Below are 51,910 nucleotides of genomic sequence, written 5' to 3' on the forward strand. Positions count from 1 at the left end.
GAAGGCCACGGAGTCATAGGTGGCGCGCTCGATCTTGCGGCTGGAATACACCCCGGTGGCATAGCCGTAGACCAGCAGGCTCAGCAGTACACCCGGGTGATGCGCCTTGTGCCCCCGGCCGGCGTAGCGACGCGTCAGTGCCGAGAGATCCAGTTGCTCGACCACCTCCACGACGAAGCGCGCCAGGTGGTCATCGGGCAGCCACTCATCCACGGAAGGCGGCAGAAGATAGTCGGTCTGGCGGTCAACAGGGATGAAGCGGCTCATGGCGTCGTTCCGGTGATGGCGGCATGATGCGAGTATCGCACGACGTTATCGAAAACCCGACAGCCTGCTAGCTCCTGTAACCAGGATGGGCCGAGCGGGTCAGTGTGATCAGCAGGGTTGCGCAATGAGAGCAGCAGGGTCTCATCGATGCTCTGGGTGTCACCTTCGGAGACCTCATCGGCCAACTCGACGAATCCCCAGACCCCGGCGGAAAGTACTACTACGCTCAGCAGCGCCGCAAACTCGTAACGGGCAAACCGAGCCAGCATGGAGAGGCTTCGGCGTGCCACATGCTCGCTCTTTTCGAAATGTTTCATAGCAACTCCATTGCTGTGAAAAGCCATGTTCCAACCCGATACCCTGCCACATTCAGCTCTCTTGGCACCTGCAGGCCATTACTCCCAAACTGGAGAGGCCAAGTTCAAAACGTTCAGCATGGACTCTCGGTGCCGTTCGGTCGAGCCGGTACGGCTCCCTTCAACTCGGAACCATGGCGGGCTATAGAGTGACAATGGGTAATTTCGGCTTGAAAGTATGGCTTGAATTCAGGTCAGAAAGTTGCTCGCAAGCAGTTTTTTCTGACAGGGTCTAGACCGTGCCCCCGATTTTCCCATTTTCGTCTTCGGCCTCCATCCAACGGGCCCGACCCGCCTGCTTGGCCCGGTACATTGCCTGGTCGGCCAGCCGATAGATGGTCTCGGGCTCAGGGCCCGGCCCGGGTGTTCGGCACAGCAGACCGCCGGATGCAGTGATGTACCGATGCGGGCCACACTGGGCGGGCACTTCCATGGACTCGATGGCCTCCAGCAGCCGATCCGCCATCAATGCGGCTTCGGCCCGGTCCCGGGGACGGAACACGATCCCGAACTCCTCTCCACCCAGCCGAAATATATGGTCCTCGGCGCGATTGAAGAGCCCTTGCACGGTCTTCGAGATTCGCTTCAGCAGCTCATCCCCCTCGGGGTGACCGAGCGTGTCGTTGTAACCCTTGAAATGATCGATATCGAACATCAGGAACGCGAACAGCCGGTCATCGGAACGCCGCCTCATCTCCCGGCCGATGACGTCATCAAAGATGTAGCGGTTCAGCAGACCGGTCAACTGGTCATGAGTTGACTGAAAGGCAAGGATATCTCTCAGTGACTTCAGCCTGGCCATGGACGACTGTCGGCTGCGCAGATACAGGGCCATCACTGCCGCCTGGAAAGCCATGGCAAGCGTGATGGACATCGCACCGTCCAACACGGCACCCGTATTCTCGAAAAATCCCCCGGAACTGGTGAGTATGATGGCATACAGACACAGGAGCATCAGCGCTGTCCCGATGCTGGCCCGGGCGACCGAGTCCAGCAGCAGGTAGGCAGGCGCGGGGTAGATCAAGGGTATGGTGATAGCGATGACGCTCTCGCCTCTTGCCAGAGCCAGCAGCAGCAGGAGGGCGAACATGGCGAGGTGAGCCAGTTTAGCCATCACTCCTATGGGTGCGCCTGCCCGCAACGCAATGAGCACAACAAGCGTCACGGCGATGCCCAGCAGGTTGACCGTAATACGAAACGCCGACCAGCCGACCAGCCCACTCAAGTCCAGGACGAGAAAGAGCAGAAAGGCCACACACCCCGCCCCGGCGATCATGTTCATGATGCTCAGACGGAGATAGTCGGGTTCTTCCGGTGTGGAGCGCCCTCCCGAGGTGATGAAGTTCTTCCACGCTACCGACCTAGCCCAGTACTCCATACGTGTCTCGATACGAGGGTATCGCCCCCAAGTGGTCTTTGAGCATCGGACTGCCCTCGGCCTGCCGGTAGTCGATGATGCCAGCACGTCGCTTCTACAGTGGCGATTATAGAGTAGAACAGAGGTAGGTCCCGATTTCCTGCTCCTCATTGGCCTCATGGAGGGGGCCACGACCCGCTGGTGCCGGCTTTACATGGTGGGTGGCTTTCTGCTAATTCAGAAGGGTGTTTCTCCTACCCCGATACGCCCGATTCGGCGAAGCAGGTGCTAAATGGCAAACACCATAGAGGAAGGCGACATCTACTTTTTCTACCGGCCAAGGGTCGATGCCGACAAGGTTCGGAACCTTGACGACGTGCAACGCCTGTATCTGATTCTGGTGCCGGACGCTGTCGATACCGCCCGCCTGTTGCTGGTAGGCAAGAAGCGGATGCCGGAGATCGTCAAGGACGAGCCGAAATCCACCACGCGCGAGTGGATGATCAACGACCTGACGGGCAAGCCCGAAAAGGTCGGCGAGGCCCTGGCGCCGTTGGAATACGAGACCAGGACCCGCGGCGAGCGGGAACAGGGCGAGGCCATTCCCGTTGCCGAGGGGCGCTACGCGATCCTTGCGCGCAATGACAGCTCTCGCCTGGCCTATCGCCTGACAAGCCCGGAGAAGCCCCACGAGGCACAGACGGAGCTGGGCATTCTGGCCGAGGCAAGTTATGTGATCTCGGTGCGCAATCCGGCCATCGACGTGCCTGGTTTCCCGGATGCCAAGCCCGACTATCCCAAGTCTCTGCAGGAGAAGTTTGCCGAGAAGCGCTGGATCGACATCGACGACAGCCGTTTGCTCGACTACGAGGACGCTCAGCTGCTGCTCATCGGCGCGAACGACGATCTGAGTGAAGAAGGCATCTCGATCACCGGTAAGGCGGCGCTGTTCAAGACCCTGGGGCTGAACGAACAGGAGTGGCCCACCGAGGCACTGGGGGCCGGCAAGCTCACGGAACCACGGATGAAGCCCGAGTCACGCGAGCCTGAGGGCGACTTCAGCAAGGGCGGAGAGCGCGGCGGCAGGAAGGCTCGCCAAACGGACTCGGCATCCGGCATCGCCATGGCCCTCAAGGGCGTGGATTTCCCTTGCAGGAAGGCCGACCTGGTCAAGCAGGCCAAGGCCAACGACGCCTCCAAAGAGATCGTCGAGGTGCTGAACGAGCTTCCCGGCGAGCAGTACGAGACGATGGCCGACATTCAGAAAGCCTTTGGGGACGTGCGCTGATGGGACAGTTCGTTTGTGAAATCTGTGGTGACGAGTTCGAGCAGAAGTCTCGCTATGAGCGGCACATGCAGACCTCCCACCCCAGGCAGGCGGTTTCCGCCGCGGATATCGAGAGGGCGCTGAGAGGCGTGGCGTTTCCCAAGGAACGCAGCGAGCTGATCGAGGCCATCGATGACGATAACCGCGAGGTGCGTGGCATCGTTGAGCGACTGCCCGCTCGTGAGTATCGCGATGCGGCCGAAGTGGCGCGCGCCTTCGGTGAGCTGCGTAGCCACCAGAAGCTCCCCGACAACCAGCCGAGCAAGACCGGCGGCGAGCGTGCCATGCAGGCACCATCCGCCGCCCGCTTCGCCAGCCTGTTTGCCGGCATGGAGTTTCCGGCGAGCCGCGACGAGCTCAAGGCGCACGCCCGCACAAGGGCGAGCGACGAGGAGATGCAAACGCTGGAAAGGTTCGGCGAGCACACCTACGACAGCATGGCGGAGGTAACCAAGGAACTAGCGAGGGTGAGCTGAGGGGCTGATTTACAGAGAGACGGCTGCGCGATGCAGCCGCACTGCCCTGGCGGCATTTCTCTCACTGAAAGGGCTCGGCTAGTATAGGGATTCCCTGATACACCGAGCCCCGTCCATGCAAGCCACCCTCGAGCAGCGCGCACTGAAGCTCTCCATCCTCATGACCCTGGGAGTCGCCAGCCTGGGGGTCATCTTCGGCCTGCTTGCCGGCTCGCAGTCGATCCTCTTCGACGGCGTCTTCTCCACCATCGATGCCGCCATGTCGGGGCTGGCGCTCTTCGTGGCGCGGCTCGCCGTACGCGAGGCCAGCGAACGCTTCCAGCACGGCTACTGGCACCTGGAGCCGCTGGTCGCAGCACTGAACGGCAGCATCCTGATGCTGCTCTGCTTCTATGCCTTCCTCACCGCCCTGCTCGACCTGCGCGAAGGCGGCCGCGAGCTCGCCTTCGACCTGGCCATCGGCTACGCCGTGGTGGTGGCCATCGTCTGCTTCGTCATGACCGACTACCAGCGGCGTATCAACCGCACCGCCGATTCCGAGTTCGTGCGCATCGACATGCAGGGTTGGCTGATGGCGGCGCTGATCACCACCTCCCTGCTGGTGGCCTTCGTCATCGCCCGCTTCCTGCAGGGCACCGCCTGGGCGCATGTCACCCCCTACGTGGACTCGGTGCTGCTGATGGTGCTGACGGCCAGCTTCATGCCGGTGCCCATCGGCATCGTGCGCCGCGCCATGAAAGAGGTCCTGTTGATCGCGCCGAGCGAGATCGACCGGGAGGTGCATGCCGCCATGGCGCCGGTGATGGCGCGCGAGGGGCTGCTCAACTACTACAGCCATGTGGCCAAGGCCGGCCGCGGCCACTATATCGAGATCCATATCGTCACCACGCCCGCCTTCGGGCAGGGCCAGGGTATCGCCGTGCTCGACGAGATCCGCGAACAGATCAGCGCAGGGTTGAGCCCGCCGCCGGAACGGCGCTGGTTCACCGTGGCCTTCACCGCCGACGAACGCTGGGCATAGGCCAGACGACCGCCCGGGCATGAGCGGCCCTCAGCCCTCCCGGGAGATCCACTGCCCCGCCTGCTGCTCGGCGCGCCCCTCGGCCTCGAGCTTGAGCAGATGGGCCAGCGCCGAACGCGCCGCCACTCCCAGCTTTTCCTCCGGCACGTCGTCGTAGGCGTGGCGCGTCAGCGACTCCAGGCTCGCCGGCCCGTGGCGTGCCAGGGCTCGGCGCATCTTGTGCTCCCGGGCCATGCGATGGGTAACCAGGAAGTCGATGGCGGCATGGCCTTCGCCGATCAGGAAGCCGTGGCCCGGGGCGATGGTGTCGAAGGGTTCCTGCCCCAACTCATGCAATGCGGCCAGGTAGGCGGCCATGTCGCCGTCCGGCGGGTTGATCACCACCGTGGAGCCCTGCATCACCTGGTCGCCAGCGAACAGCAGGCGCGCGGGCTCAAGCAGGTAGCAGAGGTGGTTGGAGGCGTGCCCCGGCGTGTGCAGCACCTTGAGGGGGCCGACGGGCGTGGTGAGGCACTCGCCCTGACGCGGCCGGTAGTCCGGCACGAAGCCGGCGTCCTGGCTGGCTCCGGGCGGCGGCGGCAGACCCACCAGCAGGGCGCCGGTGCGCGCCTTGAGCCATGAGGCCCCAGGCGAGTGGTCGATATGGGTGTGGGTGACCAGCGCCTGGGAAATCTTTCCTCCAGCCAGCTCAAGCAATCGTTCCAGATGTGCCGGCTGCTCGGGACCGGGATCGATCACCAGATGGTCATCGCCGTCGCCCAGCAGATAGCTGTTGGTGCCGGGGCCGGTCATCGCCCCGGGATTGGGCGCGGTCACCCGGGTCACCCCCGGCGCCAATTCGACCGCCCGGCCGGGCTCGATCTCGGCGCTGGCCGTGCCCTGCCGGTGCGGATCCAGGCGGCGCACCTCCGCATAGGCCGGGGCATCCGGCTCCACCAGCCAGGCGTCGCCGCCCTTGCGGGCCGGCCAGGGGCGGCTGGGGCGCGGCGTCGGCGGGTTGGCATGGGCGTGGCGCAGCAGCGATTCGGTATCAGCAAAGTCGGCGAGCAGGCGCAGGGTCCGCAGGGTGGGATAGCCCAGCGCCATCTGGCCCTGACGATGCGCGGCCAGGGCCTCGACGGAGGTCAGCCAGGCGTGGTCGATGGTCTCGCTGCCGTCATGCGCCGCCTGCTGGTCCGGCGGGGCCAGGGCGACGAAGAAGCGCGTGTCGAAGCGCCGCGGTGCACCCCGGGGAGTGACCCAGTGGCCCAGGTAGGCCAGCCGGTCCAGCGGCAGTTCGAGGCCATGGTGCTCGCAGAGTGTTCGGAAGCTCGTCTCCTCGCGCCGCAGGGCCTCGCGCCCCTCGGTCAGCACCGGATGGTTCCCCGGCGGCAGGCGCCCCTGGCCATCCACGGCCAGCAGTAGGCCCGCCTCCTCGAGGCACTCGCGCAGCGCCGCGATCATGTAATCGGCCCCGCCCTCGTCGAGGCTCAGGGTCTGGCTGATGGCGGCATCATCGCGGCCCGAAACAAAGGCGCGGACATCCGGATCATGTGGGTCCACGGCCCCGCCGGGAAAGACAAAATAGCCGGGCAGGAAGGCCGCCTGCCAAGTGCGCTGCAGCAGCAGGACCTCCAGCCCCTGATTGCTGTCGCGTACCAGGGCGAGGGTCGCGGCGGGACGGATCGCCGTCATCCTGTCAGCCTCCCCTTTCGCTGCTTCCTTGGGCCGGCGGTCGGGAAGTCGGTGGCGTGTGGCATGGGGCCTCCAGGGCGTGGAAAGGGTCGGCGAACAGCAATACCACACCGGCGGCGAGGCGCCCAGCTTCCTGAAAGCCAGCGCATCGAGGCGACGCCCCATGCACCAGCTAGACTCAAGACGTACCAACATCTCAGATAGGGAGATCCCATGCCGAAATTCCACAACGATGCCACTCTGCCCATCCCGCTCTTTCCGGGCAGCCATATGGTCATCGACGACAACTACGTCTTCCTCTCGGGGATGTCCGCTGAGGATATCCAGAGCGGCGAGTCGATAATCGGCAATGTAGCGGAGGAGACCCGCCTGGTGATGCGAAGCATACAGCGCATGCTGACCTCCGTCGGCTGCGATTTGTGCGACGTGGTGCGCGTCGACGTGTACCTCACCGACCTCGAACTGATCCGCGATATGGATGCCGCCTATGCCGAGTTCTTCGACTCAAGACGCTACCCGGCACGTACCTGCACCCAGTCGCCCCGCCTCTACGGCTCTGCCCATGTCGAGATCACCGTGATGGCGAGCCGCCCCGCCGAGGCCGAGAAGAAGGAGGCCGAGAACGAAGAGGGTGAAAACGAGAAGCCCGAGGACGAGGAAAGAGAGGAGAAGAAGGGAGAGGAGGAGGCCTCGGACTCCCCCGACAACTGAACAGAACGCCTACTCCGTCGATGGCCGCTCGCCACCGGGCGGTGACGATTCGTCGACTTCCCGCACCGTCGCCGCTCGCGTGATGTGTCGGTGCGCCGGAGTGTCGCCCCGGGCGATATCGTGATGGCTGAGCACCACCACGTCTCTGGGCCACCACTCGGGATGATGGTCGCGGATGTAGGCCAGCAGCTTCTCGCGCACCTTCGCCTCCGCTTCCCAGGCCGCCATGGGCTCGGGGCCCATCAGGTAGAAGGAGACCTGCTGGGTTGCCTCGTGCTGTCCCGTGACGAAACAGGCCAGCTTGTGGTGCTCGATGACCTGATCCTCGGCCATCGCGAACTCCTTGAACTTCTCCCTGAGGGTTGCCACATCGGCGCTGAGATGGAGGGTCAGGACGATTGTCTGGTAGAGCTTGGCTTGCTTCGAGGAGAGGTTCTCGTAGGGCTTCGAGACGAAGTATCTCACCGGTACGATCAGACGCCGCTCGTCCCAGGTCCTCAAGCGAATGAAGGTGTAGTAGATAGCTTCCACATAACTCCATTGGCCCTCGAAGACCACCAGATCGCCGATACGTATCGGCTTGGACAGGGAGACCTGGAAGGAGGCCAGGATGTTGCCGAGCACGGCCTGGCCCGCAACCCCTACCAGCACCGTCAGGACACTGGCCGAGGCCAGCAGCGTCATGCCGAGGGTCTCGAAGAGGCTGACCTGGGTGATCACGAAGATGGCCACGCTCACCACGGTGACCAGAATCACGGCGCGACGCAGCGCGTAGAGGGTGGTCAGCAACTGACGATCGTCGCGGGGCTTGGTGTCGTCGATCTCGCCCACCAGCCGGCGCGTCATCCGGATCAGCAGCGTATCCACCAGACGCACCGCGATCAGGCCGACGCCCCAGGCCATGATGATGATCAGCAGCACTCGCAGCGTGGCCGTTATCATGCCCGAGAAAGAGACCACATAGTCGAGCAACCACTGCGCCAACAGCGTCATGGCGATAAAGGCCAGGGGCAGCCTGATCATCTGGGCAAAGATGCTGGGAAGTCCGGAAGGCAGGGCGCGGGTCAGCAGCCCCGTCACCGCATGGATGCCCCACCCCACCACCCCGGTAGTCAAAAGGAAGGCCGGGATGGCGAGCCATTCCCAGAGCTTCAGCACGCCGAAGGAACCCTGGAAGCGCTCCGGAATATGGTCCTCCAGCCAGGAGGGGCCATATTCCTCATAGAGCCTGGGGATCACGGTGAGCGTCTCCGGGGCAATCAGCCAGACCGGGGGCTGCTCTCCCACCCGGTAGCGGGCAACCCGAATCTGATAACTCTGCCCATCGGTCCCGAGCGTGGCCAGCTTCAGGTTGCGCCGCGGCTGGCCGGCAAGGGGGTTCTGGCCAGTGGCGTCCATGACCATGGCATCCTGACGCGCGGATAGGCTGGAGAGGCTGAACCACTCTCCCCGCTGAAGGACAACGGCAAGCTGCCTGGCCAGCATCGCGCCGCGCTCGGCCTGTTCCTCGCGGGGCAGTTCGTTGAGGTTGAGGAGATGGGCCGCGGCCGCATGGTCCTGCTGTTCGGTCAGTGCCAGGAAGCTGCGTACCGTGTCCCGCGGTGTCTGGCGCTCAACCTTGTCGGGCGGCTGGTCGAGGCCGGCATTCAGCGCATCGACGGCGTACCAGCGTGTCTCCTGATCCTGTTCCTGGGCCACGCCCAGGCAGGAGACGGCCATCAACACCACGAGCAGCAACCATGCCAGAGGCGTCTTCATAAGCATCCTCAGGGGTTATCGAAACGTCCCTACCGGGTCGCCGTCACCCCTCCTGAAATGTCTCCAGTTGGCCGTACCAGGGCCGCATGGCCAGGATCTCGTCGAACCACTGCAGCGGCGCGGATTCGATGGCCTCTTCCGGCCGGGGTGCCAGCTCGACCGGCTGCCAGCTGACGGACTCCAGCGACTCGCGCAGCCGGGCATAGTCCACCGGAATGTGGGCCGCGCTCTCATCCGCCTGCAGCTGGTTGAGTGCCTCCAGCAGGTCACCCATGCCGTTTTCCTGCTGATCGAGCGGCTTGAAGGACTGCACGTAGAGGCGATCGCCCTCCCGGCCCACCTTCACCGGCATGTCGATGATGTTGACTCGGGCGCCGACCGGGATGCGAGAAAAGAGCGCCTCGATGGTCTCCGGCATCATGCGAATGCAGCCGCGACTGGCGCGCATGCCGATACCGTCCGGGCGGTTGGTGCCGTGGATCAGGTAGCCGGGGATGCCGAGCAAGATGGCGTGCTGACCCAGCGGGTTGTCCGGGCCCGGCGGCACCACCTCGGGCGGCGGTTCGCCATTCTCCCTTGCCTCCCGGCGGACGGACTCGGGCGGGTACCAGGCCGGATCCTTGATTTTCATGGTGGTCTGGGTCACTCCCAGCGGGGTATCGAACCCCTCCCGGCCGATACCGATGGGATAGGTCTCCACCCGGGGCGTCTCGCCCTCCGCCGTATCCGGATAGTAGTAGAGGCGCAGCTCGGACAGGTTGATCACCACCCCCTCCCGGCGCTCCGGCGGCAGGATGTAACGCGCCGGAATCTCAACCTCGGTGCCCGGCTCGGGCGCCCAGATGCTGACGTCCGGGTTGGCGTTACGGATCTCCTCATAGCCGACGTTATGCTCGCGGCCGATGTCGAGCAGCGTCTGTCCTGGCTGCGTCTCGACGTAATAGACCTCACCGACCATGTTGCCCGATTCGGGCAGCGGGTAGTGGCCGCGGGGCCACTCCTCCTGGGCCATGGCCGCCGCCGGCAGGCACAACAGCGCAAGGGACAGGACCAGGGACCGGCAGCACCTGGCCAGGGGGAAAATCGTGGAAGCATTCATGAGGGTCATAGACTCGAGGATATCATCGGGGAGAAGTGCTGCTTTGCGACGAGTGTTTCATGGCACCCGTCTCGCGGCAACCGGATGGCGCGCAGGTCCGTGATCCGCATGCCACAGCAGGAGCGCCTGCTTACCCGCTCTCGCGCAGGATGCGGCCGATGTCATGCAGGGCGTGTTCGGCCAGCGCCTCATGACCGCGCTCCGATCCAGCGGGTCAGGGCAATCCAGGCCGCGGTTGCTGGCACCAACGCCAGGCCGATACCCAGCACCTGGGGGTAGCTGTAAACCTGCCAGGCCTCGAGCAGCAGGCGGAAGATTGCGAAGATCACCACGATGTGGAAGGTGAAGGCCGCGAGCGCATCCGAGCCGACGACCGTGATCGGCCGCAGCCAGGCGGCGGCACGCGCGCCGCCCGCCAGGCAGAGGGCGAGCACCAGCAGCGCCCCGCCGAGGCTGAAGAGCATGAAGTCGAGCGCCGGCGGGTGCTTGCCCGTATTGCGGGCCACCGCCATCAGCGCCTCGTCGAGGCCGGGCAGCGAGACGGCAACGAACCCCAACAGCATGGCCGCGCCGACCCCGGCCAGGCCCGGCACCAGGCGACGGCGCAGCGCATCGCGCTCCCTGCAGCGCAGCACCCTCTCGCCGATCAGCAGGCCGAGCATCACCAGCGGCAAGCGCGAGAGCTGTCCCCAGGTGTAGTGGTCGTCGTCCTCGACGAGGATCGCCTTGAGCGGCTCGATCCCCCAGAAGGCAAAATGACGCTCCAGCCAGCCGGCCAGCAGCGCCACGGCCAGCGGAGCGACGAGCCGCGACCAGAGTGGCATCCTGCACCACAGCGGCAGTACCCAGGGCAGCCACAGCAGGGCGATGGCATAGAAGCCGAGTATCTCCACCCAGATCGCGGAACGCTGGTAGAGCAGCGTATCGAGGATGTCCTGCGGGCCGTAGAGCGGCAGCATCTCGACGACGGTCAGCACCTTGTACCAGAACAGCACCTCGACCCCGCGCAACATCAGTTTCAGGCGCCGCCGGGGCCAGTCGGGCGCATCGGTCCTGGGCAGGAAGGCCACCGCCAGGGCGATGCCGAACACCGTGATGAACAATGACGAGGAGAACTTGGTGAGCAGATGGATCGGCACCATTCCCCACTCGGGCACCTGGCCGGTGCCCAGCAGTCCGCTCACCGCATGGCTCACGATCATCAGCGAGATGGCGACGCCCCGAGCCAGATCGATCGCCTCGATGCGTCCCTGTCCTGCCGGGAGGGAGGGGCGCTCTCCCAGCCGGTCCTGGACGACCCGCCAGGTTTCGCTCCCTGCCGCTGGCATCACTCGGCCTCCAGCCGCTCGACGCTATCCAACCGCTCAATGCTCTCCAGCCGCTCAACGCTCTCCAGCGTCAGCCGTCGTCCCTCCCGGGGCGAGAAACGGAAATGGCCCTTGACCCGCACGGCCTCGCCCAGATGGGGGGCGATCCGCTCGTGGGGAAAGATCTCGACCCGGTTGAGGTCCTCGTCCTCGATCCAGTAGTGCAGCGGCTCCTCGAAATGGCGCACCACGCCCTGGGTGGCGACTCGGCTGTCGTCATGGGCCTCGGGGTTGTTCACCAGCACCGGCAGGGGCGCCTCGGTGACCGGCGCCTCCCCGTCACAGCCCACGAGCAAGAGTCCGGCGAGCAGCATCGCCGCCAGGTGGCCGGCGCTTCTCGGGAGTGGTCCCATCACGTCTCTCCCTCTGGTCGAGGGTCGCCCACCATGGACGACGTCGGCGCCAGTATCGCCCAAGCGCCGCGGCCCCGTCATCGCCAGGGCTATCATCGTCGGGGCACTTTTCGCCCAGCGGACCTCGGGGTAGGCTGGACCGATGCCCATCCACCGAGAGTCGCCGATGTCGCGGTCCTGCTCCTTCCGTTTTCGATCCCTCTGCCTCGGAGTTTTGCTGGCCTCGCTGGCGCCACTCGCCGCCCAGGCCGATAGTTGTCCCACCCCCGGCCAGTGGCAGGTCGCCGAGGGCAAGACGCAGACCACCGCCGACTTGGTGGCCGAGCTCGCCGAAACAGAGGTGGTGCTGCTCGGCGAACAGCACGACCGCCTTGATCACCACCGCTGGCAGCTGCACACCCTGGCCGCCCTGCATGCCCATCGCACGGAGATGGTGATCGGTCTGGAGATGCTGCCCCGCGAGGCTCAGTCGACGCTGGACGCCTGGGTGGCCGGCAAGCTCGACGAGGCGGCCTTTCTCGAGCAGAGCGACTGGCATCGGGCCTGGGGCTTCGACCCCGACCTCTATCTGCCGATCCTGCATTTTGCACGCATGCAGCGAATCCCGCTGCTGGCGCTCAATGTGACCCCCGAGCTGCGCGGTCGCCTGGCCACCGAGGGCTGGGAGGCGGTGCCCGAGTCGGAGCGCTTCGGCCTCACGCCGCCGGCCCCGGCCCGGCCCGCCTACCGAGAATCGCTGGAGGAGATCTACACCGAACACATCGACCGCGACGACGACCCGGCGGACCTCGAGCGCTTCATCGCGGCCCAGCTGGTCTGGGACCGTGCCATGGCCACGGCCCTGGTGGATGCCGCCGCGGACGGCAGCCTGGTGGCGGGATTGTTGGGCGAGGGCCACCTGGCCGACGGCGACGGCGTGCCTTACCAGCTCTACGACCTGGGCCTTCGTAATTACCAAAGCCTGCTGCCCTGGGCGCCGGGCCCGGACTGCCAGCCACCGCTCGAGAAGGCCGATGCCCTCTACGTGCTGGGTGACGAATCTGCCTTCCAGCCGCCCGACCCGCCACGCCTCGGCGTGATGATCGACGACCATGCGGACGGTGTGCGCATCGACGGAATCTCACTCGGGAGCGTGGCCGAGGCTGCCAACCTCGCCGAGGGCGATGTCATCGTCACCGCCGCCGGCCTGCCCATAGAGCATCCCGCCGACCTCATCGCCGTGGTCAATCGCCAGGCCCCGGGCACCCTGCTGCCGCTGGAGATTCGTCGCGACGGAGAGCCTCAGGAAGTGCTGGCACGCTTCCCGCCCGTCGAACCCTGAGCGCCCGGACGGTCGAGATTCTCGCAACCCGAGGCCACGACAGGCATCATGGGCGCCCCTTACCCACCCATCGTCCGCGAGGTTGATCACTGCCGATGAGAATCCTGATTCGTACCTTCTTCCGCGGCCTGCGCCTGGTGCTGGCGCCGGTCATGCTGGTCTCCGAGAAGCTTTCCACCCCCCAGGCCATCGAACGCAGCGCCGAAGAGCAGGCCCGAGTCGACGAAGCGTGCCGGAACCTGGCGCTCTACCAGTTCCGCACCTGCCCGTTCTGCATCAAGGTGCGCAAGGAGATCGCCCGCTTGGGCCTGAACATCGAGCGGCGCGACGCCCAGCTCGACCCCGAGCACCGCCGCGAGCTCGCCGAAGGCGGCGGCCGTGTCAAGGTGCCCTGCCTGAAGATCGTCCACGATGACGGCACCACCGAGTGGCTCTACGAGTCCGACGACATCAACGCCTGGCTACACCGCCGCTTCGGCAAGGCCGACGAGGCCCAGGCCGCCTGACGCGACGCGCCCAAGGGCCGCACAGGACACGCAGGGAACGGGAGCTGACAGTTTACGGCGGCACTTGCCCTGTGCTGGCTGTCCGCCTACACCTTGAACATGGGCTCTCCTCCAGCACGCCCGGCTTCCGGCCGTGGTCCACTGTCCGTCGTCCGCTTCCTGGGCCTGGTGCTCCTGGGGGCCATCGTCGGTGCCGTTGCCGCCCTGCTCTCCGTCGCCTTCGTCAGCGCGGTACTAGCCCTCAATGACCTGCTGCTGATCTCGCCACGCAGCCGCATGATGTTCGACCATCCCGGGCTGCTGATGGCCACCACGATCGCGGTACCCGCACTGGGTGGCCTGATGGTCGGCCTGCTGCACCTCAAGATCCCCGAGCAACGCCCCCACACCCCGGCCGACGTGATCGCCGCGGTGCAGACCCGCCGCGGCCGGCTGCCGGCCGGGGCCGGGGGAATCTCGGCACTGAGTGCCTTGGTATCGCTGGGGTCCGGGGCCTCGGTGGGACAGTACGGTCCCCTGGTCCATCTAGGCGCCACCCTGGGCTCACAGGTCGCACGGCTGCTGCGCCTGGGGCGCTCCGATGACAACATCACCATCGCCTGCGGGGTGGCCGCGGCCATCGCCACCGCCTTCAACGCCCCCCTGGCGGGCATCGTCTTCGCCCACGAGGTGGTGCTGCGCCACTACGCGCTGCGCGCCTTCGCCCCAGTGGCCGCGGCGGCCCTCGTCGGCTATGTGATTGCTACCAATGTGCTGGACCGCGGCGCCCTCTTCCACGTCGCCGACACCGCCGTGCCCCTCCCCTGGGAGTTCGTGGCCTTCCTCGCCATCGGCGGCCTGGGGGCGTTGGTCGCCGGGGCCTACATGCACACCATCCTCGGCGTCACACGCCTGGCCGGCACCCTGCCGCTTCCCGCGCCGATGCGCCCCGCCCTGGCGGGCGCCCTGCTGGGCCTCACTGCCCTGTGGATTCCCGACATCCTCGGCATCGGCCAGGAGACCCTGCGCTTCGCCACCATCGCCGGCGCCTTCGGCAGTACCGAACTGCTGCTGGTACTGGTGCTCAAGATCGCCGCCACGGGGCTCTGCCTGGGCATGGGCTTCAGCGGCGGGGTGTTCAGCCCGGCGCTGGTCATCGGCACCCTGTTCGGAGCCCTCTGCGGCAGCCTGGTCGGCCAGCTCAGCGGCGCGCCCCAGGAGACCTTCGTGTTCTATGCCGTGTGCGGCATGGTGGCGGTGACGTCGCCGGTGATCGGCGCGCCCCTGACCAGCCTGCTGATCGTCTTTGAATTGACCGGAAGCTATGCGCTGACCACCGCCGCCCTGGCCAGCGTGACCCTGGCCAGCCCCATCGCCGCCCAGCTGTTCGGCCGCTCGCTGTTCGACATCCAGCTCGAGCGCCGCGGCCTGGACCTCTCTTCCGGACGCGGACGGGCCGTGCTGCGCAACACCCCGGTGGCCGAGCACCTGACCGAGGACTGCGTGATCCTGCAACCACAGACCCCGGTGGCCGAGGCGGTGACCACCCTGTGTCGGGCCCGGCATGGCGAGGGCTACCTGGTCGATGACAAGGGGCGCTACCTGGGCTGCGTGAGCCTGGCCGACCTGGAGGCCGCACGAGAGGCCGAAACCGGGCCGGCGCGGGTCGGTGAGGTGGCGACCCTGGCGCGACCGGTACTGCACCCGGATACCTCGCTGTGGGATGCCATGGCCGAGTTGCAGGACGTTACCGGCGAGGCCCTGCCGGTGGTCGACCCCGACGCGGACGACGCCTTCCGGGGGGTCGTCTACGAAACGAGCATTACCCGCGCCTACCTGGCGCACGGCGACGAACTGAGGCGGGAAGAACATGGCACAGGATAAGCGCAACCAGCGGCTGGCGAGCGTGCTCTGGCTGGCGCTGTTCGCCGCTGCGCCCGGCCAGGCCGACGACGGCGCCCTCAGCGTGCTAAGCTGGGGTGGCGCCTACGAGCGCGCCCAGCAGGCCGCCCTTTTCGCGCCCTATACCCAAGCCACCGGCACGCGCATCGAAGTGGCGCAGTACGATGGGGGCCTGGAGGACTTGCGCCGCGCCGTGGCCGAGGGCGAGGTGCCCTGGGACCTGATCGACATGACCCGCAGCGAAGCCATGGCCGCCTGCGCGGAGGGGCTACTCGAACCGCTCTCGCCCGACCTGCTGGCATCGGCGCCGGACGGCACGCCGCCACAGCAGGACTTCGTGCCCGATGCCTTCGGACGTTGCGCCATCACCCACAGCATCTTCGCCACCGTGGTCGCCTATCGCCGAGACGCCTTCCCCGGCACGCGCCCCGACGGCATCGAGGACCTCTTCGACCAGCAGCGCTTCCCCGGACCCCGGGCGCTGCAGCGCACCCCGGCGGTCAACCTGGAATGGGCGCTGCTCTCCTATCGCGTTCCTCACGAGGAGCTGTATGGCCTGCTGAGCTCCCGGCGCGGCCTCGACCTGGCGCTGGAGCGCCTCGACGAGTTGGAGGAGATCCACTGGTGGGAGGCCGGCGATACGCCACCGCGGTTGCTGGCCGAGGGCGAGGTGGTGATGGCCTCGGGCTACAACGGTCGCTTCTTCGATGCCATGGTCAATCGTGGAGTGCCCATCGAGATCCTCTGGGACGGTCAGGTCCAGGAGCACGAGACCTGGGCGATCCCCCGCGGCGCGCCGCATCCCGAGACGGCCCGCGACTTCCTGCGCTTCGCCACCACCACCGAGCGTCTCGCCGATCTGGCGCGGCACATTCCCTATGGCCCGGCGCGTCGCTCGGCGGCCGTGCGCGTCACCACCCACCCCGACAGCGGCGCGGACATGCGGCTACACATCCCCACCCATCCGCTGAATGCCGAACGGGCCCTGACCAAGGACGAGACGTGGTACGCCCACACCCTAGGCCGCATCCAGGACTACTTCCAGGCCTGGCTGGCGAAGCGGGAGGAGGAGTAACGTCCTCCGATCACGTCACTCGTCGAGGGTCTCCCCCGTGCCGCCCATCTCGGCGGGCACGTCGCGCATCTTGGGCAAGCCATCGGGGATCCGCAACACCGACTCCTGATAGTGGACGTGGATGCCCGGCGTGAAGGGAAAGTCGGGTATCACCGCGGCATAGACATCGATCAAGCCGAGCTCAGGGTGCTCGGTCAACACATGCCCGCCGCAGCTCCGGCACCACTTGCGAAGGCTGGCCGGCGTCCGGTGGTAGCTGGCCAGCATGTCGGCCCCCTGCACCACTTCCACCGCCTCCGGCTTCCAGAGCGTGAAGGCGTTCACCGGGCCCGCCGACCAGTGTCGGCAGTCCTCGCAGTGGCAGTAGCCCATGGCCTCCGGCTCGCCGGTCACCCTCAGCTGAACGGCACCGCAGAAGCAGGCGCCGTGATAGGTCTTGGCATCGCTCATGTCACACCTCCCGGGCGGGTTCCTCCGAACAAGGGAAACAGCTGAAGTGTAGAAGCTCCCTCTCTATCACCGCGAGGCACGCAGCATCAGATTGCGCGGTGTCAGCTCCCGGTCGCAGAAGGTGCCGAGCTCGACCCTGAAGCCCGCCGCCTCGAGGCGCCGCTGGCGATCCAGCACCAGCCACACCTCCAGCGGGCGACGGAAGAGATGGCGGACAAGCTCCAGGCGGGTGACCTCGGCCTGGCGTCGCTGACCTTCCTGCTCGAAGGCGTGCCAATCGACATCCGCCGGCAGAACCAGCCCCTTGCGCTCGGCCGCCCAGCGGCAGAATTCCTCGAAGCTGTCAGGCATTCGGCCATAGGCCAGGCTGGGCACCGGCAAGTAGGCATCCAGGCCTCGCACCTGGCGCTGCAGGGCATCGAAGCCCAGCCGCCAGACATTGGCCCGCTCGCGATGACGGCGCACATGGCGCGGCGCGGTCACGGTCTCCTGCACCGCCATGGCCAGGTCCTCGCGGGAGAGCGAGAAGCCGTGGGCCGCTGCCAGTTCGCGTCCGCACTGCGAGAAGGGATGATAGTGCGTCCGGGCGGTGCGGTGATAGCAGCATGGCGCCAAGGTCACGGCGCTGCCCTGCTCGGCGGCCAGCTCGATCAGCCGCCCGTGCAGGTCGCCGCAAGCATGCAGGGCCGCCACCTGGGTATCCGCCGTGAGCCAGCGGGCGGCGCCGGGGGCCAGCACGTCCTGCTGCGCCAGCCGTACTTGGGTCCCCTGCCGCTCGGCCAGCGCCTGGCCGTCATGGCAGAGCGCGGCCTGCCACTCCAGGCCGGCGACCTCGCGGTCGAGGTGGCGGGAAAGGGTCCGGGCCAGGTGACCCTTGCCCGCGCACCACTCCAGTAACGAGGTGCCCGGCTGCGCTGCCATCCGCGGTACGAAGGCCTCGATCTGCTGCCACTTGCGCCCACCCACCTGCTCGGCCCATTGCGCTGGTAGATCCGGCCCCTCGGCAGCCAGCTCGGGGAGTTCGACCAGGGCTGCCAGTTCCGCCACCGGCAACCACTCGGCCAGGGGACAATCGGTAAAGGGATCGGCCTGAAGCCGCAAGCACTCATCGTCATCGAGTGCTCGCAGGCTTTCGGCGAGCTCGGGATACGCCTGGGCCCAGGGGAGCCGACGATGCTGGAATGGCATGGGCCGCCACAGTGGCTGCCATTCGGCCAACAGTTCGGTCAGCCGAGCGAAGCGGTCGACATCATGGGAGGGGGATTCGGACATGGCGGTTCGACCTCGGAACAGGGCCGCATTGTAGGGGCTTCGTGGCTGGCTTGCATGGCCGCGCGCCAGGCGACAGTGTGCGGGGGTTCAGCCTCCGGGCATAATCAATGCCCCGGAATCCGATCTTCGACCCCTCAGGAGTGCCGCCGATGCCCGCTTCTCCCGATGCATCTCCCCGCAGCGTGCTGGTCACCGGCTGCTCCAGCGGCATCGGCCAAGCCGCCGCCAAGGCCCTGGCCGGCCGTGGCTGGCGGGTGTTCGCCACCGCCCGGCGCGAGGAAGACCTGGCCCGGCTGCGCGAGGCCGGCCATGAGGCCCTGCCGCTGGAACTGGAAGACAGCGCCTCGATCGAGGCCTGTGTCGCCGCGGTGCTGGAGGCGACCGGCGGACGGCTCGATGCGCTATTCAACAATGCCGCCTATGGCCAGCCCGGGGCCGTGGAGGACCTCAGCCGCGAGGTGCTGCGCGCCCAGCTGGAGACCAACCTGCTCGGTACCCACGAGCTCACCTGCCGGGTGTTGCCGGCGATGCGCCGCCAGGGACACGGGCGCATCGTGCAGAACAGCTCGGTGCTGGGCCTGGCCGCCCTGCCCTACCGCGGCGCCTATGTCTGCTCCAAGTTCGCCCTGGAGGGGCTCACCGACACCCTGCGCCTGGAGCTCACCGGCAGCGGCATCCACGTTAGCCTGATCGAGCCGGGCCCCATCAGCAGCCGCTTCCGCGAGAACGCTTACCGGGCCTTCATGGCACACATCGACACCGCCAACAGCGCCCATGCCGAGACCTACCGCGCCGTCGAGGCACGGCTGGCCGGCAATGACGGCGGTGGGCGCTTTACCCTCGGCGCCGAAGCCGTGGCCGACAAGCTGGTGCACGCCCTGGAGAGCCCGCGCCCCAAGGCGCGTTACTACGTGACAGTGCCGACTCACCTGTTCGGCAACCTCAAGCGCCTCCTGGGCACCCGAGCGCTGGACAAGGTGCTGCTGCGCTCGACCCGGGGAGAGCGACAGCTCTGAGGGCACGACGACGTGCGATGCCCTTGTGGGCACAGCTTGCTGCGCGATGGCGCCGGCAGGCGCCCTAAAGCTGGATGCTCTTTGCCGGGGAGGTCTGCGGCCTCCAATCGCGACACGAGTGTCGCTCCCACAGGTAGGCGAGTGCCCATTGCCGGAGAAACCTTCGCCTCATCAGATGGTATTGCGTAGCCCCAACTCGTAGGGATGCGGATCCAGATAGGTCTGCTCGCGGATATAGTCCGAGCCGTGGCGCTTCACGTAGTGGTTGAGCAGGCGGATAGGCACCACCAGGTGCACGCGTCCCAGGCGATAGTCCTCGATGGCCGCCAGCAGGTCTTGACGCGTCTCGCCGTCCACTGCCTCCTTGAGGTAACCCAGCACGTGCATCAGCGCGTTGGCGTGGGTCTTGCGAGTTGCCGGCCGGCCCAGCGCGGCCATGAAACGCTGCAGGTAGTGGGCCATGGCGTCTTCCAGCGGCAGCTTGCTGGACTCGGCCAGGTAGCGTCCGAGTTCACGATAAGCCTCCACGTGATGGGCCATCAGCAGGTATTTCTGGCGGCTGTGGAACTGCAGCAGGGCATGATAGCTCGGGTCGGCCTCCACCCGGCGCTTCCAGTCATCGAAGGCATAGACCCGGGTGATGAAGTTCTCGCGCAGCACCGGGTCGTTCATGCGCGCCTCCTCTTCCAGCGGCAGTTCCGGGAAGTGGCGGCGCAGGGCGCGCACGAAGGCACCCGAGTCGGCGTGGCTGGGCATGCCGTTGGGATGGTAGACCTTAACCCGCTCCAGCCCGCAGCTCGGTGAGCCCTTCATCAGGATGAAGCCGCGCAGATGGCGGTGGCTGTCGGCAAAGGCGGTGCTGACCTCGTCCAGCTCCTCGGTGACATCGAGGCTCGGATCCTTGGTCCCCTGCACGCGAGGATCCTCGCCCTGCAGCCCGACCAGGCGGATGGGATCGCGGGGCACGCCGAGCCCGGCCTCGAGTTCGGGGCAAAAGGGCTCGAAGGCGAAGCGGTCCTGGAGGACCTCCAGGCAGTAGCGGGAGCGCTTGTGCCCGCCGTTGTAACGCACTTGCTCGCCCACCAGGCAGGCGCTGATACCCACCGGAATCCCTTCACTGCTTGCCGCCTGTTCCACCATTACCGCTCTACTCCTTTCGACCTGCACTCCGCTCCGTGCAACGCTCTGCGTGCAACGCTTGCCGGGTGCTTCCTCCGCCATGCACACCGGGAAGCGCCATTGTGGCACAGCCGGATCGCGCTGCCAGTCCCGTCGCGCCTGTCGGCTAGCATTCCAGGCCCCGTCGCCGGTGCCACTCGGCCAGGCTCTCCTCCGGGTAATGGGCGAAGCACTTGTCGTTGTCGTGGGCCTCGACCTCCACCCAGGAGGCCTTGCTATCGAGCAGGAGGTGCACTCGTTCGGGCGGGACCGGCAGCTCGCTGTCGATCGCCGAGGCGAAGGGATGTACCAACTCTGGCCAGCCCGGGTCGAAGACCCACAGCGCACTGGCGCAGTGGCCACAGAAGTGACGCTCGCCCGAGCTCTCCTGGCCATCGATCACGGCATGGTAGATCCGCTTGTGCTCGGTGCCGTCCACCTCCAGGGTATCGGCCAACGCCCCCAGGTTGATGGCGTAGCCGCCACCGCCGGCGGTCTTGCGGCAGATCGAGCAGTAGCAGCGCTGATAAGGGTAGGGATGCGGTGACTCGACACGGAAGCGAACCGAGCCGCAATGACAGGAACCTTCGAGCAACATGAGGATACCTCGCGATGAGAGAGTGAAAGGAAGGGTCGTTCCTGCCAAGCCCGTTGCCGAGGCTCTGCCGGGGTTCAGACCGAGGCGAGCGGTCCCAGCAAACTTTCCGGCAGATCTTCCGGCAGGCTGGCAGCGCCCAGCTGCCTCAGCCCGGCCCACAGGGTCACCTGGTTGGCGGTCAGCAGCTCCCTACCGGTCTCGCGGCTCAAGGCCTCGCGGAGAGACAGCGAATCGACCGCCGTGTCGGGCACCAGCAACGGCTGCGAGGTATCGGGATAACGCGCGCAGAAGCGAAGCACCTCTGCAGCCAGGTCGGCCCGATGGGAGTCGGCGGCATAGGGACAGTCCAGTGCCTTGTCGTTGACCACGGTGACGCCGCCCTCGCGCAGGAAACTCACCAGCCGCAGGGTCACCTCGTCCGGATAGGGACTGAGCAGGTCCACTCGGGCATGACCCAAGGCGGCCAGCGCCTCGTGGAAGGCCAGCGCCGTGCTGGTGACCGGTACGCCCAGCCGAGCCGCCAGGGCTACACTCTGTTCCCGGGCCCAGTCGAGCCCACCGATAAAGCTCGCACTGGTGCAGGCCCATACCACGACCTCGGCACCGTCCTGCTCCACCAGCGTCCGGCCCACCGGCGCCAGCCGCTCCACTTCGCCCAGCGCCAGCAACGCCGTCAGCGCATGGTGGCCGTCACTCGGCACCTTGCCTACCTGAATCCTCGGCAAGCCGGGCACCTTGTCGCCGAGGGTGTACCACTCGTAGTCATCCGGTCCGTCGTCGGGCAGCAGGATGCCCAGGCAGGATTCTTGCGCCATGCGATGATCTCCCGGTCTGGCGTTGCACAAGTGGATGTTGCCCAAGGGGTCAGGACGTATCCTCAGGCTATCGTAGTTGCCCCGGTGGCTGACAATAGCCCGAGGGCATCACGCTCACAGGAACTCCCGGGTGGCATCCAGCACTCGGCCGTCGACCGTGCGCTGCAGCTTGTCCTCGATCTCGCTGCACAGCGACGTCACGTCCCGCGATGCGTTGCCCACCACCACGAAGGTCCACTCGCTGGCATCGTGGCGGTCGAGATCGCCGCTCTCGCAGACCGCAACCGACGGATAGCGTCCGAAACGCTCGTGCAGGCCGCCCATGCGCTGGCGCTTCTCCTTCAACGAACCGCAGCCCGGCAAGGCAATCTTGAGGGTAAGGACGGCGATATGCATGAAAAACTCCTCTTGCCGGCAAGGGCATCTCCCAGGGTGGCAGCTGGCGCAGCGAACGCCTACCCGGGCTGAAGGCAGCATAGTAGCCTTTCCCTATCGCCTGCCCCCCAACGGGATTCACATCACCTCACCGGAATAGGCCAGTCATGCATTCTCCCGCCCTCGCCGTTACCCGCACGCCCCTGGTTGCCGTCTACGGCACCCTGAAGCGCGGGCTGCGCAACCACCACTGGCTAGAAGGCGCCCATTTCCTCGGCGCGGACTGCCTCACCTCGGCCACCCTCTACGATCTCGGGCCCTACCCCGCCGCCAAACCCGAGGCCTCCCGGGGCATCGAGGTGGAGGTATTCGAGGTCAGCGCCCGGCTGCTGGCCGGCCTCGACCGGCTGGAGGACTACCGGGTGCGGACACCGAAGCATGGCGACTACGAGCGCGTCATCCATACCACTGCCTTCGGTCCCGCCTGGCTATACCTCTACAACCATGCGGTGGCCGGATGCCCGGTGATTCGCGAAGGAGCATGGCAGCCCCGCTAGCCACACGGCCGTGGTATAAAAGGCAGACGCTCAGCAATCCCTGACTGGCAATGCCACCAAGGAGACGGTCATGGTCCGCTTCATCTTTTACCTCGCCCTGCTGGCCGGCCTGGCCTATGGCGGGCTCTATTTCTATTACGGTGTGGAGATCAAGCGTGCCCTTGAACATCGCCTCGACGATCTCGGCCTCACCGCCGTGGAGGTAAGGCGCATCGACTTCCCACCCATGGCACCCGTGACCGAGGACGCCCAGATCAGTGCCGAGGTGAGCTATGGCGGTGCCGAGGCGAGCCTCGACATCCGCGTCATCGGCCATCCACTGTTCTCCGAGGAAACCCGCCTCGAACTCGACAGCCTGCAGACCTTCCGACTGACCATCGGCGCCGGCCAGTGACCGAATGCTCGAAACAACGCATGAGAGATTCGTAAGCGGACCGCCCCCGGCTGGAATGACAACCCGGGGGCGGCTGGGGTCAGAACTGCAGCCCGAGGGCGAAACCGCCAAGCACGTAGCAGAAGAAGGTGATCAGGACGATCCCGATGACGTTGAGAACAATGCCCCCGCGCGCCATCTGGCCGATGGTGACCGCGCCGGTACCGAAGACGATAGCGTTCGGTGGCGTGCCAACCGGCAGCATGAAGGCGCAGGTCGCGGCGAAGGCCGCCGGGATCAGCAGCGTCATTGGATCGGCACCGATGCCTACCGCCACCCCCCCGAGCACGGGGATGAAGGTCGCGGCCGTCGCCGTGTTGCTGGTTACCTCCGTGAGGAAGAGCACGATCGTGGCTATGGCGGCGACCAGCAGCAGGATCGGCAACACCTCCAGCCCGGTCATCTGTTGACCGAACCAGCCGTCGAGGCCAGTTGCCGCCACAGCGCCGGCGAGGCTCAGGCCGCCGCCGAACAGCAGCAATACGCCCCAGGGCAACCCGTCCTCGGCGTCCTGCCAGTTCAGCACCATCTCGCCGCGACCTTTCGCGGGGAGGATGAACATCGCGATACCGGCGGCGATGGCAATAGCGGTGTCGTTGAGGTTGCCCAGCGGCCCCATCAATTCACCCATCCCGGGGATCGTGGCGAGCAGTCCGGGCACGACCCACAGAAACGCCGCCGAACCGAAGACGAGCATCACCATTTTTTCGCCCTGGCTGAGCGGGCCAAGCTTGTGGATCTCGCCGTCGATCATCTCCTTGCCGCCGGGAATATCCGCGATGTCGAAGCGGTAGAGCACGCGCGTCATCAACACCCAGGCCACCAGTATGAAGGTCAAGCCCAACGGCACCCCGACCATCATCCACTCGAGGAAGCCGATGGTACGGCCCAACTCGGCGGAGGCGTAGCCGGCGACGATGGCGTTCGGCGGGCTGCCCAGCAGGGTGCCGAGGCCGCCCATGCTCGCCGACCAGGCGATCGCAAGCATCAGACAGACACCGAACTGCTTGATATTTTTATCATGGATGAAGTCGACGTGGCCGGCCCGATGGTGGTCGTGTGCGTGGCCCGCGGGGTCATGGCCTGGGGAGACCGTTTCCGCGGACTCGCCGCTGCGCTCCGCGACCAGGGCAAGCACGGACAGGCCGATCGGCAGCATCATCAGCGTCGTTGCCGTATTGGAGACCCACATCGAGAGGAAGCCCGTGGCGAGCATCATGCCGAGCACGATGCGCTTCGGCTCGACCCCTACCCGGGCCAGCGTCAGGAGTGCGATGCGGCGGTGGAGGTTCCATTTCTCCATGGCGATGGCGATCAGGAAGCCACCGAGGAACAGGAAGACGAGGGAACTGGCATAAGGCGCAGTGGCCTCGCCGACGGTGCGCTCCGTCAACATCGGTATCAGCACGATCGGCAGCAGGGCCGTCGCCGAGAGCGGGATCGCCTCGGACATCCACCAGACCGCCATCAGTGTGCCGATCGTTGCCACCCAGCGCGCGTCCGACGACAGCCCTTCGGCCTGGCCCATGGCGAGCCAGACCAGCAACGCCATGACCAACCCGAAGGCGCGTAGGCCCCAGATCAGCTTGGCGGATCGACCGCCAGTCGTCTCATCGTATTCTTCCGGCTGGCGAGGTTGATCGTTCATTTTTATATCCTCCCCCATCGTTTGAATTCAGGATGTTCAGTCGCTAGGTGCTCAAAAACCAGGGCTGAGAAACCGCCTGAATGTGGTGGCCTCAGCAGCCCATGGAATCGACCCTATCGCTTCTTCTGCGGGGGTAGATCGGTACACACCCCTTCGAACATCTCGGCGGCCATGCCGACCGATTCGCCCAGGGTCGGGTGCGGGTGAATGGTCTTGCCTATGTCGGTGGGATCGCAGCCCATCTCGATGGCCAGGCAGAGTTCGCTGATCAGATCCCCGGCCTGGGTGCCGACGATGGCGCCACCGATGATGCGATGGGTCTGCTCATCGAAGATCACCTTAGTGAAGCCCTCGTCGCGGCCGTTGGCAATCGCCCGGCCGGACGCGGCCCAGGGGAACACCGCCTTGCCGTACTTGATGCCTTCGGCCTTGCACTGCTCCTCGGTCTTGCCGGCCCAGGCGACTTCCGGGTCGGTGTAGGCTACTGATGGGATCTGGCGAGCATCGAAGAAGCTCTTCTGGCCGGCGGCGGCCTCGGCGGCGACATGCGCCTCGTGCACCGCCTTGTGGGCCAGCATCGGCTGACCGATGATGTCGCCGATGGCGAAGATGTGCCCGACGTTGGTGCGCATCTGCTTGTCGGTGGCGATGAAGCCACGCTCGTCGACCGCCACCCCGGCGTTTTCGGCACCGAGCTTCTTGCCGTTGGGAGTGCGGCCCACCGATTGCAGGATCATGTCGTAGGTCTGCGGTTCGGCCGGTGCGTTATCGCCCTCGAAGCTGACCTTGAGACCATTCTTCTGGGCTTTCACCTCGGTGGTCCGGGTCTTGAGCATCACGCTTTCGAAGCGGGGCTTGTTGACCTTCTCCCAGACCTTGACCAGATCGCGGTCGGCGCCTGTCATCAGCCCGTCGAGCATCTCGACCACATCGATGCGCGTGCCCAGGCTGGAATAGACCGTGGCCATCTCCAGGCCGATGATGCCGCCGCCGATGACCAGCATGCGCTTGGGAATGTTCGTGAGTTCCAGCGCGCCGGTGGAATCGACCACCCGGGGGTCATCGGGAATGAACGGCAGCTTCACCGACTGCGAACCGGCGGCGATGATGCACTTGCCGAACTTGATCACCTGCTTGTCGCCGCTCTGCTCCTTGCCGTCGCCGGTGGTCAGGGCGACTTCCAAGTGGTGCGGATCGAGGAAGGTCCCGACCCCGCGCACGACGTCGACCTTGCGGGCCTTGGCCATGCCGGCCAGGCCACCGGTGAGTTTGCCGACGACCTTCTCCTTCCAGCCGCGCAGCTTATCGAGGTCGATTTTCGGCTTGCCGAAGGCGATGCCGTGCTCGGCCATGTCATTGGCCGAGTCGGTGACCGCCGCGACATGCAGTAGTGCCTTGGAAGGGATACAACCCACGTTCAGGCACACCCCGCCAAGGGTGGCATAGCGCTCCACCAGCACGGTCTTCATGCCCAGATCGGCGGACCGGAAGGCGGCCGAATAACCGCCCGGGCCCGCGCCGAGCACCAGCACTTCGCATTCAATGTCGGCCCCACCGCTATGGGTGGCCGCCTGGGGGGCGGGCGCAGCAGCCTTCTCTCCCGCCCCCTGTGCCGGGGCGGGTTGGGACGCATGGGATGTCCCCTCCGCTTCCAGCATCAGGATCGCCGAGCCTTTCGAGACCTTGTCGCCGACCGACACCAGCACGTCCCTGACCTTGCCGGCCTTGGGCGCAGGCACGTCCATCGAGGCCTTGTCGGACTCCACGGTGATCAGCGGGTCCTCGGCGCGGATCGTATCGCCCGCACGCACCAGCACTTCGATGATCGGCACATCGCTGAAGTCGCCGATGTCCGGTACCCGAACCTCTTCCAGGCTGCCGCCGCCATAACCGCCACCGGCATCGCCGGGTGCGGCAGAGCCGACACCTTCTCCATGCACCGCCGGCTGCGGGTCGTGGTCCGCCACTCGCGGGCCAGTCTCGGCCGGCTCCAGCATCATGATGACCGAGCCTTCGGAGACCTTGTCGCCGGTCTTGACCTTGAGCTCTCCGACCGTGCCCGACATGGGGGACGGCACGTCCATGGAGGCCTTGTCGGTCTCCAGGGTGATCAGCGGGGTTTCGATATCGATCGCATCGCCCGGCTCGACCAGCACCTCGATGACCTCGACATCCTTGAAGTCACCGATGTCGGGAACCTTGATTTCAATTGCCATGGTGTCGTTTCCCCTTACATGATGATGCGCCGCATATCGGCGAGCAGGTTGGCAAAATGCACGTTGAAGCGTGCTGCGGCGGCGCCGTCGATCACCCGGTGATCCCAGGAAAGCGACAGGGGCAGCGTGAAGCGCCATTCCGACTGCTTGCCGTCCGGCGAGACCTGCTTCCAGTAGGAGCGACACACGCCCATGATGGCCACTTCGGGGGCGTTGATGATGGGCGTGAAATAGATCCCGCCAATCCCGCCCAGGGAGGAAATGGTGAAACAGCCGCCCTGCATCTGATCGGGCTTGAGCTTGCCGTCACGTGCCAGCTTGGCCAGTGAGCCCATTTCCTGGGCGATCTCGACCACGCCTTTCTGGTCTGCATCGCGGATCACCGGCACCACCAGGCCGTTGGGCGTGTCGGCGGCGAAGCCGATGTGGTAGTACTGCTTGTAGATCAGGTTGTCGCCGTCCAGCGAGGCATTGAACTCGGGGAACTGCTTCAAGGAGGCGACCGCGGCCTTGATCATGAACGCCAGCATGCTGACCTTGATGCCCGCCTTCTCGTTGGCCTTGTTGAACTGCACCCGGAATTCTTCCAGGTCGGTGATATCGGCCTCGTCATGGTTGGTGACGTGGGGAATCCTCACCCAGTTGCGATGCAGGTTGGCGCCGGAGATCTTCTTGATGCGCGACAGAGGCTTGGTCTCCACCGGGCCAAACTTGCTGAAATCGACCTTGGGCCAGGGCAGCAGATCCATGCCTTCTCCGCCGCCGGCGGGGGCCGCGGCGGCCGGCTGTGGCGCCGGGGGGCCGCCCTTGGCAAAGGCCTGGATGTCCTCGTTGGTGACCCTACCCTTGAGGCCGGTCGGCGGCACGCGGTTCAGGTCCACGTCCAGTTCGCGGGCGATACGGCGAGCCGAAGGGCTGGCGTGAACCCGGCTGAAATCGGCAATCGGGCCGCTCGGCGCTGCGCTGGAGGGTGTGGAGGAAGGTGTAGACGGCGCGGGGGGTGCAGAAGGCGCAGCCGCCGGTTGCGGTGCCTTCTGTTCTGCCCCCGCGGGCGCCGCGGCCTTTTCACCCGCTCCCGTGTCTCCCGCTCCCGCCTCGGTCTCCAGCATCAGGATCGTCGAGCCTTCGGAGACCGAGTCGCCGAGCTTGACCTTGACCTCCTTCACAATGCCGGCCTTGGGTGCGGGCACGTCCATGGACGCCTTGTCGGACTCCACGGTGATCAGCGGGTCTTCAGCCTGAATGCTGTCACCGGCCTGAACGTGGAGTTCGATGATCGGGACATCGGTGAAGTCGCCGATGTCCGGTACCTTGATTTCTTGGATAGCCACTGTTGTTCTCCTCCGGCTCAGGCGTACAGGGGGTTGGGCTTTTCGGGGTCGATGCCGTACTTGGCGATGGCATCCCGGACCTTGGCGCTCTTGAGCTTGCCCTCGTCGACCAGGGCCTGCAGCGCGGTCAGGGTGACGTAATAGCGATCCACCTCGAAGTGGCTGCGCAGGGCCTCTCGGCTATCGGAACGGCCGAAGCCATCGGTACCCAGCACCTCGTAACGCCGCGGCACGAAGGGTCGGATCTGTTCGGCGAACATGCGGATGTAGTCGGTAGAAGCGATGACCGGTCCGTCGGTGCCTTCCAGGCACTCCTCGACGTGGCTCTTGCGCGGCGTCTTCCCCGGATGCAGCCGGTTCCAGCGCTTCACGGCGTGGCCGTCGCGGGCCAGCTCATTGAAGCTCGGGCAGCTCCAGACATCCGCCGCCACGCCCCAGTCGTCACGCAGCAGGTCCACCGCGGCAATCACCTCGTTGAGGATGCTGCCACAGCCCAGCAGCTGAACCCGCGGGCTCTTGCTCTTGCCCTTGCCTTCCTCTGCCTTGCTGAACGAATACATGCCCTTGATGATGTCGTCCTCGGCGCCTTCGGGCAGTGCCGGATGATGGTAGTTCTCGTTCAGCGTGGTGATGTAGTAGAAGACATTCTCCTGGTCTTCGTACATGCGCTTGATGCCGTCGCGCACGATCACCGCCACCTCGTAATGGAAGGTGGGGTCATAGGCCATGCAGTTGGGGATGAACTGAGCGAACAGCTGGCTGTGCCCGTCCTGGTGCTGTAAGCCCTCGCCGTTCAGGGTGGTGCGTCCCGAGGTACCGCCGATCAGGAAACCGCGTGCCAGCATGTCGCCGGCCGCCCAGGCCAGGTCGCCGACGCGCTGGAAGCCGAACATGGAGTAGTAGACGTAGAACGGGATCATGGTGACCCCGTGGTTACTGTACGAGGTGGCCACGGCGATCCACGACGACATGGCGCCGTCCTCGTTGATGCCTTCCTGGAGGATCTGGCCCTTCTGGTCCTCCCGGTACGGCATGATCTCGTCGGCATCCATGGGCACGTACTTCTGCCCTTCGGGGGCGTAGATACCGATCTGCCGGAACATGCCCTCCATGCCGAAGGTGCGCGACTCGTCGGCGACGATCGGGGTCAGCCGCGGCCCCAGGGTCTTGTCCCGTGCCAGGGAAACCATGATGCGTACCATGGCCATGGTGGTGGACATGGTGCGCTCGCCGGTGTCCGCCAGCACCTGCTTGAACATGTCCAGCGGGGGCGCCTTGAGCACATCGCCGTTGCGCTGGCGCTGGGGCAGGTAGCCGCCCAGAGCCTTGCGCTGCCCGTGCAGGAACTGCATTTCTTCGCTGTCTTCGGGGGGCTTGAAGAATTCCGCCTTGGTGACCTGTTCGTCACTGAAGGGCAGGTCGAAGCGCTTGTTGAAGTGCCTGAGGTGGTCCTCGCCCAGTTTCTTCTTCTGGTGGGTGATGTTCTGGCCTTCGCCGCCCTCGCCCATGCCGAAGCCCTTGACGGTCTTCATCAGCAGCACCGAGGGCTTTTCCTTGGTGTTGACCGCCGCGTGATAGGCCGCATAGACCTTCTGCGGATCGTGGCCGCCGCGGATCAGCTTGTAGTAGATGTCGTCGTCCGACATGTGGGCGACCATTTCCTTGAGCTCCGGGTACTTGCCGAAGAAATGCTCGCGGATATAGCCGCCGCCCTTGACCTTGAAGTTCTGATACTCGCCGTCGACGCACTCCTCCATGCGCTTGCGCAACAGCCCCTTGGTGTCCTTGGCCAGCAGTTCGTCCCAGCCAGACCCCCACAGGCACTTGATGACGTTCCACCCCGCGCCCCGGAAGTTGCCTTCCAGTTCCTGGACGATCTTGCTGTTGCCCCGCACCGGGCCGTCAAGGCGCTGCAGGTTGCAGTTGATCACGAAGATCAGGTTGTCCAGCTTCTCGCGGGTCGCCAGGGCGATGGCCCCCTGGGACTGCGGCTCGTCCATCTCGCCGTCACCCAGAAACGCCCAGACCTTGCGGTCTTCGGTGTCGGCAAGCCCTCGGTGCTGGAGGTACTTCATGAAGCGTGCCTGGTAGATGGCCATGATCGGCCCAAGCCCCATGGACACCGTGGAGACCTGCCAGAAGTCCGGCATCAGGTAGGGGTGGGGGTAGGAGGAGATCCCCTTGCCGTCCACTTCCAGGCGGAAATTCTCCAGCTGCTCCTCGGAGAGCCGCCCCTCCAGGAACGCCCGCGCGTAGATACCCGGCGCACAATGGCCCTGTACGTAGATGATGTCGCCGCCGTGGGTTTCGCTGGGGGCATGCCAGAAATGGTTGAAGCCGACCTCGTACATCACCGCCGAGGACTGGTAGCTGGCGATATGCCCGCCGGGTTCGGCGGGTTTCTTGTTGGCCCGCACCACCATGGCCATAGCGTTCCAGCGCAGGTAGGCGATCAGCCGCTGCAGCAAGGCCTCGTCGCCGGGCAGCTTGGCCTCCTTGTGGGGCGGGATGGTGTTCACGTAGGGCGTGCGGGTGGTGTCTGGCGCCTCGGTACCGGTCCGGTAGGCTTCTTCCACCGCCTTGTGCAGCAGATAGGTGGCCCGCTCGGGGCCCACTCGCTCCACCACCACGTCGACGGCTTCCTGCCATTCCCGGGTTTCCAGTGGATCGAAGTCGTTATAGTTTTCGAAGGCCATGGATCGTCTCTCTTGGTTGGATTGGAATTGTTCTAGTTATCGATCGGTCTGAGCCTCGACCACGGCGAAGGCGCTCATGTTGGTGATGCCTCGCGCGGTAACCGTACGGTTGAGCACATGAACCGACTTGGCGGCCCCCAGCAGGATGGGCCCCACCGCCACGCCGTTGCCCAGCGCCTTGAGGGCGGAAAAGGTGATGTTCGCCGCATCCAGATTGGGCATGATCAAGAGGTTGGCCTCACCCTCGAGGAGCGAATCCGGCAGGATGCGCCCGCGTACGCCCATGGAGAGTGCCGCGTCGGCCTGCATCTCGCCATCCACCACCAGATCCGGTGCGCGTTCGCGAATCAGCGCCAGGGCTTGGCGCATCTTCTTGGCACTGTCGAAGTCGTCGCTACCGAAATTCGAGTGGGAGACCAGCGCGGCCCGCGGGGTAATGCCGAAACGGCGGACCTGCTCCGCGGCCATCAGGGTGATCTCGGCGATCTGGCTGGCATCGGGGTCGTAATTGACGTAGGGATCGGCAATGAACAGCGTGGCCCGTTCGAGGATCAGCAGTTGCAGGGCCGCGGCCGTGCTCACGCCCTCGCGCAGGCCGATAACATCCAGCACCAGGCCCAGGTGCTCGCGGTAAGTCCCCACCGGGCCGGTGATCATGGCGTCCACATCGCCCCGGCGCAGCAGCAGCGAGGCCAGGATGGTGGCGCGGCTACGGACTCGCTTCTCGGCGGCATCCGGTTGAATACCCCGCCGACCCATCAGTTGGTGGTACTCGCCTGCCAGTTCGGCGTAACCGGGATAGTCCTGGGTGTCGATCAGTTCGAAATCGACGTCCGGCTTCACCGGCAGCCCCAGTTCCTCGAGGCGCGCCTCGACGACCGCGCGACGACCGATCAGCACGGGCTTGGCATAGCGCTGACTGACGCAGACCTCCATGGCGCGCAGGACACGCTCGTCCTCGCCTTCGGCGTACAGCAGGCGGAGGGGATTCTGCCGCGCCCGCTCGAACACCGGCTCCATCACATTGCCGGAGCGATAGACCAGCTTGGAGAGCGAGCGGGCATACGCCTCCAGGTCCTCGATGGGTCGTGCGGCCACGCCGGTGTCCATGGCGGCCTTGGCCACCGCCGGCGGGATGGTGTCGATCAGCCGCGGGTCGAAGGGCTTGGGCAGGATGTACTCCGGGCCGAAGGTCATCGCCTGCCCGCCATAGGCCACCGCCACCGTTTCCGGCACCGTGGTGGTCGCCATGTCGGCGATGGCCATGACGGTGGCCAGTTTCATCTCCTCGTTGATGGTGGTGGCGCCGCAATCCAGCGCGCCTCGGAAGATGAACGGGAAACACAGGACGTTGTTGACCTGGTTGGGGTAGTCCGAGCGCCCGGTGGCGATCACCGCATCCGGGCGTACCGCCTTGGCCTCCTCCGGCATGATTTCAGGGGTGGGATTGGCCATGGCCAGGATCAAGGGACGATCGGCCATGGTCGCCACCATCTCCGCCTTGAGCGAGCCCCCGCTAGAGAGGCCGAAGAAGACGTCGGCCCCGTTGACGGCGTCGGCCAGGGTGCGGGCCTCGGTCTCGACCGCATAGCGTGCCTTGTACTGGTCCAGGCCTCCGGCACGCTCGGTGTGGATCACGCCACTGCGGTCGCAGACCAGGATGTTCTCCTTGCGAACCCCCAGGGCCACCGCGAGATCCAGGCAGGCCAGGGCCGCGGAGCCCGCGCCGTTGCACACGAGACGAATATCGGCGAGATACTTGCCCACCACCCGCAGGCCATTGAGCAGCGCGGCCGCCGTGACGATAGCGGTACCGTGCTGGTCATCGTGGAAGACCGGAATATCCATCCGCTCGCGCAGGCGCCGCTCGATCTCGAAGCATTCCGGCGCCTTGATGTCTTCCAGATTGATGCCGCCGAAGGTGGCCTCCAGACCGGCGACGATCTCGATGAACTTGTCCGGGTCGCGCTCCTCGATCTCGATATCGAACACGTCCACATCGGCGAATTTCTTGAACAGCACGGCCTTGCCTTCCATGACCGGCTTGGAGGCCAGCGCGCCGATGGCCCCCAGCCCCAGCACCGCCGTGCCATTACTGACCACGGCCACCAGATTGCCGCGGGCGGTGTACTCGGCCGCATTCAGGGGGTCACGCTCGATCTCTTCGCAGGCCGCGGCCACCCCGGGCGAATAGGCCAGCGACAGATCGCGCTGGCTGGCCATGGGCTTGATCGCCTGGATCGCCAGCTTACCGGGGCGGGGGAATCGATGGTATTGCAGTGCGCTGTCGCGCAAATCGTCTGCCATGTGCTTGACCTCACTCGCGTGCATTCGCGGCGACAGCGGCTTCGGATGGCCACCTTGCCGATCTCACTCTCGAACTGCTTCCGGGCCGATGTCCTCGGCCGAGCCCTACCTCCCTGCCTTCGGGCTCGGCTCGATCAGCCGGTAGACTTCAAGCTAGTCGAAAGGTGAACGGACCTGCCACTACCACGAGTGTCGACGACCCAGGCGTTGAAAACTGACCGCAAGATCCGACCCACCGGGTCTTGCTTCAACGCCGTGAGACGACGAGCGGCCTCACCAGATTGCGGCTGGATAACGCAAATTTTTCAATATCATGGAATGCAAGCTGCTACAGATAAATACATCAGTATGCACATATAGATATATCAAAATAGCGCCGGATCAGGTTGCAATCGACTTCCAAGCCCAGATACCTCAGGCGGATTTCTTTGGAGGTCGGCCAGATTGTTTGGCGTTGCCCTCAAACTCCGGAGTCGTATCCACCAATCGCGCACGAAGGCGGGGCAGTTGCGAGGGGTAATGCTTCTGTATGAACGTCACCATCCCCTCACGGATAGCGCATCGCAGATCCCAGTTCTGGTTGGAGTTAGGTGCACTCATAAGGAAGCGGACCTGTAGCGCCTGATCATTGGATTCGGTAACCTGAACAGTCGCCACCTTGCCATCCCACTGCTTCATCGTATCCAGCAAGCGCGAGAACTCCTGGCGCAGTGGCTCGATGGGCATGGTGTAATCAACCCAGATAAAGACCGTGCCCTGCAAATCCGCCGTATTCCGCGACCAATTCTGGAAAGGGTTCTCGATAAACCACTGCAACGGTACTATAAGCCGACGCTGGTCCCACACCCGCAGGACTACATAGGTTGCAGTCACTTCCTCGACCCAGCACCACTCGCCCTGCACGATCAGCACATCATCAATGCGGAACGGCTGGGTGAGCGCAATCTGAATGCCCGACAACAGGTTACTGAGTACCGGCCGTGCAGCAAAACCCAGGACAATGCCGCCAACACCTGCGGACGCCAGCAGACTGGCGCCCACTTTCTGTACCGGCTCGAAGGTCATCAGCGCGGCACCAATGCCCACGATGATAACGAGGACATTCAGGCAACGCACCAGGAAGCGTGTCTGTGTCTCTACTTTGCGGGCCCGTTTCCACTGTCCTTCCAATACCGGATTCAGCAACACGATAACGTCGCCAATGACTGAGGTCAGGCGAACCGCTGCCCACGTCAGTGACAGAATCAGTAGCAATGTGACCAACTGTTTTACCGGCGACAAGAGCGGCAGGTCATCCGGAGCGCCATTGAGCAAAGCCCTGAGGACCAGGAGGCTGGTGACCAAGCCCAGCGCCTTGGCAGCCGCGTCCAAAAACAGCCGGGGGACGGTTCGCTGTTTCGAAAAGTGCTGGATCACCGCTAGCGTCAGCCGGTAGAGGGTGTAACTGGCTATCACGGCAAGCAATGCCAAAATGCCCGGCAACATCCAGGCCTGTAAACCCGCTTCCAACGTTTTCAGCATTGCACTTTCCTTCTCGATGGTGGCTCCACCCCGAATAACCTATGATAGGCGGCTTGGAAAATCCAGAAAGTAACCCAAAACCTTTGGTAAATCTCTGTAACAATCCGGACTTATGAAATAAGCGTCTTCCAAAGAACCTCGGCTGATATTGCTCTAGCTCTTCTTCCAGATCGTTTACTCACTCAACCAAAACAAGGTTCTGAATCAAACACTCTCTCGGAGCGCTGACAGGGTGGCAACGGAGATTGCGATAGTCAGTTGCGAAGCCTCGCTGCGTACGTTCATGCCACTTCTCGAACGGCAGAGATCGGGAGGATCGGAAGAATAACCCTTCTTTCGCTCACGAAACATTTGAACCTTCTTCGACATCGACATTTCGCCAGATGACGATTACTTTCTCAGCTTCGGTGCGTGCGATTGTCACAACCATCCGAGTGTCCCGATGGGCTCAGATAGCGGAGAAGTTCAGGATGGCTTGGGTTTGTCGAAAAGTCGGCGAGCGAAGGTCAGACCAGGCAAAAATCGACGAAAAGACGGAGGATGCCAGCCGCCCGACGTCCGCGATGGGTTGCCGGCTGAAAAACGCCTTCCATCAGCATAGACTAATATTCCTCTTTCGGCCAGAAGCGGTCTTTCAGAAAGGGCTGATGTAATGCTGAAAAAAACGGGTGGCGAAGCCTAGCGGCTTTTTTTTCACTGAAAAGTGAATTCAGATATCAGAATCAAGCTGGTTTGACAGTTTCATAAGGCGCCCAACCAAAATAACTGTAGAAAAACATACCACAACCCTGGCGATCCGTTAGCTTAGCTTTTAATTTAAATTTTGTGCCAACGGGATATTTATAAAAGTAATTCTTGCTGCACTCAGTCAACAAATCAAATGGATCTATCTTTCGTCGATTACATTCCAAACCTATTTCTTTAGGGACTTTCTGCCCCGCAACCAACCTCAACTGTATAGGATCTTTGTGCCCACTGATGGTAGACAGACGAAAACTCTCGAACCATAGAACATGGTAGTTTTGATTTAACGCCATACAGGAACCCTTAAAAATTACAAATTATGCCCCAGCGTTGGCGTCAGTACGCAATAAATTAAGCACTGCTGACAACGCATCTTGTATGCACTAAACTAAAAAATTACCCCTCAACATAAAAATTATTTTCACTATTTGGGCATTCCTCGTTCATAACAGCGAAGCATCGCTTAATGCTTGCAGATCCATCTCCCCAACTCATGGTTTCGTGTCCACACCGCGAACATGTTACAACCACACAATCCACCTCGACCCCATCATCATCAAAATCAGTAGTGTAATCAACTTCACATTCTATTTTGGACATCCATACCCCCCTTGGCCATGAACACAACAAACCATATACTTTTATATCGACCTTAAAATTCTTACTTTCCCGCACAGCCCACTTTGGCTCGTCAGCTGCCGCATCAGGCTTTATCAGCATAGCCCGAAGCTCAGCTTCCGGCCAGAAGCAGCCATTCAGCTGTTGCCAATATAATTCAGCACAAGCAACTTTACCATTTCATATCTTCGTTACACAGATTTATCCCTAATATAAATATGGGCATTCATCGAACCCTCTCCAAAAGTCCTTTCTTCTACTTCAAGGTAACTCAATGATCTAACCAATTTCCCGAGCTTGTCGTATCCGTAATTCCGGGGGTCAAATGATGGGATGTTTTTATTAATATAGCTTCCAACCGCCGACAAAGGTGCCCAGCCATCATCCTTAGATACCGCTTCAATAGCCGATGTTATAATCACCTTTAGGTCTCGGTTATTGGATTCATCCGCCTTATCAGATTCTTCAAGTTTCCGTAGAATTTCAGTAAATACAAATTTATCACAAGCGGACACAAAGGGTTCTGGTGTTTTCTTTTCCCCAAACCCATACACGACCAACCCACTCTCGCGTACCCTATTGGCCAATCGCGTGAAATCGCTATCTGAGGAAACCAGGCAGAAGCCATCAAGCCTATCTTCATGAAGCAAATCCATTGCATCAATAATCAACGATGAATCTGTTGCGTTTTTTCCTTGGGTATAACTAAACTGTTGAACGGGCTGGATAGCATGCTTATGCAAATGCGACTTCCACCCTTTTAAGTTTGTTGTCGTCCAATCCCCATATGCTCTCTTAACGCTAGCCACACCAAGCTTGGAGATTTCCGCAAGCAACTCAGCACAAACAGATGCCTGTGCATTATCCGCATCAATTAGCACAGCTAGTTTACTGTTTCCATTTTCGGCCATTCAGTCCTCCACCATCCATGTAAAAGATATTACCCTGCTGGCTCAACCATATTTAGTCATCAGAATTAGAGTAGCCTAAACTTCACCATTCGGCCAGAAACTGACATTTGGAAATCTCTAATATGAAAACTTGCCGTAAATAGCCTCTATTCGTTCGCTGGCTAGGTGTCTGATACCCACTCAGCCCTCATAACTACAAGCCGAGTGGGATTGCACTTATTGCTTCCCTAGTTTTTACATTCGTTCTTGTCGCAAGTTATTCGTTGAGAGGATGAAACCCAATGATCAGCATTCTCCCGCGTATTAAATCCGCAACCAGTAGTACCACCTTTGGTTCCCTTATGAACCACTCCTGTAGGTGTGTGCTTGACAGCCATAGCAAACCTCTTTTTTAAGGCTCTTCGTCGTTGGGTGTGGAATTCGCCCCCTGAGCTGGGCCAGGATATGACCTCCAATGGACAGGAGGTATGGCATGGACGGTACCCAAATTCTGACCCTCGGCCTGGGCTTGGAAGCACCCTGGATTCTCAAGGACCAGCACCTGGATACCTCCGTGTCACCCCACCGTCTGGATCTCTATGTCGAGGCCGAGCGCGGCAGCCTCTACCCCTGCCCGGAGTGCGGCGAGGCCTGCCCGGCCCATGACTTTGCCGACAAGACGTGGCGGCATCTGAACTTCTTTCAGCACCACTGCTACCTACACGCCCGCTTACCCCGCACCAAGTGTCCCGAACATGGCGTCAAGCGCATCGAGGTCCCTTGGGCGCGGCCGGGCAGCGACTTCACCCTGTTGTTCGAGCAGGCCGCCATGTCGCTGGTCAAGGAGATGCCGGTGCTGGCGGTCTCCCGGCAGTTGGAGATCTCTGACAAGCGCCTGTGGCGCATCGTGCACCATTACGTGGGCCGCATGCTGGGTGAGCTGGATCTGTCCAGCGTGGCCACTGTCGGGGTGGATGAAACGGCCTCCCGGCGCGGCCAGCGCTACGTCACGGTGTTCCTCGACATGCAGCGCAAGCAGGAGCCGGTGATCTTCGCTGTGCCGGGGCATGGCAAGGCCACCATCACGGCCTTCAGCGCCTTCCTGGCGGAGCATGGCGGCGACCCGGACAACGTGGTCGAGGTGGTCTGCGACATGTCTCAGGCCTTCCTGAGCGGCGTTGCCGAGAACCTCCCCAATGCCGAGGTGACGGTCGACTGGTTCCATATCGTGCAGACCTTCACCAAGGCGCTGGACGAGGTTCGAAAGAAAGAACGGCGTGAGAAGGGGCACCCCAAAGCCCTCCGGTGGGCGGTCTTGAAGAACCTGGATAACGGCAACCTGACGGCCAACCAGATCACCGCCCTCCAGGAGTTGGTGGCCGATCAGGGGGCCACCGGCGATGCCTGGGTCATCAAGGAAAAGCTGCGCTGGATTCAGAAGGCGCCGACGCCGCGCGCCGTCCGGTGGCGTATCACGAACTACCTCAAGGTCATGCGCGGGGCAGTCACCGATCAGCCACTACTCACGCCGATGGCGAAGGCCTTGACGACGCTGGAGCGCCACGCAGAGCAGGTGGTAAGGCGCTGGATTTCCAGCCTGACAAACGCCCGTCTGGAGGGCATGAACGGTCTCTTCCAGGCGGCCCGATCACGCGCACGCGGCTACCGGAACGAGGCCAACTTCATCGCGATGATTTACCTGATTGGCAGCCCCGTGGGACGCCTGGTTGATCAGGCAAAATCCACATGAAACGACGAAGAACCTTTTTTAAAACCAGTCATCCAAGGGATGAACGACCTATAAGAATGATTAAGCGTGCAGACATCACCCCTACCGTGCTACGCACATTTAATCAGTACTTTCAAGCTCAGGGTACTAGAAATATCTCGTTTCGGCCATGAGCGGACATGCAGTGAGTTAAGATATAGCAAAATTCTTTAGCCGACATATTCTCTAGTCGGATATTAACTATCACTTTTATACCCAGAATCTTTCAAGGGCATATGGAACTTCCCCAATGTTCGAGGAGCATTTCGATAAACAGCTGGGCGGTGCTGGAAATACTGTGCGAATTACTTCTTACCAGGCCGATGGTGCGCTGAATACGTGGTTCAGGCAGCTCACGTGAACACAGGGTGTCATGATCGGGGCCGGGCATTGTCATTTTAGGTAGGATCGCCACTCCGAGACCAGATTCGACAAGGCCAAGGGAGGTGGACAAGTGCTGGACTTCGTAGAAACTATTCAAACGGATGCCCTCAGACGAGAGGGTATTGTCCAGCAGCATCCGGTTGCCACTGTCTCGGCTCACGGTGATCAACCTGACCTGTTCGAGATCCGACCACTCGATGCGACCTTTATCCGCAAGAGGGTGGTCGGAACGGAGTGCCAGAACAAAGGGATCTCGTAATAGTGGTGTGAAGGAGACTTCCGGACTCTGGGCGCTGAACATGTTGATACCGAAGTCGGCCTCTCCGCTGATCACCTTTTCCAGACCTTCCTTGGCACTGACATCGAGGATCCTGATGCGGATCCCCGGCCATGCCTCGCTGAAGCCACGGATCACACTAGGCAGAAAATAGAAGGCCGCGGTGGGGATGCAAGCGATGGTAACCGTCCCCTTCTGATGCGTGGCTAGCTCGCGGATGCCCAGGATCGACGATTCGTACTCCTCGATCATGCGTCTCGCTCGGGGAAGGAAGTCCGTGCCGATGGGGGTCAGCCGCGTCCGCCGGGTGGTTCGTTCCAGCAGCTCTACCTCCAGGAGTTCCTCCAGCTTCTGAATGCGTCGTGAAAGTGCCGGCTGAGAGAGGTGCAGACGTTGAGCGGCCTCGTGGAAGGAGCCCAGCTCTGCAACCTGAATAAAGGCTTGCAGATCAAGAAATTCTAGCCGATGTTGCATATCCTCACTCTTGCATGGAGTAGTGACGATTGATTACTTTAGCACATTAATGCGAAATTCACATTTATATACCTATTCATTTGCATTTGAAGCATCAAATACCTCCTGACATGCTCATATCACAACTTTCAGACGCGATATGGCATGACGATTATGAACAGCATTCCCTGCATGATCATGCGAGGTGGCACCTCCCGAGGCCCCTTCCTGCGCATGAGGGACCTTCCGGACAGCCAGGCAGCGAAAGCCGAGATCCTGCTTAATCTCATGGGTTCGGGCCACGCTCTCCAGATCGATGGCATTGGAGGGGGGGATCCGCTGACCAGCAAGGTAGCCATCGTGGAGCGCTCCTCCCATCCCGAGGCGGATGTCGACTACCTGTTTGCGCAGGTCGATGTGCTCAACCGGCGCGTCGACTTCAACCCGAACTGCGGCAACATGCTGTCCGCTGTGGGGCCGTATGCCATCGAGACGGGCCTAGTGGAGCCTCAGGAAGAGACTACCGTCGTCCGCGTTCACAATCTCAATACCCAGCGCCTGATCGAATGTCGCGTGCCGACGCCAGGGCGCCAAGTATCCTACGAGGGCGATACGACCATCAGCGGCGTACCAGGGCGTGCCGCAGGCATTCAGCTCAGCTTCCTGGATATCATCGGTACCAAGACGGGCGCGCTGCTGCCGACAGGGCAAGCCACCGACACGATCGATGGCATCGAGGTCACCTGCCTCGATGCCGCCACTCCCGTCATGATGGTCAATGCGGCCGACCTGGGTCTCAGCGGCCGGGAGTCTCCCTCGGAGTTGGACGCTCATCCCGCCATGCTCGAGCGGCTGGAGCTGATTCGTCGCCAGGCCGGACGTCGAATGGGGCTGGGGGATGTTAGCCAGAGTGTCTTGCCCAAGCCCGTGTTGGTGTCGGCACCGTCCAACGACACCAGCACGCTGTGCACCCGCTACTTCGTGCCTCACCGCTGTCATAAGGCCATTGCCGTTACGGGCGCCATCGCAGTGGCCACGGCCGTCAGTGTGCCTGGCACCGTGGCAAACCGAATCGCGGTTGAGGCGGGAAAACTGGCGGCCAATGGTCAGCTGTCACAGGTAAGGCTGGAACATCCCTCTGGACTCATCGAGCTGGATGTCGAGCACCGCAACGGAAACCCTGTCGACATTGCCCGCGTTTCCCTCATCCGTACTGCCAGGAAGATCATGAGTGGGACCATCTTCTACTCACTTCCTTCTGCCCCCAGTCAGGATATGCTGACATCAAAGGCCAGCTGAACCCTCATATCCGCTGGGATCCATATCACTAACCATGACAACGACAACACATCAGGAGTAACGTCATAATGATTCAAAAGACTGCTGTTTCACACCTCTCTCTCGGTCGGCTTAAGAACGCCGCGCTGCTCGGGATCGCGATCACCGGACTTGGCCTGACTAGCTCTGTTCAGGCTCAGGATGTCGAGGTGCCAGGTAACATCAAATGGACCATTCCATTTGGTGTCGGCGGTGGTACGGATGTCTGGGCACGCTTCTTCTCCCCCTGGCTCAGCAAGTCTCTACCGGGGGAGCCGACCATTATGATCGATAACGTACCCGGTGGCGGCTCCATCAACGGAGCTAACCTGTTCGCCGTGCGTGCCAAATCGGATGGTAGTGACTGGTTAGGGACCTCGGCCTCAACACAGTATCCGGCCATGCTCAACGATCCTCGCGTTCGATATGACTACAGCGACTGGACCCCCATTCTAGCCACCCCAACTGGGGGAGTGGTTTATGCCCAACCCAGCCTCGGTGAAACGGCCGATAAAGCGCTGGACGCCCTGCTGCAACAGCCGGTCAAACTGGCAGCGCAGAACCCCACTGGCCTTGAGTTACCGGTCTTGATCGCCTTGGACATGCTGGGCGCCGACGTGCAGGCCGTCTTCGGCATGCGGAGTCGGGGTGAGGGTCGCCTGGCATTTGAGCGTGGCGAAGCCGATATCGACTTCCAGACCACTTCCGCTTACCTGAGCAACGTTGAGCCGCTGGTGGATGCTGGCAAGGCAGTGCCGCTCTTCTCGCTTGGCGCGCTGAACGACGAAGGAAAGATTGTCCGTGACCCTGCTTTCCCTGAGCTGCCTACCTTCAATGAGGTCTATCAGGCTCGGCATGGCGAGGCACCGTCAGGTAACGCCTACGAGGCGTTCCGCAAGTTCTTTGCCTCCGGCTATTCCCTGCAAAAGCTGATTATGGTCCCCAAGGACACCCCGCAAGCCCTGATCGATACCTATCGTCAGACAGCCCGGGACTTCGTGGGCACCGAAGCCTTCAAGGAGGCGGCAGCCGCCCAACTGGGGCCATACACGCCGGTTATCGGCGATGCTGCACAGCGTCACCTTGATGATGCCATGTCCATCGATGACGCCACCCGTGACTGGCTGGCCGATTGGCTGGAGTCGGAGCACGGCGCCAAGATCTAACGCGCAGAGGGATGTGCCGGCCCTTTGGGGGCCGGCAGCCCCAGCTCCCCCTGATCACACAACATAAGAGCCAGACGCCATGCTCGATATTTTTCTCTCCAGTCTGGGACAGCTTTTTACCTTCTCCCATCTGCTCTTCATGGTCCTGGGCGTGCTGGTTGGCCTCGTGGTCGGCATCATACCCGGCCTCGGGGGCATCGCAGGGATGTCGCTGCTGCTGCCCTTCCTCTATGGCATGGAACCGACCGTCGCCCTTGGCATGCTGATGGGCCTGGTTGCCGTGATTCCCACCGGCGATACCTTTGCCTCGGTGCTGTTGGGTATTCCCGGTTCCAGCGCTTCCCAGGCGACCGTCATCGATGGCTTCTCGCTGGCCAAGCGCGGCCAGGCGGCACGCGCACTGTCCAGCGCTTTCCTGTCCTCGATGATCGGGGGTCTCATCGGTGCCATTGTGCTGACCGGCTTCATCCTGATCGCGCGCCCCCTGGTGCTGTCGTTCTCTTCTTCCGAGCTATTCATGCTGACCCTGCTCGGCCTGTCGATGGTGGCTGTGCTCTCCGGGCGCGACCTCTTCAAAGGACTGGCCGCCTGTGGACTGGGCCTGTTGGTAGGTGCCATCGGCATGGCGCCGGCCACCGGCGAATTCCGAATGAACTTCGGGCTCGGTTATCTCTACGATGGTCTGCCGCTGGTGGTGGTAGGGCTCGGTATCTTCGCACTCCCGGAGATTGTCGATCTGCTGGTCAAGCGAGGTGCCATCGCCGAAGAGCCTTGCAAGCTCGGCGAGGGCTGGCGGCAAGGCATCCGCGATGTTCGTGAGCAACGTGGTCTCGTCGCGCGCTGTGCTGCTATCGGCAGCCTGATCGGCACCATCCCGGGCCTGGCCGGCTCGGTGGTCGATTGGCTCACCTATGGCCATGCGGTGCAAAGTGCCAAGGACAAGTCCCAGTTTGGTAAGGGGGATATCCGCGGGGTGATCGCCCCCGAATCCGCCAATAATGCCTGCGCCTGCGGCGCCATGGTCCCGACCCTGTTGTTCGGCGTGCCCGGCTCGGGTACGGCTGCGGTCTTCCTGGGTGGACTGTTGTTGCTCGGATTGCAGCCCGGCGTCGGGATGATCGAGACTCACCTCGACCTGACCTATACCATCATCTGGTCGCTGGCCCTGGCCAACATCTTGGGGGCCGCGCTATGCCTGGTGCTGGCTCGCCCCGTGGCCAGCCTGACCCGGGTCCCCTTCGCCACGCTGGCCCCCTTGATCACGGTGCTGATCATGTTCGCCGCTTTCCAGGCCACGCGTTCCACGGGAGACCTGCTTGCTCTGGGGGCGGTCGGCATCTTGGGGGTCTTGTTCAAGCAGGCGAACTGGTCGCGTCCCGCCTTCCTGATCGGCTTCGTGCTGGCTCCGGGAGCAGAGGGATACTTTTACCAGGCAGTGCAGTTCCAGGGCACGGACGCCTTCATGCGCCCCGGCGTGTTGATCATCGGTGCTCTGATCCTCGCCGCCATGTTCATTCCCATGATCACTGCCGCGTGGCGCAAGCGCCGGGAAGCGGTCTCCGTGGGCGCGGCGGCCACCCAAAAAGCCGAGCCTCCCACCCTGGGCGTCATCGATGTGGTGCTCTTCGCCGCACTGCTGGGTACCGCGGTCGTCGCCTGGGTGGATGTCGCCGACCTGACCTTGATCGGTGGCATCATGCCGCGGCTGGCCATCGTGATCTTGGCCCTTTCCTGTCTAGCGGAGATCATCCGCTGTGTGATTCGCCGGCCTCGTTGGGAGCATCAGGCTATCGGTCTGCAAGGCCTCTGGCTGGTGGGCTTCTTTGCCCTGATCGGTGCCATGTTGCTACTGGGCTTCATTACTGCGGCCACGCTGTTCTGCCTCGTTTTCCTGCTGGCCATTGCCCGGCTCAAGCCTTGGGTGGCAGCTGTTATGGCGCTTGGGGTCACGGTCTTTCTGGTTGGCATGGCCGAGTTCCTGACCCTGACCTACCCGAGCGGCCTGATTGATCCCTGGTTGTTTGGCTGAATCAGTCCTGTCATGCACGTTCACCGCGGGCCGGCGACCATTAGCGTCGCCGGCCCGCGCAACGAAAGGAGACACCATGAACACCTCGTCACTACCGGATACCCTGCAGACGCTGGACGCCGGCGGCACGACCTACCACTACCACAGCCTGGCGAAGGCCGCCGACGCGCTGGGCAACATCGACCGCCTGCCCAAGACCCTGAAGATCCTGCTGGAGAACCAGCTACGCTTCGCCGATGACGAGAGCGTCTCCCGCGAGGACATGCAGGCGCTGGTCGACTGGCAGCAGCAGGGCCACTCCGACCGCGAGATCGGCTATCGCCCGGCGCGGGTGCTGATGCAGGACTTCACCGGCGTGCCCGGGGTCGTCGACCTGGCCTCCATGCGCGCCGCGGTGGAGTCCCTCGGCGAGGACCCGGCCCGCATCAACCCGCTGTCGCCGGTGGACCTGGTCATCGACCACTCGGTGATGGTCGACAAGTTCGGCAACCCCACGGCGTTCAAGGATAACGTGGCCATCGAGATGGAGCGCAACCACGAGCGCTACGAGTTCCTGCGCTGGGGCCAGCAGGCGTTCGACAACTTCCGCGTGGTACCGCCCGGCACCGGCATCTGCCACCAGGTCAACCTCGAGTACCTGGGCAAGACCGTCTGGACCAAGGAGCAGGACGGCAGGATCCTGGCCTACCCGGACACCCTGGTGGGCACCGACTCCCACACCACCATGATCAACGGCCTGGGCGTGCTCGGCTGGGGCGTCGGCGGCATCGAGGCCGAGGCGGCCATGCTGGGCCAGCCGGTCTCCATGCTGATCCCCGAGGTGGTGGGCTTCAAGCTTACCGGCAAGCTGCGCGAGGGCATCACCGCCACCGACCTGGTGCTGACGGTCACCGAGATGCTGCGCAAGAAGGGCGTGGTGGGCAAGTTCGTCGAGTTCTACGGCGATGGCCTCAAGGACCTGCCGTTGGCCGACCGCGCCACCATCGCCAACATGGCCCCGGAGTACGGCGCCACCTGCGGCTTCTTCCCGGTGGACGACGAGACGCTGACCTACATGCGCCTGACCGGCCGCGACGATGCCAAGCTGGCGCTGGTCGAGGCCTACAGCAAGGCCCAGGGGCTGTGGCGCGAGCCCGGCGACGAGCCCATCTTCAGCGACACCCTGGCGCTGGACATGACCGAGGTCGAGGCCAGCCTGGCCGGCCCCAAGCGGCCCCAGGACCGGGTGGCGCTCAAGGACATGAAGACGGCCTTCGCCAAGGTGATGGAGGACGACGGCAAGCCGCTCTCCACCACCGAGAAGGGCAAGCTGATGTCCGAGGGCGGCCAGACCGCCGTGGGCGTCGAGGAGAGCTACGAGCACCACGACAGCCAGGAGGTGGACCTCGACGGCGAGGCCTTCCGGCTGAACCCGGGAGCCGTGGTGATCGCCGCCATCACCTCCTGCACCAACACCTCCAACCCCAGCGTGATGATGGCCGCCGGCCTGCTGGCCCGGAAGGCCCGCGAGAAGGGCCTGCACACCAAGCCCTGGGTGAAGACCTCCCTGGCGCCGGGCTCCAAGGTGGTCACCGACTACCTGGTCGCCGGCGGCGTGCAGGATGACCTCAATGCTCTGGGCTTCAACCTGGTCGGCTACGGCTGCACCACCTGCATCGGCAACTCCGGCCCCCTGGCAGGCCCGATCGAGGAAGCCATCGAGGAGGGCGACCTGACCGTGGCCTCGGTGCTCTCGGGCAACCGCAACTTCGAGGGCCGGGTGCACCCGCTGGTCAAGACCAACTGGCTCGCCTCGCCGCCGCTGGTGGTGGCCTATGCCCTGGCCGGCAACGTCCAGCTCGACCTGAGCCGTGACCCCCTAGGCACCGACCATCACGGCCAGCCGGTCTTTCTCAAGGACATCTGGCCCAGCCAGGCGGAGATCGCCGAGGCCGTGGAGCAGGTCAACACCGAGATGTTCCGCAAGGAGTATGCCGAGGTGTTCGACGGCGACGAGACCTGGAAGGCCATCGAGGTGCCGCAGAGCAAGGTCTACCAGTGGTCGAAGGACTCCACCTACATCCAGCATCCGCCCTTCTTCGAGGGCATGGGGCGCACGCCTCCCGCCATCGAGGACGTCAAGGACGCCCGGGTACTGGCCATGCTGGGCGACTCCGTGACCACCGACCATATCTCGCCGGCCGGGGCCATCAAGCCCGACAGCCCCGCCGGGCGCTACCTGCAGGAGCGTGGCGTGAAGCCGGTGGACTTCAACTCCTACGGCTCGCGGCGCGGCAACCACGAGGTGATGATGCGCGGCACCTTCGCCAACGTGCGCATCAAGAACGAGATGCTCGATGGCGTGGTCGGCGGCGAGACCCGCCACGTGCCCTCCGGCGAGCAGATGGCGATCTACGACGCCGCCATGACGTACCAGCAGGAGGGCACGCCGCTGGTGGTGATCGCCGGCAAGGAGTACGGCACCGGCTCCTCCCGCGACTGGGCCGCCAAGGGCACCCGCCTGCTCGGCGTGCGGGCGGTGCTGGCCGAGTCCTACGAGCGCATCCACCGCTCCAACCTGATCGGCATGGGCGTGGTCCCGCTGCAGTTCCCGGAGGGCGAGAGCCGCAAGACCCTGGGCCTGACCGGCGACGAGACGGTCTCCATCGAGGGGCTCGGTGAGCTCACCCCGGGGGGCAAGGTCAAGGTGACGATCGCCTCCGACAAGGGCGAGAAGACGCTCGAGGCGCTGTGCCGCATCGATACCGCCAACGAGCTGGAGTACTACCGCCACGGCGGCATCCTCCACTATGTGCTGCGCAAGATGATCGGGGCGGCCTGATCAGGCCGGCCTAAAACACCTTGGAAGCGACAGGCCCCGCCCGGTGTCACCGGGCGGGGCCTGCTTCATTTCGGCAGCGAGTTTCGGCAGTGGCTTTCGCACCAGGGTATGCCTGGCTTGCACAGACCGGAGACTACATGTCGACTTTTTCATACAACACTGAGCCCACGCGGCACATGCACTGGACCATCCTATACATCCAACAGTGGAGGTCCATATCATGAATCGTTCAACAAACGCTGCTCGGGAGCCTTGGAATAAAGGCAAGCTGGTAGGTCAGAAAACACCGCTTCGTCTCAAAGACATCTGGGCCATTCGTGTCAGACTGCAGCTTGCTGGGAAGATACGAGATCTGGCGTTATTCGAGCTGGCGATCGATAGCAAGCTGAGAGCCTGCGATCTGGTCAAGTTGCAGATCCGCGATGTAGCCCATGGTGATCGTGTCTCTACAAGGGCCATAGTCACGCAGCAGAAAACAATGAGACCGGTACAGTTTGAAATAACCGAGCAAACTCGCACTGTCCTAGAAGAGTGGATGCAGCTCGCACACCTCCGTAACGATGACTATTTGTTCCCAAGTCGCCTGAACGGTTCGTGTCACTTATCTACGCGACAGTACGCGCGCATTGTTAAATCATGGGTAACCGCTATTGGCCTGGAGCCCTCCGCTTACGGTACTCACACGTTGCGACGCACCAAGGCAACGTTAATATACCGCCGGACAAAAAACCTGAGAGCCGTTCAACTTCTCTTAGGCCATACGAAACTCGAAAGCACTGTGAGATACCTTGGGATTGAGGTGGATGACGCGTTAACCATGGCTGAGCAGACGGAGGTCTAACCGTAGCTAGCGACGGCTTAGCCTCTAGGCCGTCGCTATCCGGCCAAGAGCGGCCATTAATATTTTCCTGATCTATGAAGCTCCGTTCTGAGGTAAATTTTCCGACAGCAGCCCCTTGTTATATTTTTTGAAACTTACTTAAAAGCAGCTCTAACAGCTGAAACCGCTTTCCATCCCCAGCTATTATGCTCAAGATACACCCTTCATCCATTGTTGGCCGAGATCTGCCGCTAATGAGGCGGGGCAGACTTCGGAGTAACCCGGCTCCAGGAGGCCGAAATTGGGGGTCAAACGCAGGTCCGGAGCAACACCGGATGCTTCTGGAAAGCAGGGAATTGAGCGCTTATACTTCCTGTGCTCTGGGCTGGCGTCTCGCGTGAGGATCGAAGTGTTGGCTCGCATGTTGTCGTCAGGACTGGGATCATGGTCGAGGGGATAATTCGCTGCAGAGAGCTTGGGACCGAGAAAGACACCGATGCTGAATTTCATTCGACAGGGCGCAGGCCCGCCACTTCTTCTCGTGCACGGCCTCGGCGGCTCGTGGCGATCCTGGACCACGATCCTTCCTGCGCTTTCCGAGGCGCGCGAGGTTGTGGCCCTGGACCTGCCGGGGCATGGCGAAACGCCGGCAGCTGCCGACAGCGGTACGTTTAAGGGGCTCGCCGACAGCGTCGATGCCTTCATCACCGAACAGGGCCTTGACGGCATCGACATCGTCGGCAGCTCGCTCGGCGCAAGGATTGTGCTCGAGATGGCGCGCCGCGGCAAGGTCGGCGCGACGGTCGCCCTCGATCCGGGCGGCTTCTGGCAAGGCTGGGAAAGAAAGTATTTCCGCGCCACGCTTACAGCGTCGATTCGGCTCCTTCGCGGCCTTGGTCCAGCACTGCCAGCCCTCTCCCGGTCTGCCGCGACCCGCAGCATGCTCCTGGCGCAGCTCTCGGCACGGCCCTGGAAGCTGGACGGCGATATTGTGGCAACGGAACTGAAGAGCTTTGCCGCGACGAAGACCTTCAATGCGCTGGTGCGCGACCTCGCCACGGCGCCGGCACAGGAGGGACCGGCGTCAGAGGCATCCCGCTCCGTCGTGATCGGGTGGGGACGCCAGGATCGCCTGTGCCTGCCCCGCCAGGCCGCCAGAGCGAAAGAGGCCTTTCCATCCGCCAGGCTGCACTGGTTCGGCAAATGCGGTCATTTCCCGATGTGGGATCGGCCCGAAGAGACCGTTCAGCTCATTCTCCAGGAAACCGAAAACCAGGACACCCACGCCCACGATTTTCTCAGATAAATCAGGCCCGTCACGGTCCGCTGGGAAGCTGACTTCGGCCATGAGCGGACAATTAGATCACGCTGTTTTTTCGTTGTCGCATATAGACATGGAAAAATCCGACTCCCATTTCTGGCATTCAGCCTTCCATGAACACACTCGATACGCTTTTTAAGCCCAAGCTTTAAAGAGAACTAATCCTCACAGAACCCATTAATTTTCCTGAATATCAAGTCTGCAAGCTTTTCAGGGGGCGTTTTTTCCACATATCCAAGTGTCGGCCTAATCCCTGGAATCTCGATCTCATCAAGTTTGACAGGTAGTATGTACTCGTTTTGCTCATCAAATGCTCGCGCTTGAGCACTCTCGCGCTCATGGTTCGTCCACAACTTCTTGGCATAGTGCTGAGAGAGAAAGACAACACAATACTGAGCTTGTTTGCGATAAACGTCATCAAGGTGTGCATACAAATCCTTACCCCATAGTGACGCTGTTTCATACTCGTCATAGAACACGCGCACCCTTTTCTGGCGGAGGATACGGGCTACCTCCGAGACGTAATCACGATTCTCACCAGCGAAGGATAGCGCGACCTGGTACTTTCTGTAGGGAGTATTTCGCACCCCCTCAACACGCTCATGGTTCTTGAAGCATTTCACCTTATCGAAAGGCACGTAAAAATACGTATCCCCCATGTCCGATTTTACTTTAATGCGGTAACGTTCATTCTGCTGACATCCTATTTCAAGCTCACCGACTCGCTCTTCGCTTAGGTGGGCAATTAATATATATTCATCACAGACTCCACGGATCCATGCATCATCTGTCGTCACGTATGAACACAAATTGAGTGCGACTCCACTGCCATCCTTTCTTAACTCCCTATCATGATTGAGCTCACCCTCAATACGATTTAATACAGGAGCCAGTTCTTGAAAGAAACCAGACTGGATTGAATCTATAAACTCCGCTAACAGCTTATCATTGTTATCAAAGAATGTGTTTATATCAACTGAGACGTTGCGGAAGGTTCCTGGACCAACGAAACACCCGCAAGGGAAGGATCGAAAATCATCGTCTTCAGTCCAAAACACAAGTTCGTATTCCCAAAATTGCCCCTTAGCCTCGGGCATTTTCCGCATGAACGAGAAATGTGAATAGAGAGCATTTTCGGTAACACTGGAGAGGATGTCTTCAACCTCCTCCCGTAGTTCGCGCAAAATAGCGACATCGATCACACCAACCTCCACAAGGTATTGCGACCTAATACCTATGAGAATATCTGCCGCCTTTGTCTGACTGGCCGCTTTGTGTCGCCAGCGGAAGACACATAATATATCGGCGCATACTAACATTCTACAAGCAGCTAAGAGCGGCTATATAATGATCCTCAGGTAACGAAAGTGTCCAACTGAGAAATTGTACATCGCCGGCTAAAACTATTCCTGATTACTCATGTTTATCAGCCACCATACCGTCAGCCTGACCTATACTGAGGTTATGTCCAGTAGAGGAGGTGGCGTCATGGCACGCAATCCTATCCAGTTCCAGGCCGGCCTGTCGTTGCCGGCGTTTCTCGAGCAGTACGGCACGGAAGCGCAATGCCAGGCAGCCCTCTTCCGGCATCGTTGGCCCAGGGGGTTCGTCTGCCCCGACTGTGGCAACACCACGGGCTGCCGGCTGTCGCGGGGGCTCTACCAGTGCCATCGCTGCCATCATCAGACCTCGCTGACCGCCGGCACCATCTTCCATGCCACGCACCTGCCGTTGACGACCTGGTTTCTGGCCATCTATCTGCTGACCCAGCGCAAGAGCGGCATCTCAGCGCTGCAGCTGTCCCGGGAGCTCGGCGTCAGCTACAACACCGCCTGGAAGCTCAAGCACAAGCTGCTGCAGGTCATGCACGAGCGCAACCAGGGAGAGAAGCTCTCCGGACGCATCGAGCTGGATGATGCCTACCTGGGCGGGGAACGGCCGGGAAAGCGCGGGCGCGGCGCTGAGCACAAGTTCCCGTTCCTGGCGGCCGTACAAACCGATGCGGAAGGCCACCCACTGCGTGTTCAGCTTCGCCGGGTGAGCGGCTTCACCCTCACCGAGATCCGACGCTACGCCCAACAGGCCATTGTCCCCGGGAGCCAGGTCATCAGCGATGGCCTCGGGTGTTTCCGAGCCTTCGACACCCCCCTCTACGTCCATGACTGCCACATCACCGGGGGTGGGCGTGCCAGTGTGGAGAACCCCGAGTTCAACTGGGTCAACACCCTGCTGGGCAACGTCAAGAACGCCATCACCGGCACTTACCATGCCATCCGCGGGCAGCATGCCCCACGCTACCTGGCCGAGTTCGAGTATCGGTTCAATCGGCGCTATGACCTCAAGGCCATGATCCCGCGCTT

At 62.9% G+C, this 51,910-nt stretch carries 42 protein-coding genes; 19 read left to right on the plus strand and 23 right to left on the minus strand.

Features of this window, described 5'->3' with window-relative positions; all coding sequences use genetic code 11:
* The 3 genes from BMY30_RS15825 to BMY30_RS15835 form a co-directional block, all read right to left on the minus strand.
* Nucleotides 1-267: transposase (locus BMY30_RS15825; protein ID WP_139195538.1), on the minus strand; the 267-nt coding region annotated here is incomplete at its 3' end.
* Nucleotides 264-584, minus strand: coding sequence for a hypothetical protein (locus BMY30_RS15830; protein WP_211607377.1), 321 nt, complete (start codon nucleotides 582-584; stop codon nucleotides 264-266). The genes BMY30_RS15830 and BMY30_RS15825, both read right to left, overlap by 4 nt.
* Nucleotides 585-855: 271 nt before the next feature.
* Nucleotides 856-1,905: a GGDEF domain-containing protein gene (locus BMY30_RS15835; protein WP_170840171.1), complete on the minus strand. Its 1,050-nt coding sequence runs from the start codon at nucleotides 1,903-1,905 to the stop codon at nucleotides 856-858.
* Nucleotides 1,906-2,272: 367 nt separating this feature from the next.
* Here BMY30_RS15835 and BMY30_RS18220 point away from each other — a divergent pair, with 367 nt between their 5' ends.
* The 3 genes from BMY30_RS18220 to BMY30_RS15850 all read left to right on the plus strand — a co-directional run bounded on the left by BMY30_RS18220 (nucleotide 2,273) and on the right by BMY30_RS15850 (nucleotide 4,804).
* Nucleotides 2,273-3,268 (plus strand): DUF2795 domain-containing protein, encoded by a 996-nt coding sequence (locus tag BMY30_RS18220; RefSeq protein WP_244516245.1) that lies wholly within the window; start codon nucleotides 2,273-2,275, stop codon nucleotides 3,266-3,268.
* On the plus strand, nucleotides 3,268-3,783 hold the full coding sequence (locus tag BMY30_RS15845; protein WP_089715476.1) for a DUF2795 domain-containing protein: 516 nt from the start codon (nucleotides 3,268-3,270) through the stop codon (nucleotides 3,781-3,783). Before BMY30_RS18220 ends, BMY30_RS15845 begins: the two co-directional genes overlap by 1 nt.
* 115 nt (nucleotides 3,784-3,898) lie before the next feature.
* Entirely contained in the window at nucleotides 3,899-4,804 is a 906-nt protein-coding gene (locus BMY30_RS15850) for a cation diffusion facilitator family transporter (RefSeq protein ID WP_089715478.1), read from the plus strand.
* A 30-nt stretch (nucleotides 4,805-4,834) separates the two neighbouring features.
* On the opposite strand, the gene BMY30_RS18330 is transcribed toward BMY30_RS15850, so the two are convergent.
* On the minus strand, nucleotides 4,835-6,478 hold the full coding sequence (locus BMY30_RS18330) for an MBL fold metallo-hydrolase (RefSeq protein WP_089715480.1): 1,644 nt from the start codon (nucleotides 6,476-6,478) through the stop codon (nucleotides 4,835-4,837).
* A 213-nt stretch (nucleotides 6,479-6,691) separates the two neighbouring features.
* On the opposite strand from BMY30_RS18330, the gene BMY30_RS15860 reads away from it, so the two are divergent.
* On the plus strand, nucleotides 6,692-7,189 hold the full coding sequence (locus BMY30_RS15860; RefSeq protein WP_089715483.1) for a RidA family protein: 498 nt from the start codon (nucleotides 6,692-6,694) through the stop codon (nucleotides 7,187-7,189).
* Nucleotides 7,190-7,198: 9 nt separating this feature from the next.
* Here BMY30_RS15860 and BMY30_RS15865 read toward each other — a convergent pair whose 3' ends face one another.
* The 4 genes from BMY30_RS15865 to BMY30_RS15880 form a co-directional block, all read right to left on the minus strand.
* A complete protein-coding gene (locus BMY30_RS15865) occupies nucleotides 7,199-8,947 on the minus strand; it encodes a mechanosensitive ion channel family protein (protein WP_089715485.1) in 1,749 nt (582 codons plus the stop codon).
* Between the two features lie 43 nt (nucleotides 8,948-8,990).
* A complete protein-coding gene (locus tag BMY30_RS15870) occupies nucleotides 8,991-10,046 on the minus strand; it encodes a L,D-transpeptidase family protein (protein WP_089715565.1) in 1,056 nt (351 codons plus the stop codon).
* A 188-nt stretch (nucleotides 10,047-10,234) separates the two neighbouring features.
* Nucleotides 10,235-11,374, minus strand: a complete 1,140-nt coding sequence (locus BMY30_RS15875; protein ID WP_089715487.1) for a heparan-alpha-glucosaminide N-acetyltransferase domain-containing protein — start codon at nucleotides 11,372-11,374, stop codon at nucleotides 10,235-10,237.
* Nucleotides 11,374-11,766, minus strand: coding sequence for a hypothetical protein (locus BMY30_RS15880; RefSeq protein WP_089715489.1), 393 nt, complete (start codon nucleotides 11,764-11,766; stop codon nucleotides 11,374-11,376). The genes BMY30_RS15875 and BMY30_RS15880 overlap by 1 nt, the downstream gene beginning before the upstream one ends.
* A gap of 142 nt (nucleotides 11,767-11,908) precedes the next feature.
* Here BMY30_RS15880 and BMY30_RS15885 point away from each other — a divergent pair, with 142 nt between their 5' ends.
* From BMY30_RS15885 to BMY30_RS15900, 4 genes are all read left to right on the plus strand, one after another.
* Nucleotides 11,909-13,087 carry a ChaN family lipoprotein gene (locus tag BMY30_RS15885; RefSeq protein ID WP_244516246.1) on the plus strand — a complete coding sequence of 393 codons (1,179 nt, stop codon included), beginning with the start codon at nucleotides 11,909-11,911 and terminating at the stop codon, nucleotides 13,085-13,087.
* Between the two features lie 95 nt (nucleotides 13,088-13,182).
* Complete coding sequence (locus BMY30_RS15890) at nucleotides 13,183-13,593, plus strand: glutaredoxin family protein (protein ID WP_089715493.1); 411 nt, start codon at nucleotides 13,183-13,185, stop codon at nucleotides 13,591-13,593.
* Nucleotides 13,594-13,692: 99 nt separating this feature from the next.
* On the plus strand, nucleotides 13,693-15,456 hold the full coding sequence (locus BMY30_RS15895; protein ID WP_089715496.1) for a chloride channel protein: 1,764 nt from the start codon (nucleotides 13,693-13,695) through the stop codon (nucleotides 15,454-15,456).
* A complete protein-coding gene (locus tag BMY30_RS15900; RefSeq protein ID WP_089715498.1) occupies nucleotides 15,443-16,549 on the plus strand; it encodes an extracellular solute-binding protein in 1,107 nt (368 codons plus the stop codon). Before BMY30_RS15895 ends, BMY30_RS15900 begins: the two co-directional genes overlap by 14 nt.
* A gap of 15 nt (nucleotides 16,550-16,564) precedes the next feature.
* Here BMY30_RS15900 and BMY30_RS15905 read toward each other — a convergent pair whose 3' ends face one another.
* The gene (locus tag BMY30_RS15905; protein ID WP_089715500.1) at nucleotides 16,565-16,999 is read right to left on the minus strand and encodes a GFA family protein; all 435 of its coding nucleotides are present in this window, start codon (nucleotides 16,997-16,999) and stop codon (nucleotides 16,565-16,567) included.
* Nucleotides 17,000-17,065: 66 nt separating this feature from the next.
* Nucleotides 17,066-18,271, minus strand: coding sequence for a methyltransferase (locus tag BMY30_RS15910; RefSeq protein WP_089715502.1), 1,206 nt, complete (start codon nucleotides 18,269-18,271; stop codon nucleotides 17,066-17,068).
* Between the two features lie 149 nt (nucleotides 18,272-18,420).
* Between BMY30_RS15910 and BMY30_RS15915 the strand changes: the two genes are divergently transcribed.
* Nucleotides 18,421-19,287, plus strand: a complete 867-nt coding sequence (locus BMY30_RS15915) for an SDR family oxidoreductase (protein WP_089715504.1) — start codon at nucleotides 18,421-18,423, stop codon at nucleotides 19,285-19,287.
* Between the two features lie 171 nt (nucleotides 19,288-19,458).
* Here BMY30_RS15915 and BMY30_RS15920 read toward each other — a convergent pair whose 3' ends face one another.
* The 4 genes from BMY30_RS15920 to BMY30_RS15935 form a co-directional block, all read right to left on the minus strand.
* Nucleotides 19,459-20,427 carry a YbgA family protein gene (locus tag BMY30_RS15920; protein ID WP_089715506.1) on the minus strand — a complete coding sequence of 323 codons (969 nt, stop codon included), beginning with the start codon at nucleotides 20,425-20,427 and terminating at the stop codon, nucleotides 19,459-19,461.
* 145 nt (nucleotides 20,428-20,572) lie between these two features.
* Complete coding sequence (locus tag BMY30_RS15925) at nucleotides 20,573-21,043, minus strand: GFA family protein (RefSeq protein ID WP_089715509.1); 471 nt, start codon at nucleotides 21,041-21,043, stop codon at nucleotides 20,573-20,575.
* Nucleotides 21,044-21,117: 74 nt separating this feature from the next.
* Complete coding sequence (locus BMY30_RS15930) at nucleotides 21,118-21,858, minus strand: aspartate racemase/maleate isomerase family protein (protein ID WP_089715511.1); 741 nt, start codon at nucleotides 21,856-21,858, stop codon at nucleotides 21,118-21,120.
* Nucleotides 21,859-21,972: 114 nt separating this feature from the next.
* Nucleotides 21,973-22,254, minus strand: coding sequence for a DUF503 domain-containing protein (locus tag BMY30_RS15935; protein ID WP_089715514.1), 282 nt, complete (start codon nucleotides 22,252-22,254; stop codon nucleotides 21,973-21,975).
* A gap of 146 nt (nucleotides 22,255-22,400) precedes the next feature.
* Here BMY30_RS15935 and BMY30_RS15940 point away from each other — a divergent pair, with 146 nt between their 5' ends.
* A complete protein-coding gene (locus BMY30_RS15940; RefSeq protein ID WP_089715516.1) occupies nucleotides 22,401-22,790 on the plus strand; it encodes a gamma-glutamylcyclotransferase family protein in 390 nt (129 codons plus the stop codon).
* A 70-nt stretch (nucleotides 22,791-22,860) separates the two neighbouring features.
* Nucleotides 22,861-23,184, plus strand: coding sequence for a hypothetical protein (locus BMY30_RS15945; protein ID WP_089715518.1), 324 nt, complete (start codon nucleotides 22,861-22,863; stop codon nucleotides 23,182-23,184).
* Nucleotides 23,185-23,263: 79 nt separating this feature from the next.
* Here the strand turns inward: BMY30_RS15945 and BMY30_RS15950 are convergent, their stop codons facing one another.
* The 7 genes from BMY30_RS15950 to BMY30_RS15985 form a co-directional block, all read right to left on the minus strand.
* Nucleotides 23,264-24,775: an SLC13 family permease gene (locus BMY30_RS15950; protein WP_244516247.1), complete on the minus strand. Its 1,512-nt coding sequence runs from the start codon at nucleotides 24,773-24,775 to the stop codon at nucleotides 23,264-23,266.
* Nucleotides 24,776-24,984: 209 nt separating this feature from the next.
* Nucleotides 24,985-27,087 carry a dihydrolipoyl dehydrogenase gene (gene lpdA / locus BMY30_RS15955; RefSeq protein WP_089715523.1) on the minus strand — a complete coding sequence of 701 codons (2,103 nt, stop codon included), beginning with the start codon at nucleotides 27,085-27,087 and terminating at the stop codon, nucleotides 24,985-24,987.
* A 14-nt stretch (nucleotides 27,088-27,101) separates the two neighbouring features.
* A complete protein-coding gene (gene aceF / locus BMY30_RS15960; RefSeq protein WP_089715525.1) occupies nucleotides 27,102-28,418 on the minus strand; it encodes a dihydrolipoyllysine-residue acetyltransferase in 1,317 nt (438 codons plus the stop codon).
* A gap of 17 nt (nucleotides 28,419-28,435) precedes the next feature.
* Nucleotides 28,436-31,114, minus strand: coding sequence for a pyruvate dehydrogenase (acetyl-transferring), homodimeric type (gene aceE / locus BMY30_RS15965; protein WP_089715527.1), 2,679 nt, complete (start codon nucleotides 31,112-31,114; stop codon nucleotides 28,436-28,438).
* Nucleotides 31,115-31,150: 36 nt separating this feature from the next.
* Complete coding sequence (locus tag BMY30_RS18375; RefSeq protein WP_089715567.1) at nucleotides 31,151-33,421, minus strand: NADP-dependent malic enzyme; 2,271 nt, start codon at nucleotides 33,419-33,421, stop codon at nucleotides 31,151-31,153.
* 414 nt (nucleotides 33,422-33,835) lie between these two features.
* The gene (locus BMY30_RS15975) at nucleotides 33,836-34,942 is read right to left on the minus strand and encodes a mechanosensitive ion channel family protein (protein WP_089715529.1); all 1,107 of its coding nucleotides are present in this window, start codon (nucleotides 34,940-34,942) and stop codon (nucleotides 33,836-33,838) included.
* Between the two features lie 1,553 nt (nucleotides 34,943-36,495).
* Nucleotides 36,496-37,215: an NYN domain-containing protein gene (locus tag BMY30_RS15985; RefSeq protein ID WP_089715534.1), complete on the minus strand. Its 720-nt coding sequence runs from the start codon at nucleotides 37,213-37,215 to the stop codon at nucleotides 36,496-36,498.
* Between the two features lie 472 nt (nucleotides 37,216-37,687).
* On the opposite strand from BMY30_RS15985, the gene BMY30_RS15995 reads away from it, so the two are divergent.
* Complete coding sequence (locus tag BMY30_RS15995; protein ID WP_089715539.1) at nucleotides 37,688-38,944, plus strand: ISL3 family transposase; 1,257 nt, start codon at nucleotides 37,688-37,690, stop codon at nucleotides 38,942-38,944.
* Nucleotides 38,945-39,188: 244 nt separating this feature from the next.
* Here BMY30_RS15995 and BMY30_RS16000 read toward each other — a convergent pair whose 3' ends face one another.
* Nucleotides 39,189-40,097, minus strand: coding sequence for a LysR family transcriptional regulator (locus tag BMY30_RS16000; RefSeq protein ID WP_089715542.1), 909 nt, complete (start codon nucleotides 40,095-40,097; stop codon nucleotides 39,189-39,191).
* A 144-nt stretch (nucleotides 40,098-40,241) separates the two neighbouring features.
* Between BMY30_RS16000 and BMY30_RS16005 the strand changes: the two genes are divergently transcribed.
* The 6 genes from BMY30_RS16005 to BMY30_RS16030 all read left to right on the plus strand — a co-directional run bounded on the left by BMY30_RS16005 (nucleotide 40,242) and on the right by BMY30_RS16030 (nucleotide 49,535).
* Nucleotides 40,242-41,375: a 4-oxalomesaconate tautomerase gene (locus BMY30_RS16005; protein ID WP_211607379.1), complete on the plus strand. Its 1,134-nt coding sequence runs from the start codon at nucleotides 40,242-40,244 to the stop codon at nucleotides 41,373-41,375.
* A 68-nt stretch (nucleotides 41,376-41,443) separates the two neighbouring features.
* Entirely contained in the window at nucleotides 41,444-42,559 is a 1,116-nt protein-coding gene (locus BMY30_RS16010; RefSeq protein ID WP_244516248.1) for a type 2 periplasmic-binding domain-containing protein, read from the plus strand.
* Nucleotides 42,560-42,638: 79 nt separating this feature from the next.
* Entirely contained in the window at nucleotides 42,639-44,588 is a 1,950-nt protein-coding gene (locus BMY30_RS16015; RefSeq protein WP_089715549.1) for a tripartite tricarboxylate transporter permease, read from the plus strand.
* A gap of 76 nt (nucleotides 44,589-44,664) precedes the next feature.
* A complete protein-coding gene (acnA, locus tag BMY30_RS16020; protein WP_089715551.1) occupies nucleotides 44,665-47,409 on the plus strand; it encodes an aconitate hydratase AcnA in 2,745 nt (914 codons plus the stop codon).
* Nucleotides 47,410-47,629: 220 nt separating this feature from the next.
* The gene (locus tag BMY30_RS16025) at nucleotides 47,630-48,250 is read left to right on the plus strand and encodes a tyrosine-type recombinase/integrase (RefSeq protein WP_089715554.1); all 621 of its coding nucleotides are present in this window, start codon (nucleotides 47,630-47,632) and stop codon (nucleotides 48,248-48,250) included.
* Nucleotides 48,251-48,725: 475 nt separating this feature from the next.
* Nucleotides 48,726-49,535 carry an alpha/beta fold hydrolase gene (locus BMY30_RS16030; protein WP_089715556.1) on the plus strand — a complete coding sequence of 270 codons (810 nt, stop codon included), beginning with the start codon at nucleotides 48,726-48,728 and terminating at the stop codon, nucleotides 49,533-49,535.
* 173 nt (nucleotides 49,536-49,708) lie between these two features.
* On the opposite strand, the gene BMY30_RS16035 is transcribed toward BMY30_RS16030, so the two are convergent.
* Entirely contained in the window at nucleotides 49,709-50,752 is a 1,044-nt protein-coding gene (locus BMY30_RS16035; RefSeq protein WP_170840172.1) for a toll/interleukin-1 receptor domain-containing protein, read from the minus strand.
* 286 nt (nucleotides 50,753-51,038) lie between these two features.
* Between BMY30_RS16035 and BMY30_RS16040 the strand changes: the two genes are divergently transcribed.
* A partial coding sequence (locus BMY30_RS16040) for an IS1595 family transposase (RefSeq protein ID WP_089715560.1) occupies nucleotides 51,039-51,910 on the plus strand: 872 nt, incomplete at its 3' end.

The organism is Halomonas daqiaonensis, assembly GCF_900109725.1.
In the GTDB taxonomy this organism is placed as follows: Bacteria; Pseudomonadota; Gammaproteobacteria; order Pseudomonadales; family Halomonadaceae; genus Halomonas; species Halomonas daqiaonensis.

Bases quoted from the DNA above. Each gene is read 5' to 3' on its own strand.
- BMY30_RS15875 (WP_089715487.1), bottom strand. From the start codon at position 11,374: ATGCCAGCGGCAGGGAGCGAAACCTGGCGGGTCGTCCAGGACCGGCTG.
- BMY30_RS15925 (WP_089715509.1), bottom strand. From the start codon at position 21,043: ATGTTGCTCGAAGGTTCCTGTCATTGCGGCTCGGTTCGCTTCCGTGTC.
- BMY30_RS15950 (WP_244516247.1), bottom strand. From the start codon at position 24,775: ATGGCGTTGCTGGTCTGGCTCGCCATGGGCCAGGCCGAAGGGCTGTCG.
- BMY30_RS15915 (WP_089715504.1), top strand. From the start codon at position 18,421: ATGCCCGCTTCTCCCGATGCATCTCCCCGCAGCGTGCTGGTCACCGGC.
- BMY30_RS15830 (WP_211607377.1), bottom strand. From the start codon at position 584: ATGAAACATTTCGAAAAGAGCGAGCATGTGGCACGCCGAAGCCTCTCC.
- BMY30_RS16000 (WP_089715542.1), bottom strand. From the start codon at position 40,097: ATGCAACATCGGCTAGAATTTCTTGATCTGCAAGCCTTTATTCAGGTT.
- BMY30_RS15920 (WP_089715506.1), bottom strand. From the start codon at position 20,427: ATGGTGGAACAGGCGGCAAGCAGTGAAGGGATTCCGGTGGGTATCAGC.
- BMY30_RS15865 (WP_089715485.1), bottom strand. From the start codon at position 8,947: ATGAAGACGCCTCTGGCATGGTTGCTGCTCGTGGTGTTGATGGCCGTC.
- BMY30_RS15945 (WP_089715518.1), top strand. From the start codon at position 22,861: ATGGTCCGCTTCATCTTTTACCTCGCCCTGCTGGCCGGCCTGGCCTAT.
- BMY30_RS15975 (WP_089715529.1), bottom strand. From the start codon at position 34,942: ATGCTGAAAACGTTGGAAGCGGGTTTACAGGCCTGGATGTTGCCGGGC.
- BMY30_RS15860 (WP_089715483.1), top strand. From the start codon at position 6,692: ATGCCGAAATTCCACAACGATGCCACTCTGCCCATCCCGCTCTTTCCG.
- BMY30_RS15880 (WP_089715489.1), bottom strand. From the start codon at position 11,766: ATGGGACCACTCCCGAGAAGCGCCGGCCACCTGGCGGCGATGCTGCTC.
- aceE (WP_089715527.1), bottom strand. From the start codon at position 31,114: ATGGCCTTCGAAAACTATAACGACTTCGATCCACTGGAAACCCGGGAA.
- BMY30_RS15910 (WP_089715502.1), bottom strand. From the start codon at position 18,271: ATGTCCGAATCCCCCTCCCATGATGTCGACCGCTTCGCTCGGCTGACC.
- BMY30_RS15890 (WP_089715493.1), top strand. From the start codon at position 13,183: ATGAGAATCCTGATTCGTACCTTCTTCCGCGGCCTGCGCCTGGTGCTG.
- BMY30_RS16005 (WP_211607379.1), top strand. From the start codon at position 40,242: ATGACGATTATGAACAGCATTCCCTGCATGATCATGCGAGGTGGCACC.
- BMY30_RS15845 (WP_089715476.1), top strand. From the start codon at position 3,268: ATGGGACAGTTCGTTTGTGAAATCTGTGGTGACGAGTTCGAGCAGAAG.
- BMY30_RS15895 (WP_089715496.1), top strand. From the start codon at position 13,693: ATGGGCTCTCCTCCAGCACGCCCGGCTTCCGGCCGTGGTCCACTGTCC.
- BMY30_RS16030 (WP_089715556.1), top strand. From the start codon at position 48,726: ATGCTGAATTTCATTCGACAGGGCGCAGGCCCGCCACTTCTTCTCGTG.
- BMY30_RS15985 (WP_089715534.1), bottom strand. From the start codon at position 37,215: ATGGCCGAAAATGGAAACAGTAAACTAGCTGTGCTAATTGATGCGGAT.
- BMY30_RS15850 (WP_089715478.1), top strand. From the start codon at position 3,899: ATGCAAGCCACCCTCGAGCAGCGCGCACTGAAGCTCTCCATCCTCATG.
- BMY30_RS18375 (WP_089715567.1), bottom strand. From the start codon at position 33,421: ATGGCAGACGATTTGCGCGACAGCGCACTGCAATACCATCGATTCCCC.
- BMY30_RS15900 (WP_089715498.1), top strand. From the start codon at position 15,443: ATGGCACAGGATAAGCGCAACCAGCGGCTGGCGAGCGTGCTCTGGCTG.
- BMY30_RS15935 (WP_089715514.1), bottom strand. From the start codon at position 22,254: ATGCATATCGCCGTCCTTACCCTCAAGATTGCCTTGCCGGGCTGCGGT.
- BMY30_RS15885 (WP_244516246.1), top strand. From the start codon at position 11,909: ATGCCCATCCACCGAGAGTCGCCGATGTCGCGGTCCTGCTCCTTCCGT.
- BMY30_RS18220 (WP_244516245.1), top strand. From the start codon at position 2,273: ATGGCAAACACCATAGAGGAAGGCGACATCTACTTTTTCTACCGGCCA.
- BMY30_RS16010 (WP_244516248.1), top strand. From the start codon at position 41,444: ATGATTCAAAAGACTGCTGTTTCACACCTCTCTCTCGGTCGGCTTAAG.
- BMY30_RS15905 (WP_089715500.1), bottom strand. From the start codon at position 16,999: ATGAGCGATGCCAAGACCTATCACGGCGCCTGCTTCTGCGGTGCCGTT.
- BMY30_RS15930 (WP_089715511.1), bottom strand. From the start codon at position 21,858: ATGGCGCAAGAATCCTGCCTGGGCATCCTGCTGCCCGACGACGGACCG.
- BMY30_RS16025 (WP_089715554.1), top strand. From the start codon at position 47,630: ATGAATCGTTCAACAAACGCTGCTCGGGAGCCTTGGAATAAAGGCAAG.
- BMY30_RS18330 (WP_089715480.1), bottom strand. From the start codon at position 6,478: ATGACGGCGATCCGTCCCGCCGCGACCCTCGCCCTGGTACGCGACAGC.
- BMY30_RS15940 (WP_089715516.1), top strand. From the start codon at position 22,401: ATGCATTCTCCCGCCCTCGCCGTTACCCGCACGCCCCTGGTTGCCGTC.
- lpdA (WP_089715523.1), bottom strand. From the start codon at position 27,087: ATGGCAATTGAAATCAAGGTTCCCGACATCGGTGACTTCAAGGATGTC.
- BMY30_RS15870 (WP_089715565.1), bottom strand. From the start codon at position 10,046: ATGAATGCTTCCACGATTTTCCCCCTGGCCAGGTGCTGCCGGTCCCTG.
- BMY30_RS15995 (WP_089715539.1), top strand. From the start codon at position 37,688: ATGGACGGTACCCAAATTCTGACCCTCGGCCTGGGCTTGGAAGCACCC.
- BMY30_RS15835 (WP_170840171.1), bottom strand. From the start codon at position 1,905: ATGAACATGATCGCCGGGGCGGGGTGTGTGGCCTTTCTGCTCTTTCTC.
- acnA (WP_089715551.1), top strand. From the start codon at position 44,665: ATGAACACCTCGTCACTACCGGATACCCTGCAGACGCTGGACGCCGGC.
- BMY30_RS16015 (WP_089715549.1), top strand. From the start codon at position 42,639: ATGCTCGATATTTTTCTCTCCAGTCTGGGACAGCTTTTTACCTTCTCC.